The organism is Pseudomonas sp. 22085 (genome assembly GCF_052045815.1).
Lineage (GTDB): Bacteria > Pseudomonadota > Gammaproteobacteria > Pseudomonadales > Pseudomonadaceae > Aquipseudomonas > Aquipseudomonas glycinae.
The window spans coordinates 115,343-173,013 of sequence record NZ_JBQEQA010000002.1 but is presented as its reverse complement, the minus strand read 5'-3'; the positions used below and the strand labels follow the sequence as shown (position 1 = coordinate 173,013).

The window sequence follows — 57,671 nt, the reverse complement described above, 5'->3', positions numbered from 1 at the left end:
GTGCTGTGGGGGGACGGGGTGAAATAACGCTCTTCGCTGTCGAGCACTTCCAGCGATTCGGCCTGACGCAGGGCATTGCGCCGATGGTCATCGATCACCAGGTTCAGCGCGGTGCGGTAAAGAAAGGCCCGGGGTTGCTCGATCGGGGTATCGCTGGATCGCTCCAGGACCCGCACATAAGCGTCATGCACCACATCTTCGGCCACCTGTCGGTTGCCGAGCCTGGCGTTCAGGAAACACACCAGCTCACGATAGTAGTTTTCCAACATGACTCCCGGCCGCTTGAGTGCGGGTTCTGTCCTTGAGCACACTGGCCTGCTCGGCCGCACGAGGCAGTAGCAGGATAGTGGCAACTTGAGGTGCGTAATTTATAGTAATTCTCATATAGATTTAAAGTAGTGTTTGTCATTGCCCGACAAATTGTGTCCGGCTATACCTTCAGATTGCTGTAACAACCTTTTTCACCGCTTAAATTCCGGTCGGCTTTCATCGTTTACAGGACAGCTCCCCGTGTCTGTCGCGCCCTGCGGCAGCGTTCAACGGTGCCCGATCCTGCGCACACCTCTGAACGACGGGCCGATTTCCACTGGCCGGAACCCTGCATGAAACGTCCCCGCCCCGCCCGACGCGCCCTGCTCGTAGTCCTTTGTCTGATCCCCGTTGCCGCCTACGCCGCCTGGCAGATCCTGCCGCCCGGGCGCGACAGGTTCGCCACCGTGCAAGTGACCCGCGGCGATATTGAAAGCAGCGTCACCGCCCTGGGCACCCTGCAACCCCGGCGTTATGTGGACGTCGGCGCCCAGGCCTCAGGGCAGATCCGCAAGATCCACGTAGAGGTCGGCGACGTGGTCAAGGAAGGTCAATTGCTGGTGGAGATCGATCCGTCGACCCAGAAAGCCAAACTCGACGCCGGACGGTTTTCCATTGAAAACCTCAAGGCCCAGTTACAGGAACAGAATGCCCAGCACGAACTCGCGCAACAGAAATACCAACGCCAACAGAACCTGGCCGCTGGCGGCGCCACCCGCGAAGAAGACGTGCAGACCGCCCGCGCCGAACTGAAAGCCACCCAGGCGCGCATCGACATGTTCCAGGCCCAGATTCGTCAGGCCGAAGCCAGCCTGCGCAGCGATCAGGCCGAACTCGGCTACACCCGCATTTATGCGCCGATGGCCGGCACCGTAGTGGCCCTCGATGCCCGCGAAGGCCAGACCCTCAACGCACAACAACAGACACCGCTGATCCTGCGCATCGCCAAATTGTCGCCGATGACCGTGTGGGCCGAAGTTTCCGAAGCCGACATCGGCCACGTCAAACCCGGTATGACCGCCTATTTCACCACCCTCAGCGGCGGCCAGCGACGCTGGAGCAGCACCGTGCGGCAAATCCTGCCGGTGCCGCCCAAGCCCCTGGACCAGACCAGCCAGGGCGGCGGCAGTCCTGCCAGTTCCAGCAAAAGCGGCAGCGCCCGCGTGGTGCTCTACACCGTATTGCTGGATGTCGACAACGCCGACAACGCACTGATGGCGGAAATGACCACCCAGGTATTCTTCGTCGCCAGCCAGGCAAAAGACGTCCTCACCGCACCGGTTGCCGCCCTGCAAGGTACTGCCACGGCAAACCGGCAGACCGCGCAGGTGATCGCCGCCAATGGCGACGTGCAGTCCCGCGAAGTGCATACCGGCATCAGCGATCGCTTGAAAGTCCAGGTGCTTGAGGGCTTGAACGAAGGCGATCACCTGTTGATCGGCCCGGCCGACGGCAGCGGAGGCTGAATGCAGACGCCCCTGATCGACCTGCAGGCCATCCGCAAATCCTACGGCGGTGGCGACGCCCCTGAAGTGCATGTGCTGCGCGGGATCGACCTGTCGATCCACGCCGGAGAATTCGTGGCGATTGTCGGCGCGTCCGGCTCCGGCAAATCGACCCTGATGAATATCCTCGGCTGCCTCGACCGGCCCACCTCCGGCGAATACCGTTTCGCCGGGGAAAACGTCGCCGGCCTCGACACCGACGAGCTGGCCTGGCTACGGCGCGAAGCCTTCGGTTTCGTGTTTCAGGGGTATCACCTGATTCCGTCCGGCTCGGCCCAGGAAAACGTCGAGATGCCGGCAATCTATGCCGGCACCCCGGCCGCCGAACGCCACGCCCGCGCCGCCGCCCTGCTCGACCGCCTCGGCCTGGCATCGCGCACCGGCAACCGTCCACATCAGTTGTCCGGCGGTCAGCAGCAACGGGTGTCGATTGCCCGGGCGCTGATGAACGGTGGCCACATCATCCTGGCCGACGAACCCACCGGCGCCCTCGACAGCCACAGCGGCAAAGAAGTCATGGCGTTGCTCGACGAGCTGGCGAGTCAGGGCCACGTGGTCATCCTGATCACCCACGACCGCGAAGTCGCAGCGCGGGCCAAGCGGATCATCGAAATCCGCGACGGCCTGATCATCAGCGACAGCGCCCGGGACAACCCCGAGGCCCAGACGTCGGCCAACCCCGGCGCCCTGCAGGCCGTCGACCTGCGCAAGCGCCTGAGCGAAGGCGCACAAGCCTCCGGCGCCTGGAAGGGCGAGCTGGTGGACGCCTTGCACGCCGCCTGGCGGGTGATGTGGATCAACCGCTTCCGCACCGCGCTGACCCTGCTCGGGATCATCATCGGCGTAGCTTCGGTGGTGGTCATGCTCGGCGTCGGTGAAGGCAGCAAGCGCCAGGTCATGGCGCAGATGGGCGCGTTCGGCTCGAACATCATTTACCTCAGCGGATCAGCCCCCAATCCGCGCACGCCACCGGGCATCGTCACCCTTGATGACGTGGCAGCGCTGGCCAGCCTGCCGCAAGTCAAGCGGATCATGCCGGTGAACGGCGCCGAGGCCGGCGTGCGTTTCGGCAACGTCGATCACCTGAGCTACGTCGGCGGCAACGACACCAACTTCCCGGCGATCTTCAACTGGCCGGTGGTCGAAGGCAGCTACTTCACCGACGCTGACGAACGCAACGCCAGCGCCGTGGCGGTGATCGGCAAGAAGGTGCGCGACAAACTGCTCAAGGATGTCGCCAATCCCGTCGGCCAGTACATCCTGATCGAAAACGTGCCGTTCCAGGTGGTCGGCGTGCTTCAGGAAAAAGGCGCGAGCTCCGGCGATCAGGACAGCGATGACCGCATCGCCATCCCCTACTCCGCCGCCAGCGTCCGGCTGTTCGGCACACGCAATCCGGAATACGTGGCCATTGCCGCAGCCGATGCGCGCAAGGTCAAGGAGGCGGAACACGCCATCGAGCAATTGATGCTGCGCCTGCACAACGGCAAGAAGGATTTCGAGCTGACCAACAACGCCGCAATGATCCAGGCCGAGGCGCGCACGCAGAACACCCTGTCGCTGATGCTCGGCTCGATTGCCGCGATTTCGCTGCTGGTGGGCGGGATCGGGGTGATGAATATCATGCTCATGACTGTGCGCGAGCGTACCCGCGAGATCGGTATTCGCATGGCCACCGGCGCCCGGCAACGGGACATCCTGCGCCAGTTCCTCACCGAAGCGGTGATGCTCTCGGTTGTCGGCGGGATCGCCGGGATCGCCCTGGCGCTGATCGTCGGCGGCGTGCTGATGCTCAGCGAAGTCGCCGTGGCGTTTTCCTTGATGGCGGTGTTCGGCGCCTTCGCCTGCGCCCTCGTGACCGGTGTTGTCTTCGGCTTCATGCCGGCCCGCAAAGCCGCCCGACTCGACCCGGTGACGGCCCTTACCAGTGAATGATCGATCTATGAAACCGCGCCTCAGCCTGTTGACCGTGTGCCTGTTGCTCAGCGCCTGCGGCAGTCCCGTCCAGCGACCCGATAGCGGCCTGCAACCGCCCGCCACCTGGCAGTCGCCCCACGACACCAGCGTCGCCCGCACCGATCCGCAATGGTGGAAACAGTTCGGCAGCCCCGAGCTCGACCGCCTGATCGAACAGGCACGCCTCGGCAGCTTCGACCTCGCCGCCGCCGTCGCCCGAGTGCGCCAGGCCCAGGCCGGCACGGTGATTGCCGGCGGCTCGCAGTTGCCGGAGGTGAAAGCCGGGGCCAACGCCAATCGCCAGAAACTGCTGCGCGGCAATGGCTACTCCCAGCTCGACGCGGACAGCAGCAACAAGGCTGTGGATTATTTCGATGCCAACCTGAGCGCGTCCTACGAAATCGATTTCTGGGGCGGCAAACGCGCCTCCCGCGACAGCGCGCAGCTTGCCCTGCAAGCCAGCGAGTTCGACCGGGCGACCGTGGAGCTGACCTTGCTCAGCGGGGTGGCCAACACCTACGCACAAGCCTTGTCGCTGCGTGAGCAAAGTCGCATCGCCGAATTGAACCTGGCCAACGCGCAGAACGTGCTGAAACTGGTGCAGACCCGCTACGACTCAGGCTCGGCCACAGCCTTGGAGCTGGCCCAGCAAAAAAGTCTGGTGGCAGCGCAACAACGGCAACTGCCGCTGGTGCAACAACAGGCCCGGGATGCCCTGATCAGCCTCGCCGCCCTGCTCGGCCGGCCGGTGCAGGAGCTGCAAACCGGCGTGGAACCGTTCGATCGACTGCACTGGCCGACCATCGATGCCGGCGTGCCCAGCGATCTGCTCAGCCGTCGCCCGGACATTGCCCGCGCCGAGGCGCAACTGGCGGCGGCCGAGGCCGACGTCAAAGTCGCCCGCGCCGCCATGCTGCCGACCGTGACCCTTACCGCCCAACTGGGCTCCGGGGCCAACCAGTTCGATGACATTATTCGCAGCCCGTTCTACAACCTCACCGCCGGACTGGTCGCACCGATCTTCAACAATGGTCGCCTGAGCGCCGAACGCGACAAGGCCAAGGCTCGCCAGGAAGAGCTGCTGGAAACCTATCGCGGGGCGATCATCAACGGTTTCGCCGACGTCGAAAAAGCCTTGAACGGGATTCGCGGGCTCGACGAACAGCGGCAATGGCAAAGTGAAGAATTGAATCAGGCGCAGACCGCGTTCGATATCGCCCAGCGCCGCTATCAGGCCGGCGCCGAGGATTTGCTGACGGTGCTGGAAACCCAGCGCACGCTGTACGCGGCGCAGGATCTGAATGTACAGCTGCGCCTGTCGCGATTGCAGGCGAGTATCGGGTTGTACAAGGCACTGGGCGGTGGGTGGCAGGCGCTGTAATCGCAGCGAACTCAAGACCGCTTTTGCGAGCAGGCGCACTCTCACAGTGACCGCATTCCATCTCAATGGACGCGATCATTGCGGGAGCAAGCCTGGCAAGTTCAGCGAATCAACGATAACGCGGCCCTCAGACCGCGAGGTTCTTGGCCTTCAGGTTACGCGCGTACCACGGCCGCTTAGGCACACGCCGGAACAGCCCTTCGAGTTTCTTCTCGTCCTCGCCAAAGGTAATGCGCAGCGCGAGTTTCATGGTTTCCGGGTCCATCTCCACCGACTTGCCCACCTGCAAGCCCGGCACCGTACTGCAACCATGAGTCGTGGGACCCAGCCACGGATCCGCTACTTCGACCCAGCGACCCGGAGCAAACCATTGCACGCCATTGACTTCCAGGCGGGTGACCTGCCCCGGGTGAAAACGCTCGTGAGCACGGAACCAGTCCTCCACACGGTCATCGATCCAGCCATGGAACGCCCAGAACACCGGGTTCACATGGGAGGAAAACGGATCGCCGAGAAAGTCGTTCTCAGGGGCGAACCAGCGTGCGGCGAAATCGTCCAGATCACGAGCCAGGGGCACCGGCTGACCATTGGACGGATCGCGCGGCACCGACGCCCAGCGCATGTGCAGCCAGTCGTGCAGACCCAGCTCCACTTCTGAGCCGAACTGACCGAGGGTCAGCTTCGACAGATATTGCGGATCGCGGTATTGCGACTCCCAGACCTCGAAGTTGCTCTGGTAGGTCTCGGCGGTCTTGATATCGCTGACCCATTGCGCGTACTCGTCATCACCTTCGGCCAGCCAGGTCGGCGGCAGCGAGGTGCCGTCGTGGTTATCGAAGTAACGGGCGAACCCGACACGGTCGCGAATCAGTTCCGGCTGCGGCAACGGGAAGAACTGCCAGGACGGCAGATCCTGCATCGAACGCGCGGTGCCGAGCATGTGTCGGTGCATGAAGAAGAAGTCGATGCCCGACCCGTTGCGATCCTTGCGCGGACCACGGGCATCACGTTCCAGGTTGCGTGGGCCGGGCTGCCAGCCGAGGCCGCGCAAGGCATTGCGCTTGTCTTCCGACAAGGTGTGCCACTTGTCCCGCGTCGCATGCCAGACCTGGTGAAACAGCCGGTGCTCGGGCGACACCAGCCACGCCAGCAACGTCGGGTTCAACGGCGTACGCTGCCGCGCTTCCGGGAACAGGCACTTGACCGCAACGAAACGGTGATCCTGATCCGGCAGGGCCAGCGAGCGGTCGAGACGCTGCACCGTGCCGCTGAGGGTGCCGCTGCCGGCATTGCCGAAATCGGCCCAGACCTCATCCAGAATCATGTTCAGTTCGTAGTCCACGCTGCCGCCAGCACCCAACAGTCGCCAACTCAGTTTTGATGCCTCGGCCCCGGCCAGATCGCCGAGAATCCGGTAACGAGGGGTGTCGGCAGAGCGCAGACGCTCCGGCGTGTCGAGAAAGCCACACACGCCCCGGCCTTTCTGGCCGATGTCGATGAACACTTCCAGGCCCTGGGTCGGCAAGCCGTCCAGGCCTGCGTCACGCCCCGTGAAACGGATCTTCCAGACCCCGCGCAGCGCATTCGCCAGGCGCTGCCCGGCCACGTCAGCCACATCGAATGACGCCTCACCCGGGGTGATCGTCGGGTCGGGCTTCGTCCACTCGCGGTGCCCGAAATAAGCTGCAGGTACGGCAGCGCCGGTCAGTGCCAGGCCTGCCATGAACCATCGTCGAGAAATCCTCATTGCCCTACCTGTGTTCAGCCCTGAAGCAGGCTTTATCCAAGCTAGAACGTTTGCTGACCGAACAAATTTAAGCGCCGTCAGAACGGACTAATTTTCTCCCGCGCCCGCTCGTTCTTCCCAGATAGCAAAGGCCTCTGCGCCTGTTCTTCGACAGCGAACCTGACTGAGATGGCAATGACAAAACCACGTTCGAAAAAGGCTCTATTCATCGGCCTGCCACTGGCCCTGGCGCTCAGCGTCGGCGCCGGTATCGCGGTCTGGGACATCGGGTTCAAGGACAACCCCGGCTACCCGGTCAAAGTCATGCAGCAGGCCGAAGAACTGCACGAGCACATGCTTTCGTTCGACAGCCACATCACCATCACCCAGAACTTCGGCACCACCGGGAACGAAGTCGACAAGGATGGCAGCGACCAGTTCGACCTGGTCAAGGCCAATCGCGGGCGGCTGTCCGGTGCGGCCCTGACGATCTTCGGCTGGCCGGAAATCTGGAACGGCCCGAACGCTCCGCACAAGCCCACCGCAGGCTTCGTCGAAGAGGCGCGCAACCAGCAGGAAATCCGCTACAAGATCATTTCCGGGATGGTCCGCGACTTCCCCAACCAGGTCGGCATCGCCTACACCGCCAACGACTTCCGGCGCCTGCACGGCGAAGGCAAGTTCGCAATTTTCATCAGCATGCTCAACGCCTACCCGCTGGGCCACGACCTGAGCCAGCTGGACCTGTGGACGGCGCGCGGGATGCGCATGTTCGGCTTCAGCTACATCGGCAACAACGACTGGGCTGACTCGTCGCGCCCGCTGCCGTTCTTCAATGATTCGCCGGACGCCCTCGACGGCCTCTCGGACCTGGGCAAGCAAGCGGTCAAGCGCCTGAACGACCTGGGCGTGATCATCGACGTGTCGCAGATGTCGACCAAGGCCCTGGAGCAGGTCGCGCAGTTGAGCCGTACGCCGCTGGTGGCGTCGCACTCGGCACCGCGGGCCATGGTCGATATACCGCGCAACCTCAGCGACAAGGAAATGCAGCTGATCAAGAACAGCGGCGGCGTGGTGCAGATTGTCGGCTTCTCGCAATACCTGCGACCGCTGACCCAAGGCACTCAGGACAAGCTGAATGAACTGCGCCAGCGCTTCGACCTGCCGCCGCTGCCGAACCTGGCCGTGGCCCTGATGCCGGGCGATCCGATCATCTCCGCCTGGTCCGAACAGAAGTTCGGCGAGTATGCAGGCCAGCTCTACGCGATCCTCGAAGAAGAGCCGAAAGCCAGCCTCAAGGACCTGGGCGACGCCATCGATTACACGGTCAGGAAGATCGGCATCGACCACGTCGGCATCAGCTCGGACTTCAACGAAGGTGGCGGCGTCAAAGGCTGGGAAAATGTCGGCGAGATCCGCAACGTGACCGCAGAACTGCTGTCGCGCGGCTACTCGGAAGCGGACATCGCCAAGCTCTGGGGCGGCAACTTCCTGCGGGTCTGGGATCAGGTCGAGAAATCCGCCAGACCGGCGCTCGCGTCGAACCGGGAAGTCGCCAAGCCATGAGCAACCGTCGTGACTTTCTGAAGCAGGCCGGACTTCTCGCCGCGGCCTTGCCGCTGGGCGCGAGCCTGCCGAACATCGCCAGCGCTTCGACCGCCGCCGCGCTGCCAGGCAACAAGTGGGCGCAGTTGCAACAGTTGTTCGATCAGGATCCGGCCTGGCTGCACTTCTCCAACTTCCTCGTCACCACCCACCCGCGCCCGGTGCGTGAGGCGATCGAGATGCACCGCGCCGCCCTCGACAAGAATCCGGGGCTGGCGATGGACTGGGACCACGGCGTGACCGAAAAGCGCGAGGAAGCCGTGCGCGTGCTGGCCGGCCAATACGTGCAGGCCGATGCCCGGCAGATTGCGCTCACCGGCAGCACCACCGAAGGCCTGGCGATAATTTACGGCGGCGTGCAGGTACGCGCCGATCAGGAAATCCTCACCACGGCCCACGAGCATTACGCAACGCACACCATCCTCGAACTGCGCACCCAGCGTGACGGCACCAAGGTGCGCAAGATCCGTCTGTTCAAGGATCCTTACCGGATCAGCAAGGATGAACTGCTGGCCAATATCGACCGCAGCATCCGCCCGGAAACCCGCGTGCTGGGCATGTGCTGGGTGCATTCGGGCAGCGGCGTGAAACTGCCGCTCGCCGACATCGGTGCGCTGGTCGACAAACACAACCGCGGTCGCAGCGAGGCCGACCGCATCATCTACGTGGTGGACGGCGTACACGGTTTCGGTGTGGAAGACCTGAGCTTCCCGGCCATGAACTGCGACTTCTTCATCGCCGGCACCCACAAATGGATGTTCGGTCCGCGCGGCACCGGGATCGTGGTCAGCCGCACGCCGGAAGTGAAATACGTCACGCCGATCATCCCGACCTTTTCCGAGGCCGAACACTTCTCCACCACCATGACGCCGGGCGGTTACCACTCGTTCGAGCATCGCTGGGCGTTGACCGAGGCCTTCAAGCTGCACCTGCAACTGGGCAAGGCCGACGTGCAGGCGCGCATTCATGAACTGAACAGCTACCTGAAAAAACGTCTGCTGCAACGCCCGCAGATCGAACTGGTCACGCCGTTGAGCCCGGAGTTTTCCGCAGGCTTCACCTTCTTCCGGGTCAGGGGCAAGAACAGCGACAAGATCGCCGCGCACCTGATGGCCAACAAGGTGGTGGCCGACGCCGTGGAGCGCGATGTTGGCCCGGTGATCCGCACCGCACCCGGCCTGCTCAACGACGAAGCCCAGATCGACCGCCTGCTGGCGGTGCTCGACCGGGCGCTGTGAGCGCCAACGATTTCCTTCCTTTGACGAGACTCGAAATGAACAACGAACTGCCTCGTTCTGCCCTGAAAACCCTGCCGGCGCTGATGTTCGCCGCCCTCGCCGCCAGTCTGCTGCCAAACGCCGCGCAAGCCGCCACGCCGCCGGCACCGGGCAAGGTGTTCAAGGATTGCAAGGACTGCCCGGAAATGGTCGTGCTGCCCACCGGCACCTTCACCATGGGCACGCCTGAAGACGAAGTCGGCCGCGAGCCCGACGAAGGCCCGATGCATCCGGTGACGTTTGCCAAACCGCTGGCGATCAGCCGCTTCCAGGTACTCAAGGGCGAATGGTTCGCCTACCTCAAGGACACCGGCTACCAAATGCCCGACGGCGATGATCGCCCGGGGCGCGCGTGCAAGGCCGGGATCCCGGATTACGCCGGCAGCGACCCGCGCAAGCAGTACACCGACAGGCATCCGGCGGTGTGCATGGACTTCGCCGAGGCCAACGCCTATGTGGCGTGGCTGTCGAAAAAGACCGGCAAGCAGTACCGCTTGGTCAGTGAGTCCCTGCGCGAATACGCCGCCCGGGGCGGCACGACCGGGCCGTTCCCGTTCCCGTTCGATGAGGGCAAGGAATACAGCATCGCCAAGCACGCCAATACCTACGGTGCGGCCGATGGCTACAACTTCACCGCGCCGGCCGGCAGCTTCCCGCCCAACGCCTTCGGTGTGTACGACATGCACGGCAACGTCTACGAATGGACCGCCGATTGCTACAACGAAAACTACGAAGGCGCGCCGAGCGACGGCAGTGCATGGGAGACCGGCAAGTGCCAGTTCAAGCGCATTCGCGGCAACGACTGGGGCGAAGCGCCGGTGTTCTCGCGCTCCGGCAACCGCAATGCGCTGGTGCCGACCGAGCGCGGCGACTGGATCGGTTTCCGGGTCGCGCGGGATCTGTAACGCTCCCGCCGCCACGCTAAATTAACCCTCCCGCCAGTCGTTCTACAGATGGCGCGATCCATTGCGACGCGCCATTGCCCTCTACGTCACCCAGGCGATGTCCGCAGCCGATCCCGGACCTCGCCGCTCTTTCACGCAGGGAACCTCCATGAGCAAACCAACACGCGGGGTGATCAATGAATTGTTCGCCCTGCTCAAACCCTTTCGTCTGATCGTGGCCGGTTCGATCCTGCTCGGCATGGTCGGCGGCCTGAGCGTCACGGCGCTGCTGGCGACGATCAACAACGCGCTGCACTCCGAAGCTGGCCTGACCAGCAACGTGGTCGCGGCGTTCGCCGGCCTGTGTCTGCTGGCCCTGTTCAGTTCGATCTTCTCCGACATCGGCACCAACTTCGTCGGCCAGCACATCATCGCCAGGCTGCGCAAAGAACTGGGCGAAAAAGTGCTGTCGGCGCCCATCGAGCAGATCGAACGCTATCGCAGCCATCGGCTGATCCCGGTGCTGACCCACGACGTCGACACCATCAGCGATTTCGCCTTCGCTTTCGCGCCGCTGGCCATTTCCATGACTGTCACACTCGGCTGCATGGGCTATCTGGCGATCCTGTCGTGGCCGATGTTCCTGATGATGGTGGTGGCGATTCTGATCGGTACCGTCATTCAGTACATCGCCCGTGGGCGCGGCATGCAGGGTTTCCTCAAGGCCCGGGATTACGAAGACGAGCTGCAAAAGCACTACAACGCCGTCGCCGAAGGTGCCAAGGAGCTGCGCATCCATCGCCCGCGCCGCCATCGCATGTTCACCTCGGGCATCGAAGGCACGGCCGATAAAATCTGTGACACCCAGGTACGTTCGGTGAACATCTTCGTGGTCGCCAAGACCCTCGGCTCGATGCTGTTCTTCGTGGTGATCGGCCTGGCACTGGCCCTGCAATCGCTGTGGCCGAGCGCCGACAAAGCGGTGATGAGCGGCTTCGTGCTGGTGCTGCTGTACATGAAAGGTCCGCTGGAACACATCATCGGCACGCTGCCGATCGTCAGCCGCGCACAGATTGCATTCCGCCGGATTGCCGAATTGTCCGAGCAGTTCTCCTCGCCCGAGCCGCACTTGTTGCTCAGCGACCAAGGCAATAAAAAAACGCCCGTGCACAGCCTGGAGCTGACCGACGTCTCGTACAGTTTCCCGACCGTGGAAGGCGCTGCGCCGTTCCGCCTGGGGCCGGTGAACCTGAAGATCGATCAGGGCGATATCATCTTCATCGTCGGTGAAAACGGTTGCGGCAAGACCACCCTGATCAAACTGCTGCTGGGCCTGTATGCGCCGCAGCAGGGTGAGATCCGCCTCAACGATCAGGTCGTGACCGCCCTCACCCGCGACGACTATCGCCAGTTGTTCACCACGATCTTCGCCGACTATTACCTGTTCGACGACGTGGTGCAGGGCGACACGCATATTCCGCAAGACGCCAACAAATACCTCGAGCGCCTGGAAATCGCGCACAAGGTCAGCGTGCGCGACGGCGCGTTCACCACCACCGATCTGTCGACCGGTCAACGCAAGCGTCTGGCGTTGATCAATGCGTGGCTGGAAGAGCGTCCGGTGCTGGTGTTCGACGAATGGGCCGCCGACCAGGACCCGACGTTCCGACGGATTTTCTACACCGAATTGCTGCCGGACCTGAAGCGTCTGGGCAAGACCATCATCGTCATTTCCCACGACGATCGTTACTTCGACGTCGCCGACCAACTGGTGCGCATGAGCGCCGGCAAAGTGGTCACCGAGCTGCAGCCCGCCTGATTGTGAAAAATTTGTAAAAAAAGTGCGTTGAGCCTTTCCGGTTTTCGGAAGGCTCAACGTCTTACTTACAGTTAATAGAAATAGTTCTCAGTCAACACTTTGAAGAGTAGAAGAACAATGCCCGCACCGCACGGACTCCACCCGCTCGCCAAGGCTCTGCTGATCCGCCGTTCCTTCCGCACCACCCTTCCAGCCGTTTGCGCCCTGGCCCTCACCCTGCCGATCACCGGCCAGGCGCAGGCAGCGGCCGTGGCGATCAATATTCCTGCTCAGTCGCTGGGGAGCGCTCTGCAGGAATTCGGCCGCCAGACCAATCTGCAAGTGCTGTACAGCCCGGACGAAGTGAGCGGTCTGCGGAGCACCGCCGTCAGCGGCAACCTGGAACCGACCGCAGCGATCGGGCAATTGCTGCAGGGCACCGACATCACCTACAGCGTCCAGGGCAACAACGTTGCGTTGCGCGCCCGCGGCAACAGCGCAAGCCTGGATCTGGCGCCGACCAGCATTACAGCGGCCCAGGAATCGGCGTGGGGCCCGGTTGACGGGATCGTCGCCAAACGCAGCGCCACCGGTTCCAAAACCGATACCGCGCTCAAGGAAATCCCGCAGACCATCAACGTCGTCACCCAGGACGAAATCAAGATGCGCGGTTCGCAATCGGTCACCGAAGCCCTGCGCTACACCGCGGGCATGACCGGCGGCGGTTTCTCCGATCGGGTGAAAATCTTCGACGAACCGACGTCCCGTGGCTTCTCGCCTACCCCGCTCTACCTCGATGGTCTGCACCTGCCTTACGGCGGCGGCAGCACCGGCGGTTCGCTGCAGATCGATCCGTACAGCCTGGAGCGCATCGAAGTGCTCAAGGGCCCGGCATCGGTACTCTACGGCCAGAACCAGCCAGGCGGGATCGTCAACATGGTCGGCAAGCGTCCGACCGCCACACCGTTGCACGAAGTGATCCTGGGTGGCGGCAGCTATGACCGCAAATACGGCGCCTTCGACCTGGGCGGCCCGATCGACGACCAGGGCGAGTTTCTCTATCGCCTGACCGGTGTGGTCAACGACAGCAACTCGCAGATCGACCACGCCGACCAGAACCGCATGATGCTCGCGCCCAGCCTGACGTGGCTGCCGAACGACCGCACCAGCATCACCTTCTACGGCCAATACCAGAAAGACCGCGACACCCCGGAAGCCCAGGGCCTGCCGGCCGACGGCACCGTCCACCGCAGCAGTGCCGGGCGCATCAGCCGCAGTCTGTTCATCGGCGAGCCGGGCGTGAACAAGTACGACCGCGAACAGTTCGTGATCGGCTACGAGATCGCCCACGAACTCAACGACGTCTGGACCCTCAAGCAGAACGCCCGCTACGCCGACCTCAACGACCGTTACGTCGCGCCGCTGCACGGCTACTCGTTCGAAACAAACCCGGTCACCGGTGACGAAATCAGCTACCAGACCCGTTACGGCGTGGACTGGGCTCAGCACAACAAGGTTTTCGGCATCGATAACATCGCCCAGGCCCAGTTCAAGACCGGCGAACTGGACCACACCCTGCTGCTGGGCGTGGACTACTACCACTTCAATTCCAAGTTCCTCGGTCGCTATGACCGCACCGGCCCGGCCATCGACCTGTACAACCCGGTCTACGGCAGCGAGTTCAATTTCCGCCAGCCTTACAAGTGGGACAACACCGTCAAGCAGACCGGCCTGTACACCCAGGACCAGATGCGCTGGAACCAGTGGTTCCTGACCATTGGCGGGCGTTATGACTTCGCCGAGACCATCAACAAGGAACCGTTGGGCGGCAACCGTTCGAACCTCAAGGACGAGAAGTTCACCGGTCGTGCAGGCTTTGGCTACGAGTTCGAGAACGGCATGACGCCGTACGTGAGCTATGCCGAATCATTCCTGCCGCAAACCGGTGCCGACATGAACGGTCGCGGGTTCGAACCGACCGAAGGCAAGCAGTACGAAGTCGGCATCAAGTACGAGCCGAAGTCGATCGACGGCTTCATCCAGCTGTCGGCCTATCAGATCGACCAGAACAACATGCTGACCAACGACCTGCAAAACCCGGGTTTCAGCATCCAGAGCGGTTCGGTGCGCTCGCGCGGCGTGGAACTGGAAGGCAAGGTCAACGTCACCCAGAACCTGCGCGTGCTGGCCTCGGTGTCGCGTAACCAGATCAAATGGCGCAGCGTCAACGATGGCCGCGAAGGTCGCACCCTGGCCATGAGCCCGCCGCTGACGGCGTCCGCATGGATCAACTATGACTTCGACATCTCGACGTCGCTGGCCGGTCTGGGCATGGGCCTGGGCACCCGCTACGTGCGCAGCAGCTATGGCTCGGACTACGAGGAAGATTCCTTCCAGATCCCGTCCTACACCGTGTATGACGCCATGGTCTCCTACGACCTGGAAAAATCGCCACTGCACGTCAAAGGCGTGAAGGTGAAGATGAACCTGGAAAACCTCACGGACGAGAAATACGTCGCCAGCTGCAACAGCACGCTGGACTGCTACTACGGCGAAGGCCGGACCATGACCGCCGACGTGACCTACAACTGGTAACACGCTCAGCGTCAAACAGAACGCCGGCATCTGCCGGCGTTTTGCTGTCTGCCCGAAAGCAATTCCCGGGCAAAAGAAAAGGGCCGTAAACAGCGGCCCTTTCAGTCCCTCGAAAACCAGTGTCACTGCGCCGTAAACACCTCCACCAAGCGCTCGGCGATGTGTCGCTGCGCTTCTTCGGCTTCGTCGATGATCGCGCCCATGCGCATGAAGTCATGGGTCATGCCTTCGTACACTTTCAACTCGACCTCGACACCCGCCGCCTGCAAATGCCGGGCGTATGCCACGCCTTCGTCGTGCAGTGGATCGCACTCCGCCAACACCAAAAGCACCGGCGCCACAGCGGCTGAGACGTCACCCAGCAACGGCGAAAAACGCGGATCGAGACGGTCGGCCGCCTCACGCTGATAGTGGTTGTAGAACCAGTTCAGCGATGCCTTCTCCAGCAGATAACCCTCGGCGTAACGCTCGATGGACGGGGTGCTGCGGCTGGCGTCGGTGACCGGGTAGATCAGCACCTGCAAACGCGGCTGCACCGGGGCACCCGCCAATTGTGCGGCCAGCACCGTGGCCAGGCTGCCGCCGACGCTGTCACCGGCAATTGCCAGGCGCGTGCTGTCCAGGCCCAGATCCTGAGCGCTGGCGACCAACCAGTGCCAGGCATCCTGTGCATCGTCAGCGGCGGTCGGGAAGCGACATTGCGGCGCCAGTCGATAGGCCACCGACACCACCACGCAATCGGCCATCGACGCCAGCGCCCGGCACAGCGAATCGTGGGAATCGAGGCTGCCGACCACATAACCGCCGCCATGGAAGTACAACAGTGCCGGACGCCCGGCCCCGGCGTTCAAGGGCTGATTGCTGTAGACCCGCGCATCCAGCAGCGAGCCGTCGCGCACCGGCAGTTGCAGTTCATCGACCACCGCCAGGTCTTCACCGCCAGCGTCCATCAGCAACGAAGACTGATCGAACTGCTCGCGCGCCTGTTCCGGGCTCAACTCATGCATGCCCACGCGTTTGCCGCTGGCCCGGCCGTTGCCGACCAGTTGCAGAAATGCGGCGATATCAGGATTCAACGACATTCAAATTCTCCAGACCACTCGGGCGCCTTAAGCGCCCGAGTGGTGTTTGCGGTTACAGGACAGGATTCAGGACATGGCTACTGATTCAACGATCTCGCCGAGCATTTCTTCAGCCTCGGACAGGAAAGTTTCATCCCGCGGGATCTGGAAGTGCCCGCAATCGAGCCATTCGCCGCCCATGCCCGGCTGTTCGAGTTGCGTCGCCAGTTCAGCCGCCTCCTCTTCGCGACCGAGCGTCCACCAGCAGACCGGCTGCACCGCCAGCGGCGGACAGCGGTCGAGTTGCAGCGACAGCTGTTTAAGCCGGCGCGCCACGCTGAACACATGGGCCAGTTCATCGGCCCCCAGCGCGACGTAGGTCGAAGCCCCACCTCCGACGCCCATCGCTGCGTTGAACACTGCACGCAGGTGCTGTGCCGTTTCCTCGCCGTCGATGGTCACGTTTGTGGCATCCGGCAGCGTGACCCGCAGAAAATCGCGCAGGTCGGCTCGCCAGTCATCCACAGCGCCGGCATTGATCGCCGCCGAGGCCACGAAGCTGTCCACCAGGCCGACGAACTGCACGGGCTGCCCTTCCCGCTCAAGCTGCGCCGCCATCAGCATCGCCAGCGTACCGCCGAGCGACCAACCCAGCAGGTGATACGGCCCCTGCGGCTGTTTCTCGCGAATCTGCGCCACGTAATCACTCGCCATGCTTTCCAGCGACGTGTCGCTGAAGGCCGGGTCGAGCAACATCCGCGACTGGATCGCCAGCACCTGGCGCTGACCGCTCAGACGACGGGCCAATGGCTCGTAATCGAACACCGTGCCGAAACCGGCATGGATGCAAAACAACGGTTCCCGCCCCTTGACCTCGGCGTTCATCGCCAACAGTCCGGAGGCTTTCTCGGCCGTGCCCTGAACACTGGCCACCAGTTCGCCGATGCTCGGTTTCTGCATCAGATCGCGCAGTTTCAGGCTCAGGCCCTGGGACTTGAGCACACGACTGCGAGCGACCACCTGCAGGCTGAGGATCGAGTCGCCGCCCAGTTCAAAGAAGTTGTCGGTCAGGCCGACGCGTTCGATCTTCAGCACCTCCTGCCAGATTTTCGCCAGAGATTTTTCCAGCTCGGTACGCGGCGCCACGTAATCCTGACGCTGTCCGGCGTCCGGATCCGGCAGGGCCTTGCGATCGAGTTTGCCGTTCGGCGTCAGCGGCATGCGCTCAAGCAACATCAAGTGCGCAGGCACCATGTAGTCCGGCAGGCCGGCCTTGAGCTGTTCGCGCAAGCGTTCGCACAGACCGTCCACCGACGTATCGGCACCGGCCAGCACATAGCCGAGCAGCTGTTTGCCGCTGACGCCATCCCGAGCGACCACGGCTGCATCGCGCACACCCGGTTGCTGCTTGAGGCGTGCTTCGACCTCACCCAGTTCGATACGGAAACCGCGGATCTTCACCTGATGGTCGATTCGGCCGAGGTAGTCGACCGTGCCATCGGCGCGCTGGCGTACCAGGTCGCCAGTGCGATACAGACGGCTGCCATCGGTGCTGAACGGGTTGGCCACGAAGCGCTCGGCGGTGCCGCCGGCGCGCCCCAGATAACCACGGGCCAGCGCGCCACCGAGGTACAACTCGCCGGCAATCCCGACCGGCAGACGGTTGAGATCGCTGTCGAGCACGTAACCACAGCGCTCACCGACCACACTGCCGATCGGCGCGTAGGCAGCGCCGCAGACATCCTCGGCGCCGGCCTTCCAGATCAGCGGCGTGACCACGGTTTCGGTCGGGCCGTAGCCGTTGATGATGTACTGCGGTTTCAGCGCACGCTTGGCCAGCTCGAAACTCGCCACCGGCACCGCATCACCACCAAAGCAGTAGATTCGCACCGGCGGTGGGTTGCCGTGTTGCTCGGCGTGTTCGGCCAGTTGCTGCAGGTACACCGGCGGGAACGCCGCCACGGTCACGCCGTGTTGATGCATGGCGTTGCAGGTCTGCTCGGCGGTCCACAGGCTGTCGTCACGGATCAGCAGGCGTGCGCCATGGGTCAGGGTGGTCAGCCAGCGTTCATGGGCGCCGTCGAACGCGAACGACATGAAGTGCAATTCGCAATCGGCTTCGCTCATTTCATAACGCTGACCGATCGCCTCGCAGTGCATCGCCAGCGGCCCGTGAGCCACACCGACGCCTTTGGGCAACCCGGTGGAACCGGAGGTGTAGATCACGTACGCGAGGTTGCCCGGTTCGACCGAAACCTGCGGCGCAGTATCCGGCCGGGCGCTGAGGTCCAGTTGATCCAGTTCCAGCACATGCAGGTTGTCCTGGGCTGGCATCACCTGACGCAGGCTCGAATCGCTGAGCAGCAACGCAATCCCGGAATCACGCATCAGATAACTCAAACGCTCGCGAGGATAGGTCGCGTCCAGCGGCACATAGGCACCGCCAGCCTTGAGCACCGCCAGCAGCGCGACGATCATGTTTTCGCTGCGCGGCAGCGCCACGCCGACCCGCACTTCCGGGCCGACACCTTCGGCGATCAGTGCATGGGCCAGACGATTGGCCCGTGCCTCGATCTGGCCGTAGCTGAATGCCTGATCGTTGAAGACCACGGCAGTCTGCTCGCTGCGCTGCACGGCCCACTGACCGATGCGCTGATGCACCGCCAGCGCTGGCGGCTGTCCGGCAACCATCGTCGAATCCGCGACCTGCGCAGTCGGCAGGCCGATGCGGCCCAGCGGTTGCGATGCGTCTTGCGTAAGCGCAACCAGCAGCCCTTCCATATTGCTGCGGATGCCTTCGACGGTCGCCCGGTCGAAGTGCTCGCGCAGGAACATGTACTCGATCACCAGCCCTTCTTCGAGCGTAACCATCAGGTCCATCGGGAAGTTGGTCAGGCCGGCGCTGGCGCTCTCGCCGAACTTGAGCGAGTCGTCGCGCCACTGCCGCAACGCCTGATCGATCGGGTGGTTTTCGAACACGATGATGCTGTCGAACAGCGACTGTCCGGTACGTCCGGCCCAACGCTGAACGTCGGACAGCGGCGTGTATTCGCGCTCGCGCATTTCCAGGTTGAAGTCCTGCAAGTCGCGCAGCCAGTGGCCGACCGCCTGTTCGGCCGGTACATCCTTGATCACCGGCAAAGTATTGATGAACAGACCGAGGATCGACTCCGACGCCGGCAGACTCGCCGGACGCCCCGCCACCGTGGCACCGAACGCCACGCAGCGCTGGCCGCTGTAACGGCTCAGCAGCATCAGCCACGCGCCCTGCACCAGCGTGTTGAGGGTGATCTGCTGGGACTGGGCGAAGGCTTTGAGCTGTTCGGTGCGGGTTTCGCCCAGACGGCTGTACAGCGCTTCGTGACCGCGACCTTCGCCGATGCGGGCAACCGCGTCAGCGAGATACGTCGGCTCGTCGAGCAGGCTCAGGTGTTCACGCCAGAAACCTTCACTGGCGTTGGCATCCTGCTGTTGCAGCCAGTTGATGTAGCGACGGTACGGCACCGCTTCGGCGAGCGGCTGGCCGGAATACTGGCTCAGCACTTCGCCGATCAACTGCGAACTGCTCCAGCCGTCGATCAGGATGTGGTGATAGGTCCAGATCAGTTGATAGCTGCCCTCGCCCACCTGCACCAGGGTCAGGCGTTGCAGCGGCGGACGGTCGAGGTCGAAGCCCTTGGCCCGTTCGCTGGCGGCCAGCGCCTGCAAGGCTTCTTCGGAATGATCCTGATCGCGCCAGTCGAGCAGGCTCACCGGCAGTTGCGGATCGGCGAGCACGAATTGCAGCGGCTCGGCCATGTCCTGCCAGAGGAAACCGGTGCGCAGAATGTCGTGACGACGGCTCACCGCTTCCCACGCTGCCTGGAAGCGCGACGGCTCCAGGCCCTGCACCGGAATGCTCACCTGGTTGATGTAGAGGTCGGCTTCCGGCGAGTTCAAACCGAGGAACAGCATGCCCTGCTGCATCGGCGACAAGCGGTACAACCCGTCCAGTTGCCCCTCGGGCAATGGCAGCCCGGCAATCTGCGCCTCGCTCAGACCGTGCAACGGCATGTCGACCAAAACGGCCACCGGTGCCTGAGTGCCTTCGCTCGCCTGGGCACGCACGGCCAGTTGCTGGATGGTCGGCTGCTGGAACAGGTCTTTCGGGCTCAGTTCGATGCCTTGTTGACGGGCGCGGCTGACCACCTGAATCGAGACGATCGAATCGCCGCCCAACGCGAAGAAACTGTCGGTGGTGCTGATCCGCTCAAGGCCCAGCACGTCTTTCCAGATCTCCACCAGCGTCTGCTCGACGGCATTGGCCGGTTCGACGTGTTGCTGCGCAGCCGAGAACGCCAGCGCCGGCAGACGCTTGCGGTCGAGTTTGCCGTTGGGGCTCAGCGGCATCTGCGCCAGCCACATCCGGTGCGCCGGCACCATGTAATCCGGCAGGCTCGCGCCCAGCCAGCTCGACAGGCTGTCGTGCAGTGCGTTGCGCGCGGCATCGCTGGCGTCGACAGTCGCCGGATCGCTCGGCACCAGATACGCCACCAGTTGCTGACTGCCCAGTACGTCACGGGCAACCACCACCGCTTCCCGCACGGCAGGGTGTTCCATCAACCGTGCTTCGATTTCGCCCAGCTCGATCCGCAGACCGCGCAGTTTGACCTGATGGTCGATGCGCCCGACGTACTCGATCACGCCGTCGGCGCGATAGCGCGCCAGGTCACCGGTGCGGTACATCCGCTCGCCGGCCGCGAACGGATTGGCGACAAAGCGCTCGGCGCTCAGCCCTGGACGACGGTGATAACCACGGGCCAGACCGATTCCGCCGAGATACAACTCACCGGCTACACCCACCGGCAGCGGATTGAGACCGCTGTCGAGAATGAAGGTCGACAGGTTGGCAATCGGCTGACCGATCGGCACGCCATCGCGACCTTCGTCGCGGCAGGTCCAGTGGGTCACGTCGATCGCGGCTTCGGTCGGGCCGTACAGGTTGAACAGACCGGCCTGCGGCAGTTTGGCGAAGACCTGCACCTGCGCATCCACCGGCAGCGCTTCACCACTGCAGACGATGCGCTTCAGACCGGTGCAGCTCGACACGTTGGCGTCCTGCAGGAAGGCCTGCAGCATCGACGGCACGAAGTGCAACGTGGTGACGCGCTCGGCGTTGATCAGCGCGATCAGTTTCGCCGGATCGCGGTGGTCGCCCGGTGCCGCGACGACCAGTCGGGCGCCGGTCATCAGCGGCCAGAAGAACTCCCACACCGACACGTCGAAGCTGAACGGGGTTTTCTGCAGCACCGTGTCGCTGGCGTCCAGACCATAGGCCTGCTGCATCCACATCAGGCGGTTGGTCAGGGCGCGATGAGCGTTGCCCGCGCCTTTCGGCATGCCGGTGGAACCGGAGGTGTAGATCACGTACGCCAGGTTGCTGGCGTCGTATTCGACCTGCGGATTTTGCGTCGGCCACTCGGCGAAGTCCGCACCGGACGGTTCCAGGCACAGGGTCTGTACGCCGTCGGGAATCGGCAGGCCGGCCAGCAGGTGCGGCTGGGTCAGCAACTGGTCGATGCCGCTGTCGGCGATCATGTAGCTCAGGCGATCACGCGGGTATTCCGGATCCAGCGGCACGTAGGCGCCACCGGCCTTGAGGATCGCCAGCAGGCCGATGACCATTTCCAGGCTGCGTTCGACCGCAATCCCCACCAGCACATCCGGGCCGACCCCACGGGCGATCAAGCCATGGGCCAACTGGTTGGCGCGGGTATTGAGTTGCGCGTAGCTCAGGGTCTGGCCGGCGAACACCAACGCCGGCGCGTCCGGGGTGCGCAGGGCCTGGGTTTCGATCAGCGTGTGCACGCCCTGCTCCAGCGGATAGTCGATGCCGGTGGCGTTCCACTGCTCGACCATCAAGCGACGGTCGACGCTGTCGAGCAAGTCCAGCGCGCCGAGCATGGCATCGCCCGACTGCACCATTTGCTGCAACAGGTTTTGCAGTTGCGCGCTCAATTGCGCGATCACCGAATCGGTGAACTGCCCGCGCTGGTAGCTGTAGTGCAGCGACAGTTCATCGCTGACGTTCACCGCCAGGGTCAGCGGGTAGTTGGTCTGCTCGTGGTTATTGACCTCGCCAAAGCGCAGTTCCTGCGGCGCGCCCTCTTCCAGGGCCTGGGACACGGGATAGTTCTCGAACACCAGAATGTTGTCGAACAGCGCTTCACCGCTCTGCCCGGCCCAGCGCTGGATGTCGAACAGCGGCGTGTGTTCGTGTTCGCGCAGACCGATGTTCTGCGCCTGCACGCTCTGCAACCACTGGCCGACGCTGTATTCCGAACGCGGGCTGGCGATCACCGGCAAGGTGTTGATGAACAGGCCGATCTGCTGCTCGACGCCTTTGAGCTCGGTCGGACGACCGGCCACGGTGGCACCGAAGGCTACACTTTCCTGACCGGTCAGGCGCTGCAACAGCAGCAACCAAGCGGCCTGAATCAAGGTATTGAGCGTGACTTTCTGCTGACGGGCAAACTCGCCCAGGCGTCGGGTCTGTTCGGCGTCGATGAACACGTAGCGCTCGCCATGACCTTCACGCAACTCGTCGCTGCGCTGGGCCTGAATGGCCTGGGCCAGACGGGTCGGCTCTTGCAGGCTGGCCAGTTGCGCGGTCCAGTAATGTTCACTGACCTTGGCGTCCTGGCGTTGCAGCCATTCGATGTAGTCGCGATAACGCCCGGTCAGCGCTGGCAGGGTTTCTCCGGCATAACGCTGGAGGACTTCGCCGAGCAACTGCGAATTGCTCCAGCCGTCCATCAGGATGTGGTGATTGGTGTAGATCAGGTGGCAACGCTGATCGTCCAGACGCACCACGACCATGCGCAGCAGCGGGCCGTGGCACAGGTCGAAACCCTGTGCCTGTTCGTTGGCTGCCAATCGATCCAGCGCTGCCGGATCGGCGCTGCGGTCACGCCAGTCGAGCACGCTGAACGGCATCTCCAGCTGCTTGTGCACCACTTGCACCGGACGCGCCACCTGGCCTTGCCAGATGAAACTGGTGCGCAGGATGTCGTGGTTATCCACCGCCGCCTGCCAGGCTTGCTGGAAGCGCTGCGGGTCGAGGCCTTCGACGTCCAGGCGAACCTGGTTGATGTAGTCGCCGCTCGCCTGCTCGTACAGGCTGTGGAACAGCATGCCCTGCTGCATCGCCGACAGCGGATAGATGTCGGCAATCTGCGGCGCCGGCAACGGCAAACCGTCGAGCTGAGCCTGAGTCAGACCCGCCAGCGGGAAGTCCGACGGGGTCAAGCCTTCCACGCCTGGCGTCAGGCAGTGAGCGATCAGCGCGGCCAGTTCATCGGCGTAGTCGCGGGCCAGCGCTTCAATGGTGGCGCTGTCGAAGCGTTCTTCGCTGAAGGTCCAGCCGACGCTCAATTCACCGCCATACACCTGACCGTTGAGGGTCAGCCAGTTACCCAGCGGCGCATCCTGGCTTTGTTCCAGGCCGGAGTTTTCGGGGGCCGGCGCGAACAGTGCGCCATCATCGGCCTCGAAGCTGCCGTCGAACTGGCCGAGGTAGTTGAAGGTAATGCGCGGGGTCGGCAGTGCCTTCAGGCTGTTTTGCGCGCCGGCATCACCGAGGTGACGCAACGCGCCGAAACCGATGCCCTTGTTCGGGATCGAGCGCAGTTGTTCCTTGATCCGCTTGATCGAATCGCCCGCGCCTTCGCCCAGGGTCAGACGCACCGGGAACAGGCTGGTGAACCAGCCCACGGTGCGGGTCAGATCGACGTCATTGAAAAGCTCTTCGCGACCGTGACCTTCCAGTTGAATCAGCGTCGACGGCTGCCCGCTCCAGCGCCCGATGACCCGGGCCAGTGCGGTCAGCAGCAGGTCGTTGACCTGGGTGCGATAGGCCGCCGGGGCTTCTTGCAACAGCTGCCGGGTCAGCTCCGCGCTGAGGCGAGTCTGTACGGTCTGCGCCAGACGGTTATGCTGGCCGGCGTCGAGACGCTTGCACGGCAAGTCGGTGCTGACATCGCTCAGGCAGGCCTGCCAGTACGCCAGTTCCTCCAACAATGCAGGGCTGTTGGCGTAACGCTGCAAGTGTTCGCTCCAGTCCTTGAAGGCACTGGTCTTGGCCGGCAGGCTCAGGGCCTGACCGTTGATGGCTTGCTGATAAGCGGTTTGCAGGTCGTCCAGCAGAATGCGCCACGACACGCCGTCCACCGCCAGGTGATGGATCACCAGCAACAGGCGTTGACTGCCATCGGCCAGACTCGCCAGCACCGCCCGCAGCAACGGGCCGTTCTGCAGGTCGAGGCTGCGCTGGGCGCGGTTGCCCAACGCTTCAAGATCGGCGATGTCGGCAATGGCTTCCTGCCAGAGCAGATCTTGCGGCAAGGCGTCGGCCGCCAGGTGTTCGGCCTGCCAGACACTGCCTTGCTGGCTGAAGCTCAGGCGCAAGGCATCGTGATGGATGACCAGCGCACGCAACGCTTGCTCGATCTTTTCGGCCGCCAGCGGCTGAAGTGGCTTGAGCAGCACCGACTGGTTCCAGTGGTGACGCTCGGGGATGTCGTCCTCGAAGAACTGCTGCTGGATCGGCAGCAGCAACGCCGGGCCGGTGACCGGTTGCTGATCAATGGTCGATTCGCTGTCGCCGAGCTGCGCGACCAGCGCCAGACGCTGCACGGTCTGGTGCTGGAACAGGTCTTTGGGGTTCAGACGGATGCCGGCCTGACGGGCGCGGCTGACCACTTGAATCGAGATGATCGAATCGCCGCCCAGCTCGAAGAAGTTGTCGTTCAGACCCACTTGCGGCAGCTTCAGCACGTCCTGCCAGATCTCGGCCAGACGCTGTTCCAGTTCGCTTTGCGGTGCCTGATAAGCCTGCTGCGCCTGACTCGCATCCGGGGACGGCAAGGCACTGCGGTTGAGTTTGCCATTGGCGGTCAACGGCAATTGTTCGAGCAACAACAGGTGCGCCGGGATCATGTGATCCGGCAGGTTTTCCTTGAGCGCGGCCCGCACGCTGTCACGCCACTGTCCCTGTTCGGCAGCGTCGGCGTCGAGCAATGCAGCCTCGCTCGGCACCAGGTACGCCACCAGTTGCTGACCACTGAGACCCGGCTGCGCCAGCACCACGGCCTGACGCACGGCGGACTGTTCGAGCAACTGCGCTTCGATCTCGCCGAGCTCGATGCGGAAGCCGCGAATCTTCACCTGATGGTCGATCCGGCCGATGTATTCGATCACGCCGTCGGCGCGGTAGCGCGCAAGGTCGCCGGTGCGGTACAGGCGACCGCCATCGGCGGCAAACGGATCGGGAATGAAGCGCAGCGTGGTCAGGTCCGGACGGTTCAGATACCCCCGGGCCAGACCGGCACGGCCGACGTACAGCTCGCCGATGCAACCCTTGGCCACCGGGTTCAGGTCGCCGTCGAGCAAGTACCAGGACAGGTCCGGGATCGGCTCGCCGATCGGGCTGCTGGCGTCGCGTTGCAGGTCCGCCAGCGAGATCGGCCGGTAGGTCACGTGAACCGTGGTTTCGGTGATGCCGTACATGTTGATCAGTTGCGGGGCCTGATCGCCGAAGCGCTCGAACCATGGGCGCAGGCTCTTGACCTCCAGCGCCTCGCCGCCGAACACCACATAACGCAGGGACGGTTGCGCCGCCGCGTGTTCCGGGGCGCACGCCACTTGCATCAGTTGCTTGAACGCCGACGGCGTCTGGTTGAGGACGGTGATCCCTTCACGGCACAGCAAGGCGTAGAAATCGTCCGGCGAACGGCTGGTCTCGTGCGGCACCACCACCAGTTTGCCGCCGTACAGCAGCGCACCGAAGATTTCCCAGACCGAGAAGTCGAACGCGTAGGAATGGAACAGGCTCCAGACATCCTGCGGGCCGAAATCGAACCAGGCATCGGTGGCCTTGAACAGGCGCAGCACGTTGTGATGGGCGAGCAAGGTGCCTTTCGGCTGGCCGGTGGAACCAGAGGTGTAGATCACGTAGGCCAGGTTGTCCGCGCTCATGGAGACCTGCGGGTTGCTGTCGCTATAGCCTTCGAGGCCGTCGCGTTCCTGATCGAGTATCACGCTGCGCACCGAGTCCGGCACCGGCAGACGGCCGAGCAGATGACTCTGGGTCAACAGCAGAGCGATGCCACTGTCGCCGATCATGTAGGCCAGACGATCTTCCGGATACGTCGGGTCGAGCGGCACATAGGCACCGCCGGCCTTGAGAATCGCCAGCAGGCCGACGAGCATTTCCAGGCTGCGCTCCACCGCCAGACCGACGCGCACGTCGGGCCCGACACCGCTGGCAATCAACTTGTGGGCCAACTGGTTGGCGCGGCTGTTGAGCTCGCCGTAGCTCAAGGCCTTTTCGCCGTAAGTCACGGCCACCGCGTGCGGCGCACGCGCGGCCTGCGCTTCGATCAGTTGATGCAGGCACACCTCGCTCGGGAAATCGGCCACGGCCGGGTTCCATTGCAACAACGTGGCCTGACGTTCGGCCGCGTCATGCAGCGGCAGCTCGGCGATGCGCTGGGTGCAATCGGCGACGATGCCGCGTAGCAGATTCGTCCAGTGCTGCGCCAGGCGCTGCATGGTCACCGCGTCGAACAGGTCGGTGGCGTAGGTCAGTTCGGCCCAGACGTTGTCCGCCGATTCGAAGGTGTCGAGGGTCAGGTCGAACTGCGCGGTGTGCGACACCCAGCTCAGGCCTTCGATCTCGATCTTCGACAGACGCGTTGCGCCCTGCGCCTGACGGGTCTGGCTCTGGTGGTTGTGCAGCACCTGGAACAGCGGACTGTGGCTCAGGCTGCGCTCCGGTTGCAGCGCATCGACCAGTTGCTCGAACGGCAGATCCTGATGGGCCTGGGCGCCGAGCACGGTGTTCTTCACTTGTTGCAGCAGGCTGCGGAAGCTCTGCTGGCTGTCGAACTCGGCCTTCAGCACTTGAGTGTTGACGAAGAAGCCGATCAGGCCTTCGGTCTCGACCCGGTTGCGGTTGGCCACCGGCACGCCGACGCGAATGTCGGCCTGGCCGCTGTAGCGGTGCAGCAGGGTCTGGAACGAGGCCAGCAGCAGCGCGAACAGGGTGACGTTTTCCCGTTGTGCGACGTGCTTGAGGCCGGCGACCAGTTCGGCGCTCAGCGGGATGTCCTGACGCGCGCCCCGGTAGCTTTGCTCCGGCGGACGCGGACGGTCGGTCGGCAGCTCCAGCAACGGCTGGTCGCCATCGCCCAGTTGCGCGGTCCAGTAACTCAGTTGGCGCTCGCGTTCACCGGCATCCATCCACTGGCGCTGCCACACGGCGTAGTCGGCGTACTGCACCGGCAATGCCGGCAGCTGCGCGGTCTTGCCTTCGCTGTGGGCGGCATACAACGCCACCAGCTCGTTGACCATGATGCCCATCGACCAGCCATCGGACACGATGTGGTGCAAGGTGATGATCAGCGCGTGGTCATCGGCCGCCAGGCGCAGCAACTTGACCCGCAGCAGCGGGCCTTTCTGCAAGTCGAACAGGTGCAGGGTTTCGGCAGCGACCAAGGCTTGCAGCGCGGAATCGTCCAGCTCGCGATCGATGGTTTCGACGGCGATGTCCAGCGATGCCTGGGCCTGGATCACTTGCAGGGTCTGGCCCTGCTCCTCGACAAAGCAGGTACGCAGGGATTCGTGGCGGGCGATCAGCGCATCGAAGCTGCGCTGCAACGCCGGCAGGTCCAGTTCACCGCGCAGGCGCAGTGCGGCCGGCACATGGTAGGCGGTGCTGGTCGGTTCCAGCTGCCAGAGGAACCACTGACGCTCCTGAGCGTAGGACAGCGTCAGCGGTTGCAGGCGCGGCAACGCCACAATCGGCGGTTCTTGATGTGCCTGCTCGACCCCAAGGGCGGCGACGAAATCCACCAGCGTGCTGTGTTCGAACAAGGTGCGCAGCGGCACTTGCACGTTGAGCGCCTGACGCACCCGCGAAACGACCTGAGTCACCAGCAGCGAATGGCCGCCGAGCTCGAAGAAGTTGTCGCCCAGCCCCACCTGCTCCAGTTTCAACACGGTTTGCCAGATGTCGGCGACGGTGTGCTGGGTGGCGGTCTGCGGCGCGATGTAGGTCGATTGCAACTGGCTGGCGTCGGGCGCCGGCAAAGCCTTGCGGTCGACTTTGCCGTTGGGGGTCAGCGGCAGTTGCGCAAGGAACAGCAAGTGCGCCGGCACCATGTACTCCGGCAATTCAGCCTTGAGGCTGGCCTTGAGCTCAGCGCGCAGCGCGGCTTCGCCATCGGCATCCAGCGCTTCGTCGGACATCGGCACCACGTAGCCCACCAGTTGCGGGCCGGTCGGGCCGTCCTGGGCGACGACCACGGTTTCACGCACGCTGTCGAGCGCCAGCAGGCGCGCTTCGATTTCGCCCAGCTCGATCCGGAAACCACGGATTTTCACCTGATGGTCAATCCGCCCGATGTATTCGATCACGCCTTCGGCGCGGTAACGGGTCAGGTCACCGGTGCGATACAGACGCTCGCCGGTGCTTGAGAACGGGTCCGGCACAAAGCGTTCGGCGGTCAGCGCAGGACGCTGGAAGTACCCCCGCGCCAGACCATCGCCACCGATCAGCAGCTCGCCCGGCGCGCCGAGCGGATTGAGTTCCAGATCGCTGCCGAGGATGTACAGCGCGGTGTTGTCGATCGGTTTGCCGAGGAACGGACGGCTGTTGTCCACGCTCAGCGGATGCAGCGCCGACCAGATCGTGGTTTCGGTCGGGCCATAGAGGTTCCAGACCTTCGGCGAGCGCGCCAGCATGCGTTGTGCCAGTTCCTGGGGCAGCGCTTCACCGCCACACAGGAAAGTGCGGCCGTCGAGAATCCCGGCGTGTTCGTGGTCCAGCAGCATGCGCCAGGTCGAAGGCGTGGCTTGCAGCATGGTCACGCCGTGGCGGTCGATCAGTTCGAGCACCGCTTGCGGATCCTGATGCACGTCCTTGCCGGTCAACACCACGGCGGCGCCGGCCAGCAGCGGGCCGTAGATTTCCAGGCCGAAAATATCGAACGAGAAGGTGGTCAGCGACAGCATGCGATCCGCCGCCGCGATGCCCGGTTGATCGACCATGCTCGCAACGAAGTTGCTCAGGGCTGCGTGGCGGACCATTACGCCTTTAGGCTTGCCGGTCGAACCGGAGGTGTAAATCGTGTAGGCCAGATGCTCACCGTTCACGGCCACGTCAGGCGTGGTGACCGGGTACGCCGCCAGCCAGTCCTGCGGCTGATCCAGCAGCACCGTGGCAAGGCCGGCCGGGATCGGCAACAGCGTCTGCAAGTGCGACTGGGTCAGCAGCAATTCGATGCCGCTGTCCTCGATCATGTAGGCCAGACGATCCTCCGGGTACGCCGGATCCAGCGGCACATAAGCGCCGCCGGCCTTGAGGATCGCCAGCAGGCCGACGATCATTTCCACACTGCGCTCGACCGCGATGCCGACCAGTCGATCCGGGCCGACACCCAGCTCGATCAGCTTGTGGGCGAGCTGGTTGGCGCGGGCGTCCAACTCGCCGTAAGTCAACACGTCCTCGCCGATGATCAGCGCGATGGCGTCAGGCGTTTTCTCGGCCTGCAAGGCGATGCGTTGCTGCACACAGGGCGCCGGCGCGGCGTGATCGACGACGCGTTTCCAGTCCTGCAACAACACTTGATGTTCGGTGGTTTCCAGCAGCGGCAGTTCACCGACGCGCTGATTTGGCGCGGCGACAATGCCGTGCAGCAGGTTCAGCCAGTGGCGCGCCAGACGCTCGATGGTTTGCGGCTTGAACAGGTCGGTGGCGTAAGTCAGTTCCGCCGCCACGCCTTCACTGGATTCGTAGGTGCCGAGGGTCAGGTCGAACTGCGCGGTGCGGCCCTCCCAGACGATATCCTCGACACTCAGTTGCGGCAGTTGCACCTGGCTCTGGCGCTGGGTCTGATCGTTGACCGTCTGGTGGTTGTACATCACCTGGAACACCGGGCTGTGGCTCAGGCTGCGTTCCGGTTGCAGGGCCTCGATCAGTTGCTCGAACGGCAGGTCCTGATGGGCCTGGGCCGCCATCGCCGATTGTTTGACCTGGGCCAGCAATCGATTGAACGGCAGTTGCCCGTGAACGTCCGCGCTCAGCACCTGGGTGTTGACGAAGAAGCCGATCAGCCCCTCGGTTTCCACCCGGTTGCGGTTGGCGGTCGGCACGCCGACGCGGATCTGCGACTGGCCGCTGTAGCGGTGCAGCAAGGCCTGGAACGACGCCAGCAGCACCATGAACAGACTCGCACCTTCGCGCTGGGCCAGTTGTTTGAGGGCATCGCCCAGTGCGGTCGGCAGGTGCAGATCGAGACGCGCACCACGGAAGCTTTGCACCGCCGGGCGCGGGTGATCGATCGGCAATTCCAGCACCGGCTGTTCGCCGCCGAGGGTGTCGATCCAGTATTTGAGCTGCCGCTCACGCTCGCCGGCCTCCAGCCAGTGGCGCTGCCAGATCGCGTAGTCGGCGTATTGCACCTCCAGCGGCGGCAGGCTCAGGGACTGGCCGCCGGTGTCGGCGGCGTAATGCTTGATCAGCTCGCCGACCAGCACTTGCATCGACCAGCCATCGGAGATGATGTGGTGCTGGATCAGCGCCAGCACGTGATCGTCTTCGCCGACCTTGAGCAACGACACCCGCAGCAACGGGCCCTGTTGCAGGTTGAACGGGCGCGCGGTTTCGTTCTCGACGAAAGCCTTGATCGCAGCGTCGGCGTCCAGACCCGGCGCCAGCGTCTCGACCGTGATGCTCAACGGCATCTGCGCGTGAACCTTCTGGCAGAAGGTTTCACCTTGCTCGACGAACGTGGTGCGCAGGCTTTCGTGGCGGGCGACCACCGCGTTGAAACTGCGTTCCAGCGCCGCGACATCCAGCCGGCCCTTCAAACGCAGGGCGCTGGGAATGTGATACGCGGTGCTGTGCGGGTCCATCTGCCACAGGAACAACTGACGTTCCTGGGCGTAGGACAGCGGGATCGCCTCGAAGCTTGAGCGAGTTTCCGGAATCGGCAGGTTGGCCGGCGAGACGCCCTCTTCGAGCATCTTTTCCAGGTAGAGCTTACGTTTGTCCAGCGGCAGAGTGATAAAGCGCTTGGCAATCCTCAAAGCAACACTCGTGTCCATCAGAACTCCTCCATATCGTCAAGCAGGGCTTCCAGCTTGTTCAGTTTCTGTTCGTTGATTGCCCCGCCTCCTGTATCGAGTCGAGCGACAAAGTCGCTCAGGACGGGGTGCTGGAATAGCAGTTGCGGCGTCAGCGTCAGGCCCAGTTCCAGGGCGATGCGCGACACGACATTGACCGCCAGCAGCGAGTGCCCGCCGAGTTCGAAGAAGTGATCGTTCAGACCGATGCGTTCCACGGTGAGCACTTGCTGCCAGATTGCCGCGACCTGTTGCTCAAGCTCCGATTGCGGCGCGACATACGCGACCTGCATCTGGCTGGCATCCACCGCCGGCAGCGCCTTGCGGTCGAGCTTGCCGTTGGGGGTCAGGGGCAACTGCTCAAGGAACAGCAGGTGCGCGGGAATCATGTAGTCAGGTAACGAAGACTTGAGGCCAGTCTTTAGTCCGTCGCGCAGTTGGCGCTGCGCTTCACCGTCGTACACGTCCAGTTTCGGGGCCACGACATAGGCCACCAGTTGCGCGCCGCCCTCGGCCTCGACGGCCAGCACGGCCGCCTCGCTGATGCCCGGTTGCGCCAGCAGCCGCGCTTCGATTTCGCCGAGTTCGATACGGAAACCACGAATTTTCACCTGATGGTCGATCCGGCCCATGTACTCCAGCTCACCGTCCTCGCGCTGACGAATCAGGTCGCCGGTGCGGTAGAGACGCTCGCCATTACGGGCGAACGGATTGGGCACGAACTTCTCGGCGGTCATCGCCGCTTTGCCCAGGTAACCGCGCGTGACGCCAGCGCCCGACAGGTACAACTCGGCCGACACACCTTGCGGCACCGCTTGCAGATCGGCATCGAGCAAGTGGCTGGCGGAGTGATCGAGCGCGCGACCGATGCGCGCCTGACCACCGGCGGTGCGACGGATCCAGGTCGAGTAAGTGGTGTCTTCCGACGGGCCGTACAGGTCATAGACGTGCTCAATGCTCGGCTGCTGATACAGCGCGTCCACCAGCCCTTGCTTGAGCGGTTCGCCCGCCAGGTTGATGATCCGCACACCCGGTGGAATCTGCCCGGCGCGCTGCAACGCATTGATCGCCGACGGCACGGTGTTGATCAGGCGCACCTGATCCCGCGCCGGCAGTTGCGGCAGTTCCAGCGCATTACGGGCGATGATCAGCGAGCCGCCGTTGGCCAGGGTCACAAACAACTCCCACACCGACAGGTCGAAACACACCGACGTCGAGGCCAGTACGCCTTGAATGTCTTCGCGGCGGTAGACCTTGGCCGACCAGTCGATCAGTGCCATGACGTTGCGATGGGCAATCGCCACGCCTTTCGGCTTGCCGGTGGAGCCAGAGGTGTAGATCACGTAGGCGAGGTTGTCCGGGGTCACGGCGGTTTGTGGTGCCTGAGCCGGATAGCCATCCAGCACGATCTGATCCAGCAGCAACACCTGCGTGTCGGACGGCACGGTCAGTGTTGCCGCCAGTTCTTGCTCCGTCAGCAACACTCGCGCCCGGCTGTCTTCGAGCATGTAGGCCACGCGGTCGGCCGGATAGTCCGGGTCCAGCGGCACGTAGGCGCCGCCGGCCTTGAGCACCGCCAGCAGCGCAATCAGCAACTGCTCGGAACGCGGCAACGCCACGCCCACCCGCACTTCCGGGCCGACGCCTAGTTCAATCAACTTGTGCGCCAGACGGTTGGCCCGGGCGTCCAGTTCGGCGTAGGTCAGCTGCGAGTCGGCAAAGGTCACGGCCAGTGCATCCGGGGTCGCGATGACCTGACGGGCGATGCTCTGGTGGATGCACAGTTCGGTGACGAAATCGCTGGAAACCGGCGCCATTTCGATCAGACGCAATTCGCTGAGCGAACGCTCGCCCGCCTCGGTCATCTGCTCAAGCAAACGCTGCAAATGAGCACCCAGTTGCGCCACACCGACGTCGGCAAAACGGTCGCGCTGGTAGCTGAAGTGCACCGACAGTTCGGCGCCCAGATGCACCAGCAGGGTCAGCGGATAGTTGGTCTGTTCGTGGTTCTCCACCGGACCGAATCGCAGGCCTTGTGGCGCGCCTTGCTCCAATGCCTCGGCGATCGGGTAGTTCTCGAACACCATCAGGCTGTCGAACAGCGCGTCACCGCCCTGCCCGGCCCAGCGCTGGATCTGCGCCAGCGGTGTGTGCTCGAACTCGCGCAGCGCCAGGTTCTGTGCCTGCACGCCTTGCAGCCAGCTGGCCAGGGTCTGCTGCGCTTGTGGCGCGGCGATCACCGGCAAGGTGTTGATGAACAGACCGACCTGCTGTTCGGCCCCCGGCAAATCCGCCGGACGCCCGGCGACGGTGGCGCCGAACGCCACGCAATCCTTGCCGGTGTAGCGCTGCAACAGCAGCAGCCACGCGGCTTGCACCAGGGTGTTGACGGTGACTTTCGAGGCCCGGGCAAACTCGCCCAGACGCTGAGTCAGACCGGCATCGAGCACCTGGAAATGATCGCCGTAACCGACGCTCGGCAGACCGGCATTCGGCCGCGCGATGGCATCGGCCAGACGCGTCGGCTCCTGCAGATTGCCCAGCGCCGCCAGCCAGTAGGCTTCGGCAGTCGCGGCGTCCTGACGTTGCAGCCAGGCGATGTAATCGCGGTAGCGCCCGGTAGGACGCGGCACCGCTGCGCCGCTGTAATGCTGCAACACTTCGCCGAGCAACTGCGCGCTGCTCCAGCCGTCCATCAGGATGTGATGGTTGGTGTAGATCAGGTGATACCGGTTTTCCGCGATGCGCACCAACACCAGACGCAACAACGGTGCACGGCTCAGGTCCAGGCCCTGGGTACGCTCTTCGTCGGCGAGTTTTTTCAGCGCGGCATCAACGTCAGTCTGACCGTTCCAGTCGAGTACCCGGAACGGCACTTCGAGCTGACGCTGCACCACTTGCACCGGCTGCTCCAGATCGCCCTGCCAGACAAAACCGGTGCGCAGGATGTCATGGGCATCCACCACCGCTTGCCACGCGGCGCGGAAACGCTGCGGGTCGACGCCATCGACGTCCAGACGCATCTGGTTGATGTAGTCGCCGTTGCCGTGTTCGAGCAAGGTGTGGAACAGCATGCCCTGCTGCATCGGCGACAGCGGGTAGATGTCGTCGATGGTCTGCGGCTGTGGCGCCAGTACGTCGAGCTGGGCCTGGGTCAGGGTCGCCAGCGGGAAGTCCGACGGGGTCACGCCATGGTTGGCGCTGTCGCAGCAATGGGCGATCAGCGCGGTCAGCTCTTGCAGGTAATCGTCGGCCAGACGCTGGATGGTCGCCGGCTCGAACATCTCGCGGCTGAAGGTCCAGCTCAGGTCCAGTTCGCCGTTGAACACCTTGCCGTCGAGGGCCAGCGGGCTGCCCAGCGGGCCTTGCATATTCACTTCTTCGCCGCCGGATTCGCTGGTCGGCAGGAACAGCGCTGCATCACCGGCCTCGAAACTGCCGTCGAACTGGCCCAGATAGTTGAAGGTCAGGCGCGGCGTCGGCAGCGCTTGCAGGGTAGCGCGGGCGTGGTCGTCGCCCAGATGCGCGAGGGCACCGAAACCGATGCCTTTATTCGGGATCGCCCGCAGCTGTTCCTTGATCTGTTTCAGCGAGGCGCCGAGGTTGGCGGTCGGGGTCAGTTTTGCCGGGAACAGGCTGGTGAACCAGCCCACCGTGCGGGTCAAATCGACGTGATCGAACAGATCTTCGCGACCGTGACCTTCCAGTTGCACCAGCACATTGTCGGCGCCGGTCCAGCGCACCATCACCCGCGCCAGCGCGGTCAGCAGCAGGTCGTTGACCTGAGTGCGGTAGGCCGCCGGGGCCTCTTGCAGCAGTTGACGGGTCAGGGTCTTGTCCAGCGGCGTGCGGATCGCCACCGCCCGGCAATGTTGCTGGCCGCCTTGCGGGTTATCGCACGGCAACGTGTTCGATGCGCCTTGCAGTTGTTGCTGCCAGAAGCCCAGCTCGGCTTGCAATGGGGCGCTGCCGGCGTAGTCCTGCAACGCTTCGGTCCAGGCTTTCACGGCGCTGGTCTTGGCTGGCAGTTGCACGGCCGCACCCGACTGGATCTGTCGGTAAGCGCTTTGCAGGTCTTCGAACAGAATCCGCCACGACACGCCATCCACCACCAGGTGATGGATCACCAGCAGCAGACGCTGACTGCCATCGGCCACGTTCGCCAGCACCGCACGAATCAGCGAACCGCCGCTCAGTTGCAGGCTGCGCTGGACCTGATTGCCGATCGTTTCGAGAGCCGCCAGATCGGCGACCTCGACTTGCCACAGCACGGTCTCACCGGCCTGGGTTTCGACATCGCGGTACTGCGCCGTCCAGCCCTGTCCATGCTCGGCAAAGTCCAGGCGCAGGCTGTCGTGATGCACGACCAGCGCATCCAGTGCCTGCTCAAGCACAACCGCATCCAACGGCTGAGCGGTCTTGAGCATCACCGACTGGTTCCAGTGATGACGGTCGGGAATCGGCTGGGCGAAGAACCACTGTTGAATCGGCAGCAACGCGGTTTCACCGGTCACCGGTTGCTGATCGATCGGCTGCACCGGATCGCCGGTCTGCACCACATTGGCCAGCGCCTGAATGGTCTGATGCTGGAACAGGTCTTTCGGGGTGAAGCGCAACCCGGCCTGACGGGCGCGGCTGACCACCTGAATCGAGATGATCGAATCGCCGCCCAGCTCAAAGAAGTTGTCGGTCAGGCCGACGCGCTCCAGCTTCAGCACGTCCTGCCAGATCGTTGCCAGTTGCTGCTCCAGCGCGCTTTGCGGCGCGACATAAGATTGCTGCAGTTGGCTGACATCAGGTTTGGGCAGGTTCTTGCGATCGAGTTTGCCATTCGGCGTCAGCGGCATGCGCTCAAGGGTCAGCACGTAGGCCGGGACCATGTGCGCTGGCAAAGTGGCCTTGAGTTGCGCCCGCAGTTGCTCGGCGAAATCCGCCTGTTGCGAGTCGCCGACCACGTACGCCACCAGCCGTTTGCTGCCAGCGCTTTCCTGGGCCACGACCACCGCTTCGCGCACGCCGTCGAGGGCTTGCAGGCTGGCTTCGATCTCGCCCAGTTCGATGCGGAAACCACGGATCTTCACCTGATTGTCGATACGCTCCAGATAATCAAAAGTGCCGTCGACACGCTGGCGCACCAGATCGCCGGTGCGGTACAGCACGCCACCGGTTGTGCTGAACGGATCCGCGACAAAGCGCTCGGCAGTCATCGCCGGACGATTCAGGTAACCACGGGCTACGCCACTGCCACCGAGGTACAGCTCGCCGGCCATGCCTTGCGGCAACAGGTTCAGATCGGCGTCGAGCACATAGGCGCTGCGGTCGCCGATGCGGCTGCCGATCGGTGCATAGGCGGCGCCGCACGGCACGTCGCGACCGGCCTTCCAGATCAGCGGCGTAACCACGGTTTCGGTCGGGCCGTAGCCGTTGATGATGTACTCCGGATTCAGCGCGCGCTTGACTCGCTCGAAACTCGCATTCGGTACCGCATCGCCACCGAAGCAGTAGATGCGCACCTTTGGCGGATTGCCCACGCGTTCGGCGTGTTCGGCCAGTTGTTGCAGATACACCGGCGGGAACGCGACCACGGTCACGCCGTGCTCGATCATCGCGTTGTAGGTCTGCTCCGGCGTCCACAGGCTGTCGTCGCGGATCAGCAGCGAGCCGCCGTGGGTCAGGCTGGTCAGCCAGCGCTCATGGGCGCCGTCGAAGGCGAACGACATGAAGTGGAATTCGCAATCGCTGTCACGCATTTCATAGCGCTCGCCGATGGCCAGGCAGTGCATTGCCAGCGGCCCGTGGGTGACGCTGACGCCTTTCGGATTGCCGGTGGAGCCGGAGGTGTAGATCACGTAGGCCAGATTGTCCGGATCGATCGTCACCACCGGCGCCTGCGCCGAATGGCCGCTGAGGTCGAGGCGGTCCAGTTCCAGCACACTCATGGCGTCGTCGATCGGCAGTTGCGCCGACACACGGGAATCGGTCAGCAGCAGCGCCAGACCGGAGTCCTGCATCAGGTACGCCAGACGCTCGCGCGGATAGCTGGTGTCCAGCGGCACATAGGCGCCGCCGGCCTTGAGCACCGCCAGCAAGGCAACGATCAGGCCTTCGCCGCGCGGCATCGCCACGCCGACCCGCACTTCGGCGCGCACGCCACGGGCCACCAGTTCATGGGCCAGACGGTTGGCCCGGGCATCGAGTTCGCCATAGCTGTAATGCTTGCCATCGAAAATGACCGCGGTGCGATCCGGTTGCTGCGCCGCCAATCGGGCGTAGCGCTGGTGCACGGCGATATCGGTCGGATACGCCTGCGGATGGTTCTGCGCCTGTTGCCGCGCGTGTTCGTCAGCCGTGGCCAAAGCGATTTCACCGAGACGACGTTCGGCGGATTCGGCGAACTGTTCCAGCAGGTGCAGCAGTTGCGCGCTCAGACGTTCGACGGTGGCGACGCTGAAATGCGCCTGGTCGAAGCTCACGTGCAGCGCCAGGGTTTCGCCCAGCGTCACGCCGAGGGTCAGCGGATAGTGGGTCTGATCCTGGTTGGCGACTTCGCCGAACACTACGCCCTGGGCGGTGCCGTGTTGCAGCGCTGCGGAAATCGGGAAGTTCTCGAACACCAGCAGCGTGTCGAACAGCGACTCGCCGCCCTGCCCGGCCCAGCGCTGAATGCTCGCCAGCGGCGTGTGTTCGAACTCGCGCAGCGACAGGTTCTGCGCCTGCACCGCCGCCAACCACGCGGCCACGGTCTGGTCCGGACGACTGCCGGCGATCACCGGCAAGGTGTTGATGAACAGACCGACCTGCTGCTCGATCCCCACCAGTTCCGCCGGACGCCCAGCCACGGTGGTGCCGAACGCCACGCAGGCGCTGCCGGTGTAGCGCTGCAACAGCAACAGCCACGCGGCTTGCACCAGAGTGTTGACGGTGACTTTCTGCTCACGGGCAAACGCGTTCAAGCGCCGGGTGCGCGACGCATCGAGGTCGTAGTGCTTGAGCAGATGACCGACTTCACTGCGCACCTCGCCACCGCCGACAGCGGCTTGTGCCAGCATCGTCGGCTCGTGGAAGTCCGCCAGTTGTTGCAGCCAGAACGCTTCACTGACCGCCGCGTCCTGACGTTGCAGCCACTGGATGTAATCCGAATAACGGCTGACCGGACGCGGTGGTTGCTGGCCGGCATAACGTTGCAGCACTTCGCCGAGCATCTGCGCGCTGCTCCAGCCGTCCATCAGGATGTGGTGGTTGGTGAAGATCAGGTGATGACGCTGGTCGCTGATGCGGATCAGGGTCACGCGCAGCAGCCCGGCCTGGGTCAGGTCGAAACCTTCGGCCAGATCGGCGGCGGTGAAATCCTTGAGTGCCTGGGCGATGTCGCTGCGCTCGCGCCAGTCGAGCAGCGTGTACGGCAGCGCCAGTTGGCGATGGATGATTTGCAGTTGTTCCTGCAATTCGCCCTGCCAGATAAAGCCGCTGCGCAGGATGTCGTGGGCATCCATGGTCGCCTGCCACGCCGCGCGGAAACGCTCGGGATCAAGGCCGTCGACATCGACGCACAACTGGTTGATGTAAGTGCCGGTGCCCTGCTCGTACAAGGTGTGAAACAGCATGCCCTGCTGCATCGGCGACAGCGGATAGATGTCTTCGATACCCGCGGCCGGCACCGGGATCGCGTCCAGTTGTGCCTGATCAATGCGCGCCAGCGGGAAGTCCGAAGGCGTCACGCCCATCGAATCCGCATCGCAGCAATGGCTGATCAACCCTTGCAGTTCACGTTCGTAATCCTCGGCCAGACGGGCGATGGTCGCCTCGTTGAATTGCTCGCGGCTGAAGGTCCAGCGCAGGTCGAGTTCGCCGTCGTAGACCTGACCTTCGACGCCCAGCCAGTTGTCCAGCGGCGCGTCGAGGCTTTGCTCCAGCCCGGCGCTTTCACCGGCCGGGCTGAACAGTGCACCGTCCTCGACATCGAAACTGCCGTCGAACTGGCCGAGGTAGTTGAAGGTGATGCGCGGCATGGCCAGCGCCTTGAGGCTGGCCTGGGTGGACGCGTCGCCCAGATGGCGCAGCACACCGAAACCGATGCCCTTGTTCGGGATCGCCCGCAGTTGTTCCTTGACCTGCTTGATCGCTGCCGCGACGGAGTCCGCCGGGGTCAGGCGCACCGGGAACAGGCTGGTGAACCAGCCGACGGTGCGGGTCAGGTCGACGTCGTCGAACAGGTCTTCGCGGCCGTGGCCTTCCAGCTGAATCAGGGTGTCGGCGTGGCCGGTCCAGCGGCTGATGACCCGCGCCAGCGCGGTCAGCAGCAGGTCGTTAACCTGCGTGCGGTAAGCGGCCGGGGCTTGTTGCAACAACTGCTGAGTAAAGGTTTTGTCGAGGCGGCTGTGCAGCACCAGCGCATGACGGCTTTGCAGACTGCCCTGCGGGTTGTCGCAGGGCAGATCCAGTGCCGCGCCATCGAGTTGTTGCTTCCAGAACCCCAGTTCGGCCTGCAGCGCTTCGGTTGCGGCATAGGCTTGCAACTGCTCGCCCCAAGCCTTGTAGGCACTGGTTTTCGCCGGCAGCTTGATGGCGGTTTTTTGCGCAGCCTGTTGATACGCCAGTTGCAGGTCTTCCAGCAGAATCCGCCACGACACACCGTCCACCACCAGGTGATGCACCGCCAGCAACAGACGCTGACTGCCATCGGCGACGGTCGCCAACACCGCGCGCAGCAGCGGGCCGTTTTGCAGGCTCAGGCTTTGTTGGGCCTTGGCGTACAGCGCTTGCAGTTCGCTGTCGGCCAGCTTGTCGGCGGTCCACAACAGCTCCGGATCGTGCGCAATTGGCGCGACTTCGGCACGCCAGCCTTCGGCGCTTTCGACGAAGCGCGAACGCAGGCCGTCGTGATGCGCGAGCAACGCGTTCAGCGCTTGCAACAGCGCCTCGGCGTTCAGGGTTTGATGATTGCGCAGCAGCACCGCCTGGTTCCAGTGGTGACGCTGGGGAATCGGGTCTTCGAAGAACACTTGCTGGATCGGCAGCAACGGCAGCTCGCCGGTCACCGGGCCCTGATCGATGCTCACGCCACCGCCGCCCTGCTGCGCCACGCTGGCCAGACCTTGCACGGTCTGGTGCTGGAACAGGTCGCGGGGGCTGAAATGAATCCCGGCCTGACGCGAGCGGCTGACTACCTGAATCGAGATGATCGAGTCGCCGCCCAGTTCGAAGAAGTTGTCGGTGAGGCCGACCTGTTCGAGCTTGAGCACGTCCTGCCAGATGCCGGCGATCTTCTGCTCCAGCTCGCTGCGCGGCGCGACGAACGCCTGCTGCATCTGGTTGGCGTCCGGCGCCGGCAAGGCCTTGCGGTCCAGTTTGCCGTTCGGGCTCAGGGGCAGTTCGGCGAGGAACAGCAGCTGCGTCGGCACCATGTAGTCCGGCAGACTGTCCTTGAGCTGCACCTTGATCGCTTCACGCGCCGCGCCTTGTTCGTCGACCGTCGCTGCAACCACGGACGCATCTTTCGGCACCACATACGCCACCAGTTGCAGGCTGCTGCCACCCTGCACTGCCAGCACCACCGCTTCGCTGACGTCGTTCAGTTCCAGCAGGCGCGCTTCGACCTCGCCCAACTCGATACGGAAACCACGGATCTTCACTTGATGGTCAACCCGGCCGACGTATTCGATCTGGCCGAGGGCGTTGTAACGCGCCAGGTCGCCGGTGCGATACAGGCGCGCCCCAGTGCTGGAAAACGGATCGGGAATGAAGCGTTCGGCAGTCAGATCGGCGCGCTGGAAGTAACCCCGCGCCAGCAATTCACCCCCGATCAGCAGTTCACCGACCACACCGACCGGGGTCGGCTGGCCGTCGGCATCCAGCAGATAAGTGTGACGGCCCGGCAGCGGTTGACCGATCGGCATTGTCAGTGGCAACGGCTGGCGACCGAACACGTAGTCGCTGCAATCGAGGGTGGTCGCCGTAACGGTGGCTTCGGTCGGGCCGTAGGTGTTGAGCAGTCTGACGTGCTCGAGCCCGGCCTGACGCCAGGCCTGCACGCCTTCCGGCGGCATCGCTTCACCACCGCTGTGCACCTGACGCAGCGCCGCGTAGTCACGCGGGCCGGCGGCGGCGAATTCCTTGGCGATCATGTTCCAGTAAGCGGTGGTCAGGTCCATGACCGTGATGCCGTGTTCAACAATGTTCCGGTACAGGGTTTCGCTGTCCCACACTTCGTTGCCGCGCAGCACCACCGAGGCGCCACAGGTCAGCGGGCCGAACAGCTGCTCGCCGAACGCATCGAAGTTGAAGGTCGCAAATTGCAGCGCGCAATCGGCGGCGCTCAGGTCGTAGTAATGCTGCGAGGCGAACGCGTGCTTGCTCAGGGCACCGTGGCTGATGCCGACGCCTTTCGGGCGACCGGTGGAGCCGGAGGTGAACATCACGTAGGCCAGGTTGTCGGCCCACACGGTGCGTTGCGGGTTGCTTTCGTCGGTGTGCGCCCAGACTTCGGCCTGATCCAGACACAGGCTCCGGACGTTCTGCGGTACCGGCAAACGGTCGAGCAAATGGCTTTGGGTCAGCAGCAAACGGCTGCCGCTGTCTTCGATCATGCACAGCAGGCGATCACGCGGGTATTGCGGATCCAGCGGCACATAAGCGCCACCGGCCTTGAGCACAGCGAGGATGGCGACGATCAGTTCCAGTCCGCGATCAACCGCCACACCCACCAGCACGTCCGGGCCGACACCTTGCGCCAGCAGCGTGCGCGCCAGGCGATTGGCCCGGGCGTTGAGCTGGGCGTAAGTCAGGCGCTGGCCGTCGAAAATCAGCGCGACGGCATCCGGCGTCAGCTCGGCCTGGGCTTCGAACAGCTCATGCACCGGGCGTTCGCTCGGCCACTGGGTATCGTGGCGGCCCCAGTCCTGAGTCAGTTGTTCAAGCTCGGTCGTTTCCAGCAGCGCAATGTCACCGACGCGCTGCTGCGGATCGCTGACGAGGCTGCGCAGCAAGTTCGTCCAGTGGCGCGCCATACGCTCGATGGTTTCAGGCTCGAACAGGTCCGTGGCGTAGGTGAACGCCGCGTGCAGTTGCCCGCCCTTCTCGTAGGTATCCAGACTCAGATCGAACTGGGTGCTGCGGCTTTCCCACTCGATGACGCCGAGTTCCAGACCGCTGCCGACCTTGAGCGTGGTGACGTCGGCGACTTCCGGCTGGTGGTTGTACATCACCTGGAACAGCGGGTTGTAACTGAGGCTGCGCTCCAGTTTCAGCGCCTCGACCAGACGTTCGAACGGCAAGTCCTGGTGGGCCTGGGCACCGAGGGCGGTTTCCTTGAGGTCACGCAGCAGATCGGCGATGGAGGTCTGGCCGTCCAGTTCGACGCGCAGCACCTGAGTGTTGACGAAGAAACCGATCAGCCCTTCGATTTCCCGGCGGTTGCGGTTGGCGATCGGCACGCCGACGCGCAGGTCGGTCTGACCGGTGTAACGGTGCAGCAGAATATTGAAGGTGCCGAGCAACAGCATGAACAGCGTCACGCCGTGCTGACGGGCAATGCCGCGCAGTTGCTCGACCAGTGCAGCGTCCACCACGCTTTCCAGACGCTGGCCCTGATTGCTCGGCAGCACCGGGCGCGGGCGATCCACCGGCAATTCCAGCACCGGGTGTTCGTCGCCCATCTGCGCCAGCCAGTAGTCGAGTTGACGTTGTTGCTCGCCGGCCTCCAGCCAGCGGCGCTGCCACAGGGCGTAATCGCTGTATTGCACCGCCAGCGGCGGCAGCTCGGCAGCGCGGCCCTGATCGTGGGCGTCATAGAAGCGGCAGAATTCGTCGATCAGCACGTTCATCGACCAGCCATCGGACACAATGTGGTGCAGGGTCAGCAGCAGCACGTGTTCCTGCTCGGCCAGCTGCAACAGGCGCACCCGCAGCAACGGGCCGTTGGCCAGGTCGAACGGCAGCAGCGATTGCTCCTGCGCGGCAGCGGCCACACGGGTTTCACGTTCGGCGGCGGGCAAATCGCTGAGGTCGATGCGCTGAATGTCCAGCGGTTGTTGCAGCGGTACTTGCAGCAGGCTGTCGTCTGGCTGCTGCTGAAACACCGTGCGCAGGGTTTCGTGGCGTTCGATCAGGCTCGCGAACGCTTGCTCCAGCGCTGCCTGGTTCAGGCGACCGGTCAGGCGCACCGCCGCCGGCAGGTTGTAGGCGCCGCTTTGCGGGTCCAGGTGCCAGAGAAACCACATGCGCTGCTGGGCATACGACAGCGCCTGCCGATCCTCGGCCTCGACGCCTGCGGGAATCGGGAACCGGGAAAAATCCACCCCTTCTTTCGCCAGGGCAGCCAGGAACATCCGGCGCTTTTCCAGGGGCAACCCGATAAACCGGCGAGCGAGTTTCAAGGAGTCTTCTGCATTCATTTCTTGGCATCCGGATCAGTAGGCAGGCAGCACAAAGGCACGTCGTCCCTATAAAACGAATGCAGACCGGAAAAATTAGCGATTGAGAAGAAGTGTCAGAGGGGTAGCTGCAAGCTCGAAGCTGCAAGCCACAAGAGGAAGCGACTGCGGGCAGAGAGCCTGCAGTCGCCAGTTGAAACTCAGGCGCTGACGGCCAGCGCGTGGCGACGGTGATGCACCTCGAGTTGATCCTTGATCACCTTGAGCACTCGGGCTTCGTGCTCATGAATGAAGAAGTGCCCGCCGGCCAGCATGTCCACCGAGAAGCTGCCCGAGGTTTCCTTGCTCCAGCCGATCAGTTGCTCGGTGGTGGCCTTGTCGGCCTTGCCGCCCAGCACATGCACCGGGCAATTGAGCAACGGGCGCTGCAGCGGCTGGAACTTGCCACAGAGCAGGAAATCCGCGCGCAGGATCGGCAGGGTCAGGCTCATCAACTCTTCGTTGGCCAGCACTTCCTCGCTGGTGCCGTTGAGCGTGCGCAACTGGTCGATCAGTTCGGCGTCGGTCTTCGGGTCGGCAAAACCGCGATCGTAATCCGCGCGCATGGTCGGCGCAGCGGTGCCCGAGGCGAACAGCGCCACCGGTTCCGGACAGCCCAGCGCCCGCAGCGCATGGGCGATTTCGCAGGCCATCAGCGCGCCCAGGCTATGGCCGAACAATGCATAAGGCGTCTTGAGCGTCGGGCGCAACTCCCTGGCCAGTTGCATCGCCAGTGCGCGCATGTCGGTGTGCAGCGGTTCGTCGAACCGCGCGCCACGCCCTGGCAGCTCCACCGGTTGCAGTTGCAGCCATTGCGGCAGCTTCGGCCGCCAGCGGCTGTAGACCATGGCACTGGCGCCGGAGTACGGCAGGCACAGCAAGGTCAACTTGTTGGTCACCACGCTTCCCTCGAAAAAATGTCTCTTCAAAAGGGTACGGATCAACGGCCGGGCAAATTAGTCGAGGGTGGCTAAATTTCCCCGGCAAACCCTCGTTAACCGTTCAGGCCAAAACAACAACGAGGATTCACCGTGGACCTGCAGACCATCCTGGGCAAGCTGTTCGCCAATGCCGGTGCCGTCGGCATCGAAGGCGTTTTCCAATTCGTGTTGGGGCCTCAGCTGACGTGCTGGTCCGAGGTCAAGGCCAGCACCCGCACCGAGGCCGGTCGACACCCGAACCCGGACGTGACCATTGAGGTGGCGCCAAACGATTTTGCCGGGATCATGAGCGGCACCGCCAACGTCGAGGAACTGTTCGCCAGCGGTCGGCTGAAGATCGGCGGCAACATGGGTCTGGCGACGATGTTGCCGCAGATCATCGACCAGGCCCGCTACGGGGGGGCGCCGGCGCAAAAGGTCGACATGAACAAGCGCTACCCGACACCGCCGCGCCGCAGTGAAAGCATCACCGCCGCACGACCGGTGCAGACCGTCGTCGAGCGCCGACCGCGTAGCGAACTGTCGCGCCAGGAATTCGAGGAGCGCTACCTGCCCTTCGGAACGCCGGTGGTCATCAGCAATGCCTTGCACGACTGGCCGCTGTTCAAGCTCAGCCGCGAAGAGTCGCTGGTGCATTTCGCCGAACTGCAAGGCATCACCCGCCACGGCGATTACGTGAAGAAAACCTTCTCCACCGAACGGGATTTCCGCTCCACCTCGATGGCCGATTTCATCGCTTCGCTGGACAGCCCGGCGGTCAAGGGCGCGGACGGCGAGCCGCCGGCGTATATGGGCAACAACATCCTGCCGGCCGCGCTGATGCAGCAGATCAAATACCCGCCCTACTTCGATGCCTCGCTGTTCATTCCGCCACGGATCTGGATCGGCCCCAAGGGCACGCTGACGCCGCTGCACCGCGACGACTCCGACAACCTGTTCGCCCAAGTCTGGGGCCAGAAGAAATTCACCCTCGCCGCGCCCCACCACCGCGAAGCGCTGGGCACCTGGTCCACCGCGCCGGAAGGCGGCCTGGATGGTTGTGATTTCAATCCGGATGCGCCGGACTATGATCGTTTCCCCGCCGCACGCGACGTGACTTTCCTGCGCGTGACGCTGGAGGCCGGCGATCTGCTGTTCCTGCCCGAGGGCTGGTTCCATCAGGTGGAGTCAGTATCGACGTCGCTGTCGGTCAACTTCTGGGTGAACTCGGGCCGGGGCTGGTAACCGCCATTATTTGAGGTGACGAAAGCTCTGCACTGCAGAGCCCAGCACCACCGCACCGGCGGCAATCGCCAGCCAGAAACCGCTCCGCGCGCCAAAGGCATCCACCAGTGCGCCGGAGCCGGCGGCGCCGATGGCCACGCCGATGCTCAAACCGGTGACCAGCCAGGTCAGACCTTCGGTGAGTTTGGCCGGCGGTACGATGCGCTCGATCAACGCCATCGCCACGATCAGCGTCGGCGAGAAGAACAGCCCGGCGATGAACACCGCCACAGACAACCCGAGGATGTTGGTCGCCAGCAACAGCGGCAGCGTGGTCACCGCCGTCGCGATCCCGCCATACAGAAACAACCTGGGCAACGGCAGTTTCGAGCGCATCGCACCGAAGGCGATACCGGCCAGACAGGAACCGATGGCGTACACCGACAACACGATGCTGGCCGCCGCCGGCTGGCCCTGCTGCTGAGCGAACGCGACGCTGACCACATCCACCACGCCGACGATTACGCCCATGGCGAGCATCAACGCCAGCAGCCATTGCACGTCGGTCGAACGAATGATCGAACCCTGATGCTGCGATTCGTGCGGATGCACCGGTGGCTCGGTGCTGCGCTGGGCGACGAACGTCGTGACGCCGATGGCCAACATCAACAGCGCCGCCAGCGGCCCGGCCTCGGGAAACACGCCGACGCACAACCCCACCGACAACGGCGGGCCGACAATAAAGCAGACTTCGTCGAGCACCGACTCCAGCGCATACGCGGTCTGCAACTGCGGCTGACCGCGATAGATTTCGGTCCAGCGTGCCCGCGCCATCGCCGACATGCTCGGCATGCAACCGGCCAGCGCGGCGCAGACAAACAGGGTCCAGGTCGGCGCCTGCAAGCGGGTGCAAAACAGCAACATCAGCAGCGCGCCCCCGCCGATCAGCGCTGCCACAGGCAGCACTCGCCCCTGGCCGAAGCGGTCCACCAGCCGTGACACCTGCGGCGCACAAAACGCCGTGGCCAGCGCAAACGTCGCCGCCACCCCACCCGCCAACGCATAGCCGCCGGTCAATTGCGAAAGCATGGTGATCACACCGATACCGGTCATGGAAATCGGCATGCGCGCGACCATCGCAGCCATCACAAAAGCCCGGGCGCCGGGGGCGTTGAACAACTCGCGGTAAGGGTTTGCCATCGGATGCAGCCTCAACAGGGGCGGCCAAGTTGCCACAAAGCCTGACGGGCGGGGAAGCGAGGAATTGTTGGTGGAGTGTGAAGACTAGAAGCGTGCGATTGACTCACGACTGACTCTACGTGCCTGCTCATCTATTGCCAGAATGTCGTCAATCGTATTAACCGGCGCTGAGTCGATGCGTTGCAGGGTTCGATCAATGACTCGCACGATGTCAGTGAAAGAAATTCGCATGGACAAAAAGGCGTCGACCGCCACTTCATTTGACGCGTTCAGGACAATACTTGCCGCCGGCGGCTGATTGATCACCTCCATGGCCAACTCAAGACACGGGAAACGAACAAGATCAGGTTTCTCGAAGGTCAATGCCGACAACTGGCTGAGATCCAATGGCGCGACGCCTGAAGTTATACGTTGCGGATAGGCCAACGCATGGGCAATGGACATGCGCATATCGGGATTGCCCATCTGTGCCAGTACGGACTGATCCCGAAAAACCACCATCGAATGAACAATGCTCTGAGGGTGTATCAGCGCCTCGATACGCGACGGCGCCGTATTGAACAACCAACTGGCCTCAATGATCTCCAGGCCTTTGTTAATCATCGTTGCTGAGTCGACGGATATTTTTCGGCCCATCACCCAGTTGGGATGAGCACAAGCCTCTTTAGGCGTAACGTCTCTGAGCGATGCCAGCGAACGCGTCCTGAACGGCCCGCCCGAAGCGGTCAGAATCAACCGCTCAGCGCCGGATAATTCGGGATCACAACCTTGCAAGCATTGAAAGATCGCATTGTGTTCGCTATCCAGCGGCAAAATAACTGCACCGGACTCTCTGGCTGTGCGCATGAACAACGCACCAGACATGACTAAGGCTTCCTTGTTGGCCAAGAGTATTTTTTTTCCGGCCCGGGCTGCGCTCAAAGTTGGCAGGAGCCCTGCCGCACCGACGATGGCAGCAACGACGGTATCGCACTCTGCGACACAAACGACCTCGCACAAAGCCTCGATACCGCAACATACCTCGGTACGTGACTGTACTGCCTGTAGATGTGCCTGAAGCTCTATCGCGTGGTGCGGTTCACTTACGATAGCCACGATCGGGTTAAACTCGAGACACTGTTGAAAAAGCTTTTTTATATTGCAATGCGCACTTAATGCATACACAACATACTTGTCAGAGTTACGTGCGACTACATCTAAAACACTGTCACCAATAGACCCGGTAGAACCGAGAACACATAGGCGCTGTAACATTTGAATATCCTGACCCATAAAAACCAGGCATTGAAACTTCGATATATACAAAATCGAAATCACCCAGAATCAAAAAACTCCCACGACCTGCGACATCCACCATCACAAAATTCAGAGAAGTTCTTTCTGACAATAGCTCCAAAGCTACGTACCACAAGTGCTACCTCTATGAGCGTTTGCCATAAGCATCAATACAATTCTGAATATTCACTCGCAAAATACCGCATACACCATAGAACTATACAACCAGAAAAAAGCGCCAAAAATAAAAAAAAGATATAACAAAAAAATTGCCCCTTGAACAATAAACAACTAACTTCCAACCACAACACCCGTCTGTTTTTCCCTAAGAAGTCTGGCCAGCGTAGTAACGCCCAGTAGCGAAGACGTATTGGAGTCTAGCTATGGAAGAGTTACTTATTCTGGTCGATCGGCGAGATCGTAAAAAAGGCTGTGCGCCCAAGTTGCAGGCCCATCAATTCGGGCTTTTGCACCGTGCGTTCTCGATCTTCATTTTCGATAACACTGGCCGTGTCCTGTTACAACAACGCGCCTTCGGCAAATACCATTCTCAAGGCCTGTGGACCAACACTTGCTGCGGGCATCCCCGGCTTGGCGAGCGGACGCTTTCAGCCGCAAAACGCCGTTTGCAGGAAGAGATGGGCATAACCTGCTCCTTGCGCAAGGTTTCCACGCTGCTCTACCGCGAAGAAGTCTCGAACCAACTGATAGAGCACGAGTTCGACCACGTGTTCGTCGGTGTCAGTCACTGTGACCCCATCGCCAATCCCGAAGAAGCCCATGCATGGCAGTGGCTCAAGCTTTCACAACTCCCCGCACGCATCGCAGCTGCCCCCGAGACCTTCACCGTTTGGTTCCGTCGGATCGTCGAGACCACCGGAGTTGCCAGGATAAGCACCTGGAAAGAACTCGCAAAAACGAACCACTAGAAAGGAATCCAGCATGTTCGAATTACTCAAGACCATCGATAGCCCGGTTGATTTGCGTGCGCTGCATGTCGCCGCCCTGGGCCCACTCGTGGATGAACTGCGGGCGTTCATTTTGCATAGTGTCGCTAGAACCGGCGGTCACCTCTCGGCCAACCTTGGCACCGTGGAATTGATTGTTGCGCTGCATTACGTGTTCAACACCCCCAACGACAGAATCGTGTGGGATGTCGGCCATCAGGCATACGCCCACAAAATCCTTACCGGTCGACGTGAAGCGATGGAGAGTATTCGCCAATTCGGTGGAATTTCCGGCTTTCCTCGCCGTTGCGAATCTGAATTCGACACCTTTGGCACGGCGCACTCGAGCACTTCCATCTCGGCGGCACTGGGCATGGCGTTGGCCGCTCGCAATCAATCGCAACCCCGCCATTGCGTAGCAGTAATCGGCGACGGCGCGGTAACCGGCGGCATGGCATACGAAGCGATGAACAATGCCGGCTTATATAAGCAATTGCCGTTTCTGGTGATTCTCAACGACAACGACATGTCGATCTCGCCACCGGTCGGGGCCTTGCGCGAATACTTCGGGAAATTGAAGCAGGTAAAAGAGTCAGGAACAGAGGCGACTTTTTTCGAAGCATTGGGCTTTAGCTACACAGGCCCCATCAACGGCCATCAACTCGACGAGTTGCTCCCTGCACTGCGTGCCCTGAAAAAACTGCGCGGCCCGCAACTGCTGCACATTGTCACGGAAAAGGGGCACGGTTACTCACCGGCCGCATCCAACCCGGTGCTTTATCACGGACCGGGAAAATTCGACCCCGCACACGGTATCGATCCCCCCGTGACCAGCAAGGCCACTTACACCCAAGTGTTTGGCAGATGGATATGTGATGAAGCTGAACGTGACCCAAACGTCGTGGCGATCACACCAGCGATGTGCGAAGGATCAGGTCTGGTGGAGTTCGAAGGACGCTTCCCCGACCGTTTTTTCGATGTCGGAATTTCCGAACAACACGCGCTGACCTTTGCTGCAGGATTGGCAGCCGAGGGTTTGAAACCGGTGGTGGCGATCTACTCGACCTTTTTGCAACGAGCTTACGACCAGTTGATTCACGATATCGCTATCCAGAATCTGCCTGTGGTTTTCGCCATAGACCGGGCTGGTATCGTCGGTGCCGACGGCGCCACTCACACGGGCGCTTTCGACATCGCTTATCTGCGCTGTATACCGAACCTTACTGTCATGGCCCCGGCAGATGAAGACGAATGCCGGCAGATGCTCCACACCGCACTCCTCCAAAAAGGTCCGAGTGCAGTGCGATATCCACGCGGATCGGGTAACGGCATCGTTACATCGCGGACGTTGCATGCCCTGCCGGTGGGCAAAGGTGAAATTCGCCGAACCTCCACGCAGCCCACCGGCTATCGCATCGCCATCCTGGCGTTCGGCTCGATGCTGCGCCCCGCCCTTGAAGCCGCCGAAGCATTCGACGCCACTGTCGCCAACATGCGCTTTATCAAACCCCTCGATGGGGCCCTCGTTGAGCAACTGGCCCGGGGTCATGACTTTCTGGTAACCATCGAGGAAGGTTGCTTGATAGGCGGTGCCGGCTCGGCATGTCTCGAACAGGTAGCGGCGCTCAACCACTCACCGCGGGTGCTGCAATTGGGGTTCAGCGATCACTTCATCGAGCATGGCGCACCCGAAAAGTTGATGAACATGTGCGGGCTCGATGCGCCCGGAATAACACATTCGATAGGAGCGTTTTTAAGCATGCATGGCATAGGGTTCTCCAGCAATCGTGGTGCAACGGACGGCGTCTCGTTGCAGGCATGGAGAATGAATTGAATATTCAAAAAGGAGAGAGACTAATGAGAACGCAAGCAAAACAGCCTGTTGTTACCGATGAAATTCACCTGCCTTATCGAGTTATTCAAGGTGCCAGTGTCGACAGCTATCAGCAGAAAGTCGTGCGTACCTACAGCGACAGTCCCGACGACTGGCGCAAGGCTATTGGTGACTCGCTGTGGTTCCAGTTCGGCATCTACAGAGGCTGCTCACCTCAACCCATTACCCTAGATGAGGCCGGCGTCCGCTACTTCGAGCGACAACTGAAGCTGGCCGGTCTTGAACAGCCAGAGCACCCGCCAATCAAACGCATACTCGATATCGGTTGTGGCTGGGGTTCCGTCCTCCAGTATTTAGCTGAACACTTTCCTGAATGCCAGCACTTGGATGGCATCAATATCAGCAGTTGTCAGTTGAAACACGCTGCTCGGCTTCACGCAGAGCAAGGCTCCTCCAATCGTATTAATTTATACCAATGCAATGCACAAGATATTGATCTGTTACCAAGCACGGATAAACCTTACGACTTAGTAATTATGCGCGGAGTCATCTCTCACTTTTCCAACGACCTGTTCAAAACCGTCATGGATAAACTGCGGCAGCGAGTGCTCCCGGGCGGCGTGGTCATTATTTCCGACAACCTCTATAACATAGACCTGAGCAAATACAAATCTGACACACCTGACGCCGTGGACAGACTCGCGTGCAAGCATCGAAAAACTCCTGAATTTTTTTCCCACGTACTGAAGCAGAGCGGATTCACTATACAAGATATGCAAGTACTGCCTGATAATGCGGATGCAACGCGCTGGTTACTTGATATCAGAACCAATATAGAAAAACATTTCCCGAAAGGCATCCCTCGAGCATTGAAAGAATTACACATCATGTGCGAAAGCCTGTCGATCGCAATAGTGAAAAACCAGGTTTCAATATACAGCACTATCTTAAAAAGACTTTAAAGCACACTCCCCCACCATGCACATTACATCATTCACGTCTCATCATATAAAATCGTTACCAAGGAGTGAATCATGACCAAAACGCCAAACTTCATACAAACTTTAACCGGCCTGCCAAAACTGGGAGAGAAAATCTACCATCCAGACTTTCATCTGACGCTGAAGCCCAAATGGCACCCGGATCACGATACAGTAGAAGCACAGGTGGCATCCACAGACAGCCCATATATATTGGCCTTTTATGGGAGCCAGAGAGCTATTGACCATTATCTGGCTCAGAGCATGCCTGCCTTTGGAGGTCTTTGTTATCCGCATACCAAGAAGGACCGAATCTATAATTTGGAGCGGATGATGAGTATCACCACATTAATAGACGACACCACCACCAGGCCCGACATAATCGCGGATAAACAGCGGCAATCCACGCTCCGCCAGCACTACTGCGATGCTATAGCGGGAATTCAACCTCCTGCATCCGAACCTATCGCTCAGTTACTGTATGAAGGTTTAATTCCTATCAAAGAGCAATTATCTTCGAAACCGCGTGTATGGGAACGCCTGAAAGAGTCGATGCACGCCATGATTATCAGCCAAACCGAGTCACTCGCACTGCAAATGGACACGCTGGATCTTGATCGTTACCTGGAGTTGCGGCGCGTCGACAATTATGGAGAGTGGGCTGCCACAATGACTGAATATGCGATCGATGTAGATATGACATATGCACTTGCTACCAATAGTTCACTCGCCACCGTGAGAACTGCGGCAATCGATTCAATCACTTTGGTAAACGACCCTTATTCTTTTCGTAAGGAAATACACATCGATGACTCAGTTAATTCGGTGTGGTTACTAATGCGAACAGAGGGACTCACACTTCAGCAATCACTCGACAGATTGGCAGCCATGGTTCTGGACAATGAGCGCAAGCTTATAGCCGCACGCGACAAGGTACTTGCCGGGCCACTCGGAAAGCAAAGCGATGTGCGCGAATATCTCACTGAACTGGAGCATCTAGCGTCAGGAAATGCGGAGTTCCATGCTATCAGCACGCGATATCATGGAAGCGACTTTAAAGGAAAGCGATTTATCTCCGGTAAAGTGACGATCAAACCATTACCTTCGACTGATGAGATTGCGGCTGCAGAAATCGCAGAGAGACAAAAAAGCATTAAGAAACTTCCTTAACGCAAGCGACGCTTTTATAAACTTATTCATGGAATTACCAACTTCGACAGGTGTAAAACACGGCCCGACACGAGCTCCGGGTTAGCAAAGACCAGATCTGCTAACGACTGATAGGGGAAACACCATGAAAGTCATCCTCGCCCAACCCCGTGGTTTCTGCGCCGGGGTGGTCCGGGCCGTCGAAACCGTCGAGCAGGCACTCGAGCTTTATGGCACCCCGGTGTATGTGCGCCACGAGATCGTGCACAACCAGCATGTGGTCGACAGCCTGCGCCGCAAGGGCGCGCGTTTCGTCGAAACGCTGGATGAGGTGCCGGCGAACGCAGTGACCATTTTCAGCGCCCATGGCGTGGCCAGGGTCGTCGAAGACCATGCCCGCCAACGCCACTTGCGGGTCCTGGATGCCACCTGCCCGCTGGTGACCAAAGTGCACAACCAGGGTCGTCAATACGCTGCCCGAGGTTATCAGGTGATCCTGATTGGCGAACCGGACCATCCCGAGGTGATCGGCACGCTCGGACAAATTCCCTCTCCGGTGGTGGTCGTACAAACCGAAGCGCAAGTCGCCACACTCGAGTTTTCACAGGACACACCGCTGGCCTACATCACCCAAACCACCCTCAGCGTCGACGACACACATGCAGTAGTCGACGCACTCAAGCGGCGTTATCCGCAGATCATCGGACCCGACACCCGCGACATTTGCTATGCCGTACAGAATCGTCAAACGGCTGTACGTGAACTGAGCCAATGGGTCGATGTGGTGCTGGTGATCGGCAGCCCACAAAGCGCCAACTCCGTGACGTTGCGTGATATCGCCGCTGAAACAGGAATCCCCAGTTACCTGATCGCCGATGGCAGCGCAGTTCACAGCGAATGGCTTAACGATCAATCGACCATCGGTATTACCGCCGGGGCTTCAACGCCTGAGGCAATGGTCAGCGATGTTCTCAACGCCCTGAGCAGGATCGCCCCGCTCCAGATCGAGAACCTGCCGGGGCGCGAAGAACATGTTCACTTCCGCCTTCCCGACGGGTTGATCACCCGTCAGTAAGCAGCACCCCACTGGAGTCAAATCCATGGACAACCCCATCGTTCGACGCACCACCCGGCAAGTAATCATCGGTCCCGTCACCATAGGCAGCGAAGGGCCTGTTGTTGTGCAGGCCATGACCAACACCGGCACCACCGACGCCCAAGCCACAGCCCGTCAGGTCGAAAGTCTGGCGCTGGCAGGTGCCGAGCTGGTGCGGATCACGGTCAACAGCCACGATGCCGCAGCGCAAGTGGCGCACATTCGCGAGCTTCTGGATCGGCGCAACATCAAGGTGCCGCTGGTGGGTGACTTTCATTTCAACGGCCATCGTTTATTGGCGGCATATCCCGAATGCGCCGAGGCTCTGGGCAAGTACCGCATCAACCCCGGCAATGTCGGCAAAGGGGCCAAGCGTGACGAGCAGTTCTGCAGCATGATCGAAGCCGCCTGCCGCTACGGCAAGCCGGTGAGAATCGGCGTTAACTGGGGCAGCCTGGACCCGGATTTGCTGGCTCGAATGATGGACGCAAACGCGGCATCAGCCCTGCCGCTGGAGTCCGATGCGGTGATGCGTGAGGCGATAGTGGTATCGGCGCTGGAGAATGCGCAACGGGCCATCGACGTCGGCTTGCCGGCAGACCGGATTGTGCTGTCGGCAAAAGTCAGCCATGTGCAGGATTTGATCGCGGTGTACCGCAATCTCGCCGCACGTTGCGATTTTCCGCTGCATCTGGGGTTGACCGAGGCCGGCATGGGCTCCAAAGGTATCGTCGCCTCCTCTACCGCGCTGGCGGTGCTTTTGCAGGAAGGCATCGGTGACACGCTGCGCATTTCCCTGACTCCTGAACCCAACGGTGACCGCACCCGTGAAGTGCTCGTGGCGCAGCAGATTCTGCAGGTCATGGGCTTGCGTGCATTTACCCCCACCGTGGTGGCCTGTCCCGGGTGCGGGCGCACCACCAGCAGCTTTTTTCAGGAACTGGCGCAGCAGATTGAAGGTTTTCTCCAGGCCCGAATGCCCGAGTGGAAAATGCAATTTCCCGGCGTCGAAAATATGCATGTCGCGGTCATGGGCTGCGTCGTCAATGGCCCGGGCGAAAGCCGTCTGGCGAACATCGGCATTTCCCTGCCTGGAGCAGGAGAGCATCCATCGGCACCGGTGTACATGGACGGCGAGCGGGTAATGACACTCAAGGGCAGCAACATCGCAACGGACTTCACTGAGTTGCTCGACGCCTACGTGGCTGCCCGGTATGGCCTGCAATCCGAGGACAAAGCCAGACTGGAAGCACTGTTAAATCCATCCCGGTGAAGTTGAATAGATTTAGCAACGTCGTTGGAGATCTCTTCAAGTTTCAATGTGAACTCGTAGCCAAGTTGCCACAAAGCCTGACGGGCGGGGAAGCGAGGAATTGTTGGTGGAGTGTGAGGGGAGTGCTCCCGCGAAAGGTTCAGGATCTTGGCTTCGCGAATTGCCTGCCAGACGCTTCGGGCGGGTCGCTGACCGCTCGTCCATTGAGCTGCGCACCTGTCAAACCTGACAGGTGCGCAAATCCTGCCAACAGCTTTTCATGGAGCTGTCATCGCAGCAAAGGAACCGCGTTGATAAGCACCCTCATCAACCGAAGACGAGGTTCACACCATGAATCACCCCACCAGCGCCACTGCGCCACGCAGCGCCACTGCCCCCTTTATCGTCCGCGCCGTACGCTGCCCGTCGCCTACGCGCATTGATGAGGCGCTGGGCCAGGAAGTCAACGATCGCCTGATGGCCTGGATACCGAGCGTGGGAATCTTTGCCGGCAAAGAGGAAAAAATCCGCGCCAGCGACTTCGGTCGCTATGCAATGCTGTGCCACGCCGACACGAATGATCCGAATCGACTGTTACTCGCGGCGCAATGCTTTGCGGCGTTGTTTGCGGTGGACGATCACTATTGCGACGATCAATCCCTCGGCGGTCGCCCCGAGACAGTGGCCGAAAAGTTGTCGTTCGCCCTCACCGCGATCGATCCGGTCTATTTGCCTTCGCCGTTCGACAAAGAACTCCTGAAGCAGCAAATGTGCGACCCGGTAATCAAGGGATTGCTGGCCTACATGAAACGGGTCGCCCAATTCTGCACGCCCTCGCAAGTCGCCCGGGTGCGCCAGATCACCATCGCCATGTTCGTCACCATGGCGGCGGAAGGTCCCTGGCGCCTCTATGGCACTCAACCCACCGTCGCCGAATACCTGGCCAGTCGGCAGGTCAACAGCTTCTGGCCATGCCTGGTACTGATCGACCTGATCGGCGGCTACGAAGTCCCGGCCAATACGTATTCCCGTCCAGACATTCACCACGTCACCGCACTGGCCTCGCTGGCGACCACTCTGGTCAACGATCTGTATTCCGCTTACAAAGAGCACCTGAACGAAACCGGCGACTTCAAGCTGCCTTATCTGCTGGCAGCCAGGCACAACTGTTCGCTTCAAGAGGCAATCGACCTGGCAGCCGATATCCATGACGCAGTGATGGAAGAATACGAACGCCTGCACGCAACGCTGATGAAAGGCACGCGCTCGCCGGTATTGCGGCGCTATCTCACCGGATTGAGTACATGGATCGGCGGCAATCTGGAGTGGCATAAACACAGTGCCCGGTACCATATCTGAACCCGTACAGCCCTGCGGGACTCGACTTGATTACGTGCCCCTTCGCATTCACGCTGAACTCTGACTCAAGGATGCCGGTCAGCAGATCAGATCCCCGCATAAGGCGCGACCGTTCATGCAGATTTCCCTCGCCCGTCAGGTGGCACTGGTCACCGGCGCCAGTTCCGGCATCGGCCACGGCGCCGCCAAAGCCCTGGCCGCTGCCGGTGCCGCCGTGGTTATCAACTACAACCGGCAGGCCGAACCCGCCGAAGCGCTGGCCCGGCAGATCGTCGCCGACGGTGGTCAGGCCATTGCCATCGGCGCCGATGTTTCGCAGGAAGAGGACGTGGAGCGACTGTTCCAGCAGACCCTCGACGCCTTCGGAACACTGGACATTCTGGTGGCCAATTCCGGCCTGCAAAAAGACGCGGCGGCTGTGGATATGTCGCTGGCCGACTGGAACGCAGTGATCGGCGTCAACCTCACCGGCCAGTTCCTTTGCGCCCGCGCCGCGCTACGCATCTTCAACCGCCAGGGCGTGCGCGAAGGCGTGTCGCGAGCCGCCGGCAAGATCATCCACATGAGCTCGGTGCACCAGCGCATTCCCTGGGCCGGGCACGTTAACTACGCAGCGTCCAAGGGCGGCGTCGATCAATTGATGCAGACCCTGGCCCAGGAAGTCAGCCACCAGCGCATCCGCATCAACGGCATCGCGCCGGGGGCGATCCGCACGGCCATCAATAAAGACGCCACCGAAGGCGACGCCGCCCAGGCCCTGCTC

25 protein-coding genes (2 of these 25 running past the window's edge) are annotated in these 57,671 nt (G+C 62.2%); 17 read left to right on the top strand and 8 right to left on the bottom strand.

The annotated features are described in order from the left end of the window. Positions 1-269: the 5' portion of a sigma-70 family RNA polymerase sigma factor gene (locus tag ACTJK7_RS03000; RefSeq protein ID WP_064378811.1), read on the bottom strand. It extends 214 nt beyond the left edge of the window; only the first 269 of its 483 coding nucleotides appear in the window; it begins with the start codon at positions 267-269; its stop codon lies off the left edge, out of view. A gap of 333 nt (positions 270-602) precedes the next feature. On the opposite strand from ACTJK7_RS03000, the gene ACTJK7_RS02995 reads away from it, so the two are divergent. The 3 genes from ACTJK7_RS02995 to ACTJK7_RS02985 are packed head-to-tail and all read left to right on the top strand — an operon-like array spanning position 603 to position 5,151. Next, a complete protein-coding gene (locus tag ACTJK7_RS02995) occupies positions 603-1,775 on the top strand; it encodes an efflux RND transporter periplasmic adaptor subunit (RefSeq protein WP_108560659.1) in 1,173 nt (390 codons plus the stop codon). Beyond that, positions 1,776-3,749: a MacB family efflux pump subunit gene (locus tag ACTJK7_RS02990; RefSeq protein ID WP_108560656.1), complete on the top strand. Its 1,974-nt coding sequence runs from the start codon at positions 1,776-1,778 to the stop codon at positions 3,747-3,749. Positions 3,750-3,756: 7 nt separating this feature from the next. After that, positions 3,757-5,151 (top strand): efflux transporter outer membrane subunit, encoded by a 1,395-nt coding sequence (locus tag ACTJK7_RS02985; RefSeq protein WP_108560653.1) that lies wholly within the window; start codon positions 3,757-3,759, stop codon positions 5,149-5,151. Positions 5,152-5,278: 127 nt separating this feature from the next. Here the strand turns inward: ACTJK7_RS02985 and pvdP are convergent, their stop codons facing one another. Beyond that, positions 5,279-6,898: a pyoverdine maturation tyrosinase PvdP gene (gene pvdP / locus ACTJK7_RS02980; RefSeq protein ID WP_108560650.1), complete on the bottom strand. Its 1,620-nt coding sequence runs from the start codon at positions 6,896-6,898 to the stop codon at positions 5,279-5,281. Positions 6,899-7,072: 174 nt separating this feature from the next. Here pvdP and pvdM point away from each other — a divergent pair, with 174 nt between their 5' ends. From pvdM to ACTJK7_RS02955, 5 genes are all read left to right on the top strand, one after another. Further along, entirely contained in the window at positions 7,073-8,443 is a 1,371-nt protein-coding gene (gene pvdM / locus ACTJK7_RS02975) for a pyoverdine-tailoring dipeptidase-like protein PvdM (protein ID WP_236196472.1), read from the top strand. Continuing rightward, positions 8,440-9,720, top strand: a complete 1,281-nt coding sequence (pvdN, locus tag ACTJK7_RS02970; protein WP_440780258.1) for a pyoverdine-tailoring periplasmic protein PvdN — start codon at positions 8,440-8,442, stop codon at positions 9,718-9,720. The genes pvdM and pvdN overlap by 4 nt, the downstream gene beginning before the upstream one ends. Before the next feature lie 35 nt (positions 9,721-9,755). Continuing rightward, the gene (pvdO, locus tag ACTJK7_RS02965; protein WP_108560644.1) at positions 9,756-10,664 is read left to right on the top strand and encodes a dihydropyoverdine dehydrogenase; all 909 of its coding nucleotides are present in this window, start codon (positions 9,756-9,758) and stop codon (positions 10,662-10,664) included. A gap of 148 nt (positions 10,665-10,812) precedes the next feature. Further along, entirely contained in the window at positions 10,813-12,462 is a 1,650-nt protein-coding gene (locus tag ACTJK7_RS02960; protein ID WP_440780257.1) for a cyclic peptide export ABC transporter, read from the top strand. Positions 12,463-12,579: 117 nt separating this feature from the next. Then, a complete protein-coding gene (locus ACTJK7_RS02955; RefSeq protein WP_323151699.1) occupies positions 12,580-15,036 on the top strand; it encodes a TonB-dependent siderophore receptor in 2,457 nt (818 codons plus the stop codon). Between the two features lie 122 nt (positions 15,037-15,158). Here ACTJK7_RS02955 and ACTJK7_RS02950 read toward each other — a convergent pair whose 3' ends face one another. The 4 genes from ACTJK7_RS02950 to ACTJK7_RS02935 all read right to left on the bottom strand — a co-directional run bounded on the left by ACTJK7_RS02950 (position 15,159) and on the right by ACTJK7_RS02935 (position 44,571). After that, entirely contained in the window at positions 15,159-16,118 is a 960-nt protein-coding gene (locus tag ACTJK7_RS02950) for an alpha/beta hydrolase (RefSeq protein ID WP_440780255.1), read from the bottom strand. A 66-nt stretch (positions 16,119-16,184) separates the two neighbouring features. Then, positions 16,185-31,244, bottom strand: coding sequence for a non-ribosomal peptide synthase/polyketide synthase (locus ACTJK7_RS02945; RefSeq protein WP_440780254.1), 15,060 nt, complete (start codon positions 31,242-31,244; stop codon positions 16,185-16,187). Then, positions 31,244-43,654: a non-ribosomal peptide synthase/polyketide synthase gene (locus tag ACTJK7_RS02940; protein WP_440780253.1), complete on the bottom strand. Its 12,411-nt coding sequence runs from the start codon at positions 43,652-43,654 to the stop codon at positions 31,244-31,246. Before ACTJK7_RS02940 ends, ACTJK7_RS02945 begins: the two co-directional genes overlap by 1 nt. 179 nt (positions 43,655-43,833) lie before the next feature. Then, positions 43,834-44,571 (bottom strand): thioesterase II family protein, encoded by a 738-nt coding sequence (locus tag ACTJK7_RS02935; protein ID WP_108560629.1) that lies wholly within the window; start codon positions 44,569-44,571, stop codon positions 43,834-43,836. 132 nt (positions 44,572-44,703) lie between these two features. On the opposite strand from ACTJK7_RS02935, the gene ACTJK7_RS02930 reads away from it, so the two are divergent. Next, complete coding sequence (locus tag ACTJK7_RS02930) at positions 44,704-45,837, top strand: cupin-like domain-containing protein (RefSeq protein WP_108560626.1); 1,134 nt, start codon at positions 44,704-44,706, stop codon at positions 45,835-45,837. 6 nt (positions 45,838-45,843) lie between these two features. Here ACTJK7_RS02930 and ACTJK7_RS02925 read toward each other — a convergent pair whose 3' ends face one another. Together ACTJK7_RS02925 and ispC are read right to left on the bottom strand one after the other, a co-directional pair. Next, positions 45,844-47,016, bottom strand: coding sequence for an MFS transporter (locus ACTJK7_RS02925; RefSeq protein WP_108560623.1), 1,173 nt, complete (start codon positions 47,014-47,016; stop codon positions 45,844-45,846). Positions 47,017-47,100: 84 nt separating this feature from the next. Beyond that, the gene (gene ispC / locus ACTJK7_RS02920; protein ID WP_440780293.1) at positions 47,101-48,276 is read right to left on the bottom strand and encodes a 1-deoxy-D-xylulose-5-phosphate reductoisomerase; all 1,176 of its coding nucleotides are present in this window, start codon (positions 48,274-48,276) and stop codon (positions 47,101-47,103) included. A gap of 398 nt (positions 48,277-48,674) precedes the next feature. Here ispC and idi point away from each other — a divergent pair, with 398 nt between their 5' ends. The 8 genes from idi to ACTJK7_RS02880 all read left to right on the top strand — a co-directional run. Beyond that, positions 48,675-49,220 carry an isopentenyl-diphosphate Delta-isomerase gene (gene idi, locus ACTJK7_RS02915; RefSeq protein WP_440780251.1) on the top strand — a complete coding sequence of 182 codons (546 nt, stop codon included), beginning with the start codon at positions 48,675-48,677 and terminating at the stop codon, positions 49,218-49,220. Between the two features lie 13 nt (positions 49,221-49,233). Beyond that, complete coding sequence (dxs, locus tag ACTJK7_RS02910) at positions 49,234-51,072, top strand: 1-deoxy-D-xylulose-5-phosphate synthase (protein WP_440780250.1); 1,839 nt, start codon at positions 49,234-49,236, stop codon at positions 51,070-51,072. Between the two features lie 23 nt (positions 51,073-51,095). Further along, on the top strand, positions 51,096-52,034 hold the full coding sequence (locus tag ACTJK7_RS02905) for an SAM-dependent methyltransferase (RefSeq protein ID WP_440780249.1): 939 nt from the start codon (positions 51,096-51,098) through the stop codon (positions 52,032-52,034). A 72-nt stretch (positions 52,035-52,106) separates the two neighbouring features. After that, positions 52,107-53,222, top strand: a complete 1,116-nt coding sequence (locus ACTJK7_RS02900) for a terpene synthase family protein (protein WP_440780247.1) — start codon at positions 52,107-52,109, stop codon at positions 53,220-53,222. A 124-nt stretch (positions 53,223-53,346) separates the two neighbouring features. Beyond that, on the top strand, positions 53,347-54,276 hold the full coding sequence (gene ispH / locus ACTJK7_RS02895; RefSeq protein WP_440780246.1) for a 4-hydroxy-3-methylbut-2-enyl diphosphate reductase: 930 nt from the start codon (positions 53,347-53,349) through the stop codon (positions 54,274-54,276). A gap of 25 nt (positions 54,277-54,301) precedes the next feature. Next, on the top strand, positions 54,302-55,570 hold the full coding sequence (gene ispG / locus ACTJK7_RS02890) for a flavodoxin-dependent (E)-4-hydroxy-3-methylbut-2-enyl-diphosphate synthase (protein WP_440780244.1): 1,269 nt from the start codon (positions 54,302-54,304) through the stop codon (positions 55,568-55,570). A gap of 330 nt (positions 55,571-55,900) precedes the next feature. Then, positions 55,901-56,908, top strand: a complete 1,008-nt coding sequence (locus ACTJK7_RS02885) for a terpene synthase family protein (protein WP_440780243.1) — start codon at positions 55,901-55,903, stop codon at positions 56,906-56,908. 115 nt (positions 56,909-57,023) lie between these two features. Then, on the top strand, positions 57,024-57,671 hold the 5' portion of the coding sequence (locus tag ACTJK7_RS02880; RefSeq protein ID WP_440780242.1) for a glucose 1-dehydrogenase. It continues 153 nt past the right edge of the window; 648 of the gene's 801 nt are visible here — the first part of the coding sequence; its start codon is at positions 57,024-57,026; its stop codon lies off the right edge, out of view.

What these genes read in the sequence shown, in the direction of transcription:
- ACTJK7_RS02945 (WP_440780254.1), bottom strand. Translation starts at nt 31,244, where the DNA reads ATGGACACGAGTGTTGCTTTGAGGATTGCCAAGCGCTTTATCACTCTG.
- ACTJK7_RS02925 (WP_108560623.1), bottom strand. Translation starts at nt 47,016, where the DNA reads ATGGCAAACCCTTACCGCGAGTTGTTCAACGCCCCCGGCGCCCGGGCT.
- pvdN (WP_440780258.1), top strand. Translation starts at nt 8,440, where the DNA reads ATGAGCAACCGTCGTGACTTTCTGAAGCAGGCCGGACTTCTCGCCGCG.
- ACTJK7_RS02900 (WP_440780247.1), top strand. Translation starts at nt 52,107, where the DNA reads ATGACCAAAACGCCAAACTTCATACAAACTTTAACCGGCCTGCCAAAA.
- ACTJK7_RS02885 (WP_440780243.1), top strand. Translation starts at nt 55,901, where the DNA reads ATGAATCACCCCACCAGCGCCACTGCGCCACGCAGCGCCACTGCCCCC.
- ACTJK7_RS02950 (WP_440780255.1), bottom strand. Translation starts at nt 16,118, where the DNA reads ATGTCGTTGAATCCTGATATCGCCGCATTTCTGCAACTGGTCGGCAAC.
- idi (WP_440780251.1), top strand. Translation starts at nt 48,675, where the DNA reads ATGGAAGAGTTACTTATTCTGGTCGATCGGCGAGATCGTAAAAAAGGC.
- pvdO (WP_108560644.1), top strand. Translation starts at nt 9,756, where the DNA reads ATGAACAACGAACTGCCTCGTTCTGCCCTGAAAACCCTGCCGGCGCTG.
- pvdP (WP_108560650.1), bottom strand. Translation starts at nt 6,898, where the DNA reads ATGAGGATTTCTCGACGATGGTTCATGGCAGGCCTGGCACTGACCGGC.
- ispG (WP_440780244.1), top strand. Translation starts at nt 54,302, where the DNA reads ATGGACAACCCCATCGTTCGACGCACCACCCGGCAAGTAATCATCGGT.
- ACTJK7_RS02905 (WP_440780249.1), top strand. Translation starts at nt 51,096, where the DNA reads ATGAGAACGCAAGCAAAACAGCCTGTTGTTACCGATGAAATTCACCTG.
- ispH (WP_440780246.1), top strand. Translation starts at nt 53,347, where the DNA reads ATGAAAGTCATCCTCGCCCAACCCCGTGGTTTCTGCGCCGGGGTGGTC.
- ACTJK7_RS02990 (WP_108560656.1), top strand. Translation starts at nt 1,776, where the DNA reads ATGCAGACGCCCCTGATCGACCTGCAGGCCATCCGCAAATCCTACGGC.
- ACTJK7_RS02960 (WP_440780257.1), top strand. Translation starts at nt 10,813, where the DNA reads ATGAGCAAACCAACACGCGGGGTGATCAATGAATTGTTCGCCCTGCTC.
- ACTJK7_RS02940 (WP_440780253.1), bottom strand. Translation starts at nt 43,654, where the DNA reads ATGAATGCAGAAGACTCCTTGAAACTCGCTCGCCGGTTTATCGGGTTG.
- pvdM (WP_236196472.1), top strand. Translation starts at nt 7,073, where the DNA reads ATGACAAAACCACGTTCGAAAAAGGCTCTATTCATCGGCCTGCCACTG.
- dxs (WP_440780250.1), top strand. Translation starts at nt 49,234, where the DNA reads ATGTTCGAATTACTCAAGACCATCGATAGCCCGGTTGATTTGCGTGCG.
- ACTJK7_RS02985 (WP_108560653.1), top strand. Translation starts at nt 3,757, where the DNA reads ATGAAACCGCGCCTCAGCCTGTTGACCGTGTGCCTGTTGCTCAGCGCC.
- ACTJK7_RS02955 (WP_323151699.1), top strand. Translation starts at nt 12,580, where the DNA reads ATGCCCGCACCGCACGGACTCCACCCGCTCGCCAAGGCTCTGCTGATC.
- ACTJK7_RS02995 (WP_108560659.1), top strand. Translation starts at nt 603, where the DNA reads ATGAAACGTCCCCGCCCCGCCCGACGCGCCCTGCTCGTAGTCCTTTGT.